The organism is Microcoleus sp. Pol7_B2, assembly GCF_036701035.1.
GTDB lineage: Bacteria > Cyanobacteriota > Cyanobacteriia > Cyanobacteriales > Microcoleaceae > Microcoleus.
The window spans coordinates 1-47168 of sequence record NZ_JAUBQB010000056.1 but is presented as its reverse complement, the minus strand read 5'-3'; the positions used below and the strand labels follow the sequence as shown (position 1 = coordinate 47168).

30 protein-coding genes and 2 pseudogenes are annotated in these 47168 nt (G+C 45.8%); 19 read left to right on the top strand and 13 right to left on the bottom strand.

The genetic code is table 11. The features are described from left to right. The first annotated feature begins 498 nt into the window (after positions 1-498). The 5 genes and pseudogenes from QUA57_RS19810 to QUA57_RS19790 all read left to right on the top strand — a co-directional run. Positions 499-2526 carry a bifunctional serine/threonine-protein kinase/formylglycine-generating enzyme family protein gene (locus tag QUA57_RS19810; protein ID WP_333063191.1) on the top strand — a complete coding sequence of 676 codons (2028 nt, stop codon included), beginning with the start codon at positions 499-501 and terminating at the stop codon, positions 2524-2526. Positions 2527-3433: 907 nt separating this feature from the next. Next, a complete protein-coding gene (gene purF / locus QUA57_RS19805; RefSeq protein ID WP_333063189.1) occupies positions 3434-4900 on the top strand; it encodes an amidophosphoribosyltransferase in 1467 nt (488 codons plus the stop codon). 736 nt (positions 4901-5636) lie between these two features. Further along, entirely contained in the window at positions 5637-6722 is a 1086-nt protein-coding gene (locus tag QUA57_RS19800; protein WP_333063188.1) for a DUF3474 domain-containing protein, read from the top strand. A 518-nt stretch (positions 6723-7240) separates the two neighbouring features. Then, positions 7241-8563: pseudogene (locus QUA57_RS19795) on the top strand (IS701 family transposase). Positions 8564-8578: 15 nt separating this feature from the next. Further along, positions 8579-8926, top strand: a pseudogene (locus QUA57_RS19790) (IS1 family transposase); the annotation flags it as partial. 142 nt (positions 8927-9068) lie between these two features. Here the strand turns inward: QUA57_RS19790 and QUA57_RS19785 are convergent. Further along, positions 9069-9989, bottom strand: coding sequence for a glycine betaine ABC transporter substrate-binding protein (locus tag QUA57_RS19785; RefSeq protein ID WP_333063187.1), 921 nt, complete (start codon positions 9987-9989; stop codon positions 9069-9071). A 163-nt stretch (positions 9990-10152) separates the two neighbouring features. On the opposite strand from QUA57_RS19785, the gene QUA57_RS19780 reads away from it, so the two are divergent. Then, entirely contained in the window at positions 10153-11520 is a 1368-nt protein-coding gene (locus QUA57_RS19780) for an aldehyde dehydrogenase (protein WP_333063186.1), read from the top strand. A gap of 146 nt (positions 11521-11666) precedes the next feature. Here the strand turns inward: QUA57_RS19780 and QUA57_RS19775 are convergent, their stop codons facing one another. Next, the gene (locus tag QUA57_RS19775) at positions 11667-14825 is read right to left on the bottom strand and encodes a tetratricopeptide repeat protein (RefSeq protein ID WP_333063185.1); all 3159 of its coding nucleotides are present in this window, start codon (positions 14823-14825) and stop codon (positions 11667-11669) included. 59 nt (positions 14826-14884) lie between these two features. Here QUA57_RS19775 and QUA57_RS19770 point away from each other — a divergent pair, with 59 nt between their 5' ends. Together QUA57_RS19770 and QUA57_RS19765 are read left to right on the top strand one after the other, a co-directional pair. Further along, positions 14885-15154 (top strand): hypothetical protein, encoded by a 270-nt coding sequence (locus QUA57_RS19770; protein WP_333063184.1) that lies wholly within the window; start codon positions 14885-14887, stop codon positions 15152-15154. Positions 15155-15508: 354 nt separating this feature from the next. Further along, positions 15509-15859: a 4a-hydroxytetrahydrobiopterin dehydratase gene (locus QUA57_RS19765; protein ID WP_333063183.1), complete on the top strand. Its 351-nt coding sequence runs from the start codon at positions 15509-15511 to the stop codon at positions 15857-15859. Positions 15860-15885: 26 nt separating this feature from the next. On the opposite strand, the gene QUA57_RS19760 is transcribed toward QUA57_RS19765, so the two are convergent. Continuing rightward, on the bottom strand, positions 15886-16620 hold the full coding sequence (locus tag QUA57_RS19760; protein WP_333063182.1) for a response regulator transcription factor: 735 nt from the start codon (positions 16618-16620) through the stop codon (positions 15886-15888). 227 nt (positions 16621-16847) lie between these two features. Here QUA57_RS19760 and QUA57_RS19755 point away from each other — a divergent pair, with 227 nt between their 5' ends. Then, positions 16848-17090 carry a hypothetical protein gene (locus tag QUA57_RS19755; protein WP_333063181.1) on the top strand — a complete coding sequence of 81 codons (243 nt, stop codon included), beginning with the start codon at positions 16848-16850 and terminating at the stop codon, positions 17088-17090. Positions 17091-17215: 125 nt separating this feature from the next. Beyond that, positions 17216-17464, top strand: a complete 249-nt coding sequence (locus tag QUA57_RS19750) for a DUF6761 family protein (RefSeq protein ID WP_006634037.1) — start codon at positions 17216-17218, stop codon at positions 17462-17464. Between the two features lie 401 nt (positions 17465-17865). Here QUA57_RS19750 and grxD read toward each other — a convergent pair whose 3' ends face one another. The 3 genes from grxD to QUA57_RS19735 form a co-directional block, all read right to left on the bottom strand. After that, positions 17866-18189 carry a Grx4 family monothiol glutaredoxin gene (grxD, locus tag QUA57_RS19745; protein WP_333042762.1) on the bottom strand — a complete coding sequence of 108 codons (324 nt, stop codon included), beginning with the start codon at positions 18187-18189 and terminating at the stop codon, positions 17866-17868. A gap of 201 nt (positions 18190-18390) precedes the next feature. Continuing rightward, positions 18391-18651: a BolA family transcriptional regulator gene (locus QUA57_RS19740; protein ID WP_333042760.1), complete on the bottom strand. Its 261-nt coding sequence runs from the start codon at positions 18649-18651 to the stop codon at positions 18391-18393. 42 nt (positions 18652-18693) lie between these two features. Beyond that, a complete protein-coding gene (locus QUA57_RS19735; protein ID WP_333063180.1) occupies positions 18694-19317 on the bottom strand; it encodes a hypothetical protein in 624 nt (207 codons plus the stop codon). A 377-nt stretch (positions 19318-19694) separates the two neighbouring features. Between QUA57_RS19735 and QUA57_RS19730 the strand changes: the two genes are divergently transcribed. The 3 genes from QUA57_RS19730 (at position 19695) to QUA57_RS19720 (ending at position 24416) form a co-directional block, all read left to right on the top strand. Further along, entirely contained in the window at positions 19695-22022 is a 2328-nt protein-coding gene (locus QUA57_RS19730; RefSeq protein ID WP_333063179.1) for a S8 family serine peptidase, read from the top strand. Between the two features lie 506 nt (positions 22023-22528). Next, on the top strand, positions 22529-23374 hold the full coding sequence (locus QUA57_RS19725; RefSeq protein ID WP_333063178.1) for a glycoside hydrolase family protein: 846 nt from the start codon (positions 22529-22531) through the stop codon (positions 23372-23374). A gap of 139 nt (positions 23375-23513) precedes the next feature. Beyond that, entirely contained in the window at positions 23514-24416 is a 903-nt protein-coding gene (locus QUA57_RS19720; protein ID WP_333063177.1) for a peptidoglycan-binding protein, read from the top strand. Between the two features lie 74 nt (positions 24417-24490). On the opposite strand, the gene QUA57_RS19715 is transcribed toward QUA57_RS19720, so the two are convergent. Beyond that, on the bottom strand, positions 24491-24970 hold the full coding sequence (locus QUA57_RS19715; RefSeq protein ID WP_333063176.1) for a hypothetical protein: 480 nt from the start codon (positions 24968-24970) through the stop codon (positions 24491-24493). A gap of 452 nt (positions 24971-25422) precedes the next feature. Between QUA57_RS19715 and QUA57_RS19710 the strand changes: the two genes are divergently transcribed. Then, a complete protein-coding gene (locus QUA57_RS19710; RefSeq protein WP_333251275.1) occupies positions 25423-29634 on the top strand; it encodes an nSTAND1 domain-containing NTPase in 4212 nt (1403 codons plus the stop codon). 89 nt (positions 29635-29723) lie between these two features. Further along, positions 29724-31829: a caspase family protein gene (locus QUA57_RS19705; RefSeq protein ID WP_333063174.1), complete on the top strand. Its 2106-nt coding sequence runs from the start codon at positions 29724-29726 to the stop codon at positions 31827-31829. Positions 31830-31860: 31 nt separating this feature from the next. On the opposite strand, the gene QUA57_RS19700 is transcribed toward QUA57_RS19705, so the two are convergent. The 4 genes from QUA57_RS19700 to QUA57_RS19685 all read right to left on the bottom strand — a co-directional run bounded on the left by QUA57_RS19700 (position 31861) and on the right by QUA57_RS19685 (position 38561). After that, complete coding sequence (locus QUA57_RS19700) at positions 31861-35475, bottom strand: AAA-like domain-containing protein (protein WP_333063173.1); 3615 nt, start codon at positions 35473-35475, stop codon at positions 31861-31863. Next, the gene (locus QUA57_RS19695) at positions 35475-37193 is read right to left on the bottom strand and encodes an AAA-like domain-containing protein (RefSeq protein WP_333063172.1); all 1719 of its coding nucleotides are present in this window, start codon (positions 37191-37193) and stop codon (positions 35475-35477) included. Before QUA57_RS19695 ends, QUA57_RS19700 begins: the two co-directional genes overlap by 1 nt. Positions 37194-37485: 292 nt before the next feature. Next, a complete protein-coding gene (locus QUA57_RS19690) occupies positions 37486-38217 on the bottom strand; it encodes a WecB/TagA/CpsF family glycosyltransferase (RefSeq protein WP_333063171.1) in 732 nt (243 codons plus the stop codon). A 206-nt stretch (positions 38218-38423) separates the two neighbouring features. Beyond that, positions 38424-38561: a hypothetical protein gene (locus QUA57_RS19685; protein WP_333038037.1), complete on the bottom strand. Its 138-nt coding sequence runs from the start codon at positions 38559-38561 to the stop codon at positions 38424-38426. Between the two features lie 111 nt (positions 38562-38672). Here QUA57_RS19685 and QUA57_RS19680 point away from each other — a divergent pair, with 111 nt between their 5' ends. Next, the gene (locus QUA57_RS19680) at positions 38673-41882 is read left to right on the top strand and encodes a glycoside hydrolase family 15 protein (protein ID WP_333063170.1); all 3210 of its coding nucleotides are present in this window, start codon (positions 38673-38675) and stop codon (positions 41880-41882) included. Between the two features lie 289 nt (positions 41883-42171). Here the strand turns inward: QUA57_RS19680 and hisB are convergent, their stop codons facing one another. Further along, entirely contained in the window at positions 42172-42810 is a 639-nt protein-coding gene (gene hisB, locus QUA57_RS19675) for an imidazoleglycerol-phosphate dehydratase HisB (protein WP_190657741.1), read from the bottom strand. A 309-nt stretch (positions 42811-43119) separates the two neighbouring features. Then, positions 43120-43896: an enoyl-ACP reductase FabI gene (fabI, locus tag QUA57_RS19670; protein WP_333038047.1), complete on the bottom strand. Its 777-nt coding sequence runs from the start codon at positions 43894-43896 to the stop codon at positions 43120-43122. 330 nt (positions 43897-44226) lie between these two features. Between fabI and ntcA the strand changes: the two genes are divergently transcribed. The 3 genes from ntcA to QUA57_RS19655 all read left to right on the top strand — a co-directional run bounded on the left by ntcA (position 44227) and on the right by QUA57_RS19655 (position 47077). Next, positions 44227-44892 (top strand): global nitrogen regulator NtcA, encoded by a 666-nt coding sequence (ntcA, locus tag QUA57_RS19665; RefSeq protein WP_006634020.1) that lies wholly within the window; start codon positions 44227-44229, stop codon positions 44890-44892. 77 nt (positions 44893-44969) lie between these two features. Then, the gene (locus tag QUA57_RS19660) at positions 44970-46652 is read left to right on the top strand and encodes a DUF3084 domain-containing protein (protein ID WP_333063169.1); all 1683 of its coding nucleotides are present in this window, start codon (positions 44970-44972) and stop codon (positions 46650-46652) included. Positions 46653-46681: 29 nt separating this feature from the next. After that, complete coding sequence (locus tag QUA57_RS19655) at positions 46682-47077, top strand: pre-16S rRNA-processing nuclease YqgF (protein ID WP_333063168.1); 396 nt, start codon at positions 46682-46684, stop codon at positions 47075-47077. Positions 47078-47168 lie beyond the last annotated feature (91 nt).

Below are 47168 nucleotides of genomic sequence, written 5' to 3'. Positions count from 1 at the left end.
TTTTTTTCTAATTAACTATTTTTATCGATTTTATCATGATCTTACCTCTGTCTCACATTTATTTGAAATGACTATAAGAGTCAAATTTTATCTACTTTGTCCTATCCTTTTCAAAATCCAGCAGGTTTGGTTGAGACAGGTTCGTCGCCCCTTTTCTACTTTCGGCTGGAAGGGGATACTTGTATCGAAGTAGTTTGCGGTAGTTACAAAATTTTTCAAGAATTGGAATCGGCGGTTGAAACCGCGTCTACACCAACGAAAACCTTATGGTGCGTGGGTTGAAGCTTTAGGGCGCGTGGCCATCTACAATCTCCAAGTAAGATGCAAATCTCACATATCCGCACCCTACAAATTAGACTACTGGACGCACTCCGCCTTCATAACCGGGTTTTTTACCGAATCTGCGAGACCGAACGAAGTATTTTCATAAAAAAAACCCGGTTTCTGGGCCCCATGCGTAAGTCCTATACAATATAAACAATATCATTCATAAAACAAATGATTTGCTGTATCAATCCCGACTGTCAAAAACCCGAAAACCCCGACGGACAAACATATTGCATCAGTTGCGGCCTGGAACTCGTACCCCTCCTGCGAAATCGTTTCCGCATGATCAAACTCCTCGGTCAAGGTGGCTTCGGCAGAACCTATTTAGCAGAAGATATTGATCGACTCAATCAACCCTGTGTCGTTAAACAATTAGCACCAGATGTCCAGGGAACTTGGGCGATTAGCAAAGCGGTAGAATTATTTCAGCAAGAAGCCAGACAACTGCAACAGCTAGGACAACATCCCCAAATTCCATCACTAGATGCCTACTTTGAAGACAACAAATATTTGTATCTCGTACAGCAGTTTGTGGATGGGGATAATTTGTTGACGCTTTTCCAAAATCAGGGAATTTGGCAAGAAAGCCAAGTTAAGCAACTATTACTCGAACTTCTACCTGTTCTCAAGTTTATTCACGAACAAAAAATTATTCACCGAGATATCAAGCCTGAAAATATTATGCGCCGTCGCAGCGACGGTTTGTTAATGCTAATTGATTTCGGAGTTTCCAAACAGTTGTCGGGAACAGTGATATCGCGACAGGGAACGCAAATTGGTTCGCATGGTTATGCACCGCTTGAACAAATGCAAGGGGGGGAGGCTTATGCAGCCAGCGATTTGTTTAGCTTGGGGGCGACGGCTTTTCATCTACTGACGGGGGTACATCCTTATGGTTTGTGGACGGAACACGGTTATAGTTGGACTGCAAATTGGCAGCAACATTTGAAGAGTCCCATAGACAAGGGATTGGAAGTGATTTTATCTAAGTTGTTGGCAAAAGATATCCAGCAGCGCTATCAATCAGCAGATGAAGTTTTAAAAGATTTTCAAGGTCAGTCAATACCAACTCCTGCACCGATACTAAACCCCACAGTCCCTGTGATTCCACAACACTCTTTGCCGTTACAAACTAACACAACAAGGCGAGGTTTATTGCAATTAGCGGGTTTTGCTGGGGGAGGATTTGCATTAGCCCTGCTGAGTCAAAGTTTGTTGAACAACAAATCTTCTTCATCTTCACCAAATCTTCCACCTTCATCCAAAAATGAGCAGCCATCTCCTAAATCATCAGCTCAAAAATTATCTCCAAAAACTACAGCTAAAAAATCATCGCCAAAACCATCTCCACAATCTGTAGCAGAAAGTTCATCGCCAAAACCATCTCCAAAACCATCTCCAAAACCCGCACCAGAAACTCCAAAACCTCAGCCATTTTCCAATGCTTTAAAAAGCTTTACTTTTGAAATAGTGACAGTCAACTCAACGGGGCAAATCGCCAACCGCCGTCCAGGAAAAGCACAGACTTTGATAGAAAATATGGGGAATGGTATTACTCTAGACATGGTAGCAATTCCTAGTGGCAGTTTCGTGATGGGTTCCCCCGATACGGAAGCCGGACGAAGTAGCTATGAAGGGCCGCAGCGTACCCTGAATATGCCTGCTTTTTTTATGGGTAAATATGAGATCACTCAAGAACAATACCAAGCGGTGATGGGAAATAACCCTTCTGAGTTCAAAGGTGCGAAACTTCCTGTCGAAAAAGTAAGCTGGAATGATGCTGTGGAATTCTGCAAGCGGCTTTCTAAAAAAACAGGCAAGACTTATCGTTTACCTTCACCAGCGGAATGGGAATATGCTTGTCGCGCCGGAACTAAAACACCTTTCTCTTTTGGTGAAACAATTACCCCGGATTTAGTTAATTATAATGGCAATAATCCCTACGCTGGGGCATCGAAGGGACTTTACCGCAAACAAACAACTGATGTCGGGAATTTTTCACCCAATGCTTTTGGACTTTATGATATGCACGGAAATGTGTGGGAATGGTGCAGTCATCTCGACAACGATCGCCCGGTGCGGTGTGGCGGTTCCTGGAACGACACTGCGGTGAATTGTCGCAGTGCCTATCGTCTTAGCAATTCGGCGGGCGATCGTTTTTCAGACATCGGTTTTCGTGTGGCTTTGGTTTCCGCGTAGTCTCCGGTTTTCGGTTCTTTGCTGTAGTCTCCCGCGAGGACTTTTTTTTAAGGCTGGGCGGTTGAAACCGCGCCTACACGAGACTTTACCGGATGGTGCGCGGGTTGAAGGCGTACGGTGCGTCGCCCGAAACAATCTGCAAGTTTGATCGACAATTTCACAGCGACGCACCACAAATTAGTAATGTGCGTCGCCCGAAACAATCTGCAAGTTCGATCGAGAATCTCGCAGCGACGCACCCTACAAATTAAACTGAAAAACTTATCTGCTCCGTGCTATTGCCATAACTTGCCGCGCCAAAATTGACTTTACATGGCCGCACAGATTCCCATGATGATATAGTAGGTCAATTTTATGAATAAGTCAAGCTCGATCGCCCTTAAATCCTAATATTTGAAAAAGCCCGTCAAGCAAGTTTCTAATTTATTTTCCATTGCACGATCGCCTATTTCTTCGTTCCCCTCTGTTGGGACGAGAGTTGGACTCTTAAGCGATTGCAAGAGACTGCTGGCGAATTTAAAAATGGTTTCACCCTTCACCGCTAAAAATGGTGGCTCTGCACTAAATGTTTAATTAACCATATAGCTATTAACTAGCCAAAGCGAACCCAAATGCTGCATTCCAGATGTGAGGGGTAACACCTTGGCGAATTCGCCAACAGTATTTTTCAATCACCGAATCCGTCGCCCACAATTAATCAAGGTTAATATAGGATCGGGGGGCGATCGATACTACAATGCCATTAAACGCCGCATCGCTTCTGTCTGAAATGCTACACGAGTTGGAAATAATGACAGATCCGTGGCAAGATTAAGGGAATGTTAAGTTATGCGACGCTTTCGCAAACAAGATTTCCCGCTGAAACTGTCCCCCTAACCCACCTTCCCCATTAGGAACCCACCCATCTATGATTCCCAACCATTCCTTCGCGGCTGACGAGCATTCTAGCAAACCCGACAAGCCCGAGGAAGCTTGTGGCGTTTTCGGTATCTACGCACCGGGTGAAGATGTCGCCAAGTTGACCTACTTCGGTTTGTATGCTTTGCAGCACCGCGGTCAGGAATCAGCAGGAATTGCCACCTTTGAAGGTGAAAAAGTCCACCTGCACAAAGATATGGGACTGGTTTCCCAAGTCTTTAACGAATCGAGTTTAGGTCACTTGCCCGGTAACTTAGCAGTAGGCCACACTCGCTACTCTACTACCGGCTCGTCGCGGGTTGTCAACGCTCAACCTGTTGTCGTCGAAACCCGTTTGGGAAGTCTCGCATTGGCACATAACGGGAATCTTGTCAATACCAAAGAATTGCGGGAAGAATTGCTGTCTCGGAAGTGCGAGTTTGTCAGCACGACGGATTCAGAGGCGATCGCCGTGGCGATCGGTTCCGAGGTAGACAAGGGCAAAGACTGGCTGGAAGCAGCGATCAGCGCCTTTGCTATGTGCCAAGGAGCCTTTAGTTTGACGATCGCCACCCCCAAAGGCGTGATGGGAGTCCGCGACCCGCATGGCGTCCGCCCGCTGGTAATTGGCATCCTCCCCACAACTCCGGTACGGTACGTTTTAGCATCGGAAACTTGTGGCTTGGATATTATAGGTGCTGAATTTTTGCGGGACGTAGAACCGGGAGAATTAGTTTGGATTACAGAGGAAGGTATGGCTTCCTTCCACTGGAGTCAGCAGCAGAAGCGCAAACTTTGCATCTTTGAAATGATCTATTTTGCTCGACCCGACAGCCAGATGGAAGGTGAAAGTTTGTACAGCTACCGGCTGCGGATCGGGCGTTTGTTGGCAGCAGAATCTCCGGCTGATGCTGATATAGTCATCGGCGTTCCCGATTCTGGAATCCCGGCGGCGATCGGCTTTTCTCAAGCTTCCGGCATTCCTTACGCCGAAGGATTGATTAAAAACCGCTACGTCGGGCGCACTTTTATTCAACCGACTCAGACAATGCGGGAGTCAGGAATTCGCATGAAACTCAACCCTCTCAAAGATGTGTTGGAAGGGAAGCGAGTAATTATTATCGATGATTCGATCGTGCGCGGCACTACCAGCCGCAAAATAGTCAAAGCCTTGCGGGATGCGGGCGCAACGGCAGTTCACATGAGAATTTCTTCGCCGCCGGTGACTCATCCTTGTTTCTACGGGATCGACACCGACAATCAAGATCAGTTGATTGCTGCTACTAAGTCAGTCGCAGAAATCGGCGCCCAAATAGGGGTTGATTCTTTGGCTTTCTTGAGTTGGGATGGAATGCTGAAGGCGACTAACGAAGACCCGATGAGTTTTTGTTCTGCCTGTTTCACTGGTGATTATCCGATCGACGTTCCAGAAGTGGTAAAACGGTCTAAGCTCATATTAGAAAAAGCTGGAACCTAGAAAATCAAAAAGTGGGAAAGCGATCGCCCGTCACTTTCCCCAATTTATGGGTTTTCTATTTTTTCTGGTAAGTCATTGCCAGAATGTGTGTAGAAATGTTACATTAACTTAGCTTTAGCAATTCTTGCAGAATTTGTGAACAGTAGTGAACAGTCGCTTGGGTAGAACTTGTGTCAAACCCAACACTCGGATTTTAGATTGAGATTGCAGGTTTGAGATTTGAGATTTGTCCTTGAATCTAAAATCGCCAATCTAAAATCGATGGTCTTTCCCTACACTCTCGTTCACAATTCTTGCTCGAATCGCTGTATGCTACCTGCAGACTGGAGGTAGTTCCTCCAGATGTCCACTCTCAGATGGAAGTCGCATTTCGCACCAACAACGGGCACATGAGATTTTTTCAGATAACAGGGTCGATCGCACAAATTTTTCCCACACAAGTATTCCACAAGCCAACTTGCTTGAGAATCGCGGACGGGCTGTTCATGCGAACTAAAGAACTTTAGGAACCCTTGCAGAGTAAAAATATGGCTCCTTGCGGGTTGAAAGTGACTTCACCTGCATAGGGATACAACCCCCCGACTCCAGTCCGGGAGAGCCAAAAAATTTAGATCTTAGTTTAAGCCCCCAGATTCATCTGTGGAGTGAATCTAAAATCTAAAATCTAAAATCTAAAATCGATTGACTGTTACAAGGCGGAATGCGGTTTCTCAAGTCAGCTTAAATCGGAAACTTCGTGCAATCAAATACTGTTCTCAATCCCCCGAGCAATCAAGACTCGTTCTCTCGTACAGCAGAGTTACCTTTTACTCTTCAAGATATCAAGGCAGCCATTCCAGCCCATTGTTTTGAGCCCTCGGCATGGAAATCTCTGGCTTATTTCTTTTTAGATATTGGCATCATCGCAGGTTTGTATGCGATCGCCTACACCGTCGATTCCTGGCTGTTTTACCCAATCTTTTGGTTGATGCAGGGAACCATGTTTTGGGCATTGTTTGTAGTGGGCCACGACTGCGGACACGGTTCATTTTCTAAGAGCAAATGGCTCAACAACCTGATCGGACACCTCTCCCACGCTCCAATTCTCGTGCCCTTCCACGGTTGGCGGATTAGTCACAGAACCCACCACGCAAATACAGGCAGCTTAGATAACGACGAAAGCTGGTATCCGGTATCGGAGAGCAAATACAATCAAATGCCTTGGTACGAAAAGCTGGGACGCTTTTATTTGATGTTATTTGCCTATCCAATTTATCTATTTCGGCGATCGCCCGATCGAACTGGTTCTCACTTCATGCCCGGTAGCCCGATTTTCCGTCCCTCCGAAAAATGGGATGTGTTGACGAGTTCCGCATCCTTGGTACTGATGGTAGGCTTTTTAGGCGCGCTAACCTATCAGTTTGGTTGGCTGTTTTTGCTGAAATTCTACTTAGTTCCCTATGTAGTGTTCGTGATGTGGCTGGATTTGGTAACATTCCTGCACCACACAGAAGCCGATATTCCTTGGTATCGCGGTAAAGATTGGTCTTTCTTGAAAGGTGCATTGTCTACGATCGATCGCGACTACGGAATCATCAATTCCATCCATCACGATATCGGCACCCACGTAGCCCACCACATTTTCTCGACCATGCCGCACTATCACTTGAAGGAAGCAACGGAAGCCATCAAGCCAGTGTTGGGCGATTATTATCGCAAGTCAACCGAGCCAATTTGGAAGAGCTTTATTCGCTCTTACTGGGATTGTCATTTTGTCTCGGATACAGGTTCTGGAGTTTACTACGAATCACCTAACAGTCGGCGATCGGCTGAAGTTAAGTAGCTTAAATAAACAATAGAATACGCAAAAACCCGGCTTCTTAAAGAAACCGGGTTTTTCATTATTTTTGGGCGTGTTTAATTAAATGTTCCACATCTGGAGGGGTAACAAGCGGCCCCAAACCCAGAGTGGGTAAAAATGCACCCGAATTATAGTAAAAAAAGATAGGGAGTCAAATCGTTACACGGTCGCTATGCCCAAAATAAATGTTACCAATATTTTATCAGACTCACTTATAAAAACTACTGACACCAGCCCAGTTTCTTTTACGGACAATCTTGTTGAACTTGATACAAGAGCAAGAAACAAGTGAGGTTAGAGCGACTGGTGAGAGTATTTACCTACCCAATTAGTACCGAAAGTCTTGCCCAAACGGAATAAGATTCCTGGACTTATAGCAACCGCCTTGGCGGTTAAGCCGCTGTGCGAAGCACAGCTTCCATTGCATCCCGCTCGACAGTCGAATTTAACCCTCTTTTGTCACTCTCGTGGTAGTATAATCAGTGACACACCACAAAAGCATTGCCAGTCCTAGGGTAGAGCCTCGTCAACCAGTACCCACAGTCCAATTTATAGATGAATATTGTCAAATTTACCAAAACATATTTCCCGAAGTTAGGAGCTTTGAAGCTTTTAATTACTTATATGTCGGTATGATATCGGACATAAAACGCAAAACACTACCATCAATAGCGAAACTTATAGGGCTAGATAATCATCAACCATTACACCATTTTTTAACACAATCACCTTGGGATGTAAAAAAATTAAGTCAGCAACGATTAGAATTAATATTATATGTACTTCAAGGGCGTCCAATATTACTAATAATTGATGAGACAGGAGAGACAAAAAAGGGGGATGCGACTGATTATGTAAAACGGCAGTACAGTGGAAATTTAGGTAAAACAGATAATGGTATCGTTGCAGTTACAGCGTATGGTGTTTGATCTGGTCTGACTTTTCCTCTATTATTTGAAGTTTATAAACCGAGAGAAAGACTGCAACCAGGAGATGAAGATCTAACTAAACCTGAAATTGCCGCAAAAATGATCAAACAATTGCGTGCGATAGGATTTAAATTTAATCTGGTCCTAGCAGATAGTTTATACGGAGAGAATAGTAAAAATTTAATTCAAATACTAGAGAAATGGAATCTAAATTTTATTGTGGCAATTCGCTCTAACCACAAAGCATGGGGAGTTACAGACGCGAAAGTCAAATCTTCAAAGTGGCAAAGATTCAAACGTGTCTTCTCAGATTTAAGCTCGGAAGACAGATATATAAGAGAGATTATTTGTGGTGATAATCCGGAAATTAAATATTGGCAAATCACAACTGATAAAGAGGAGCTGCCCAAACACACTACTTGGTATGTAATGAGTAAATTTCCCAACATTACACCCAGAGAAGTAGGTAATTTTTATGCTTTAAGAACTTGGGTAGAATATGGTTTGAAGCAAAGTAAAAACGAATTAGGATGGGCAGATTTTCGCTTAACTAATTATCCACAAATAGAAAAATGGTGGGAAATTATTTTTAGGGCTTATTTGATGGTTAGTCTCCACTCTGAACAACTGCTAAAATTACCACCACAATCTGAATCTAATTTTTTATCATATCCTTGGTGGGCTCAAGGAAATGGGTGGAAGAATATTCTTAACAACCTCCGTTTAATACTTCAACCATTTGTACTATTTAACTTTATTAAACCTTGGCTACGAGTTTTTACTATTCCTAAGTTATCCGAGGGCTTTTTTAAACTTCAAATGCTTGTCAATAATTTAACTGGTTCAATTTTTCAAAACCTCAATATCCCTTATTTCCAGTTTTCCTCTGCGTAGAGTGACAAAAGAGGGTTAGCTTTAGACGCCAAGACCCGTGAAATTGTCGGGGTTTACATTGGGGCAAGAGACTCGGCCGCCGCGAGTGAATTATGGAAATCATTACCGCGGGTTTATCGACAATGTGCCGTCGTCTACACGGATTTCTGGGCGGCTTACTCGAAGGTGTTACCAAGTAAGCGGCATCAGGCGGTCGGGAAAGAAACGGGTAAAACCACTTATATCGAGCGCTTCAATAACACTCTCCGACAACGAATGTCTCGTTTGGTACGAAAGACCTTATCTTTTTCTAAGTCATTCAATAATCACATCGGTGCGATTGGGTATTTTATCCGTCACTACAATTTATCATTACTTGTTTAGGACTAGCTCAAGTTGTTTATTTTTCATTTTTTAGTGCATTCAATCTACAGTAATGCATCTCTTTATTCTGTCTTAGTTTAAACTCCTGTTCTAAGTAAGCTGCTACGCATATAAAGTGAACTTGTAGGAGAGAAAGTGCCGATTACTTTGCGCTAGGTTCGGGATTTGAAAAGCCCAATTTTTGCTGCAAAAACTCCCGCGCCACTTGTCTGGCTTCCTGCTGTTGTTTATCAACTTGGTAGTTTAGTTTCCGCATATCTTCCTCGGAGATTTTGCCGCCCAATTCTGCGAGCACTTGACGCAATTCTGGGTATTTATCCAAAATTTGCGATCGCACAACCGGAACTGCTTCGTAGGGCGGGAAATAGTTCTTGTCATCCTTGAGAACTACTAAACCTAAACTTTGAATCAAACCGTCCGTCGTATTACCAGCAATCACATCTACTTCTTTTTGTTGCAGCGCTTGATAAAGCAATCCTAACAGCAACTCCTTCGGTTCTTCTCGAAACTTAATCCCGTAAGTTTTAGCCAATCCGGGAAATCCATCTTCTCTCTCGTTAAATTCTGGGCCGAAACCAGCCCGGAGTTTAGGTGCAGCTTTCCCAAGTTGCGAGAGAGTTTGTAAATTGAGTTTTTTCGCATCGTCTCCCCGCACAATAATCGCAAAACTGTTATTAAATCCCAGCGGTTCCGTCCATTCAGCTTTAAACTGTTTGGGATATTCTTGTTTGAGGTAATCGAGGACTTTTTTGGGGTCAGAAATCGGTTTCTGTTTGAGCAGGTTGGCGTAAGCAGTACCCGTGTATTCGACGTACAAATCGATTTTACCTGCTGTTAGGGATTGATGGCAAAGCGAGCCTCCGAGATTCAGTTCTCGTTCTACTTTGATATCTGTTTTAGCTTCGATATGGCGTGCTAAAATTTCTGCGAGGATGACTTGTTCGGTAAAGTCTTTCGAGCAGATGACAACTTGCTTTTGGGGCTTAGAGGTACATCCTGCTACTGCAAGCAAGCAAAGCAGCCAGCAGGAATAGAAAAAAAAATCGTTCTTAGAGATTTTCATGACTTAACTCAAATTAAAAATCTACAATTAATACCTTATAAGTTATAGCATAAAGCCCAGATCGCAGACTTGTTCAAGAAGTCTGCGCTTTAACACCGATCGCACTTTACGCAAGTTGCGTTTTCCTGCTGTAACATTTATTGATAGACATGGAGCAATAAATATGGTAATCAGAGTCAGCGATATTATCCAGCAGCAGCGGCAATTTTTTGCGACTGGGAAAACTAAGGATGTGGATTTTCGGATCGAACAACTCAAGAATCTCAAAAGTGCGATCGCTTCCAATCAATCACGGATTGTGGATGCTGTCAACGCTGATTTGAACAAGCCGGAGTACGAGGCTTATTTTGAACTTGCTACGATCGCAGACATTAATTATGCCATCAAAAACGTTAAATCGTGGGTAAAGCCGAAAAAAGTGCGTACTTCGATCGAGCAATTTCCAGCATCGGCCTGCCTTTACCCAGAACCTTTGGGCGTAGTTTTAATCATCGGGCCTTGGAATTACCCATTTCAGCTTATGATATCACCCTTGATCGGGGCGATCGCCGCAGGCAACTGCGCCATCCTCAAACCTTCAGAAGTCGCCTCGCACACCTCGAAAGTTGTCGCCGACTTGATTACCAAAACCTTCGATCCCGCCTATGTAGCCGCCGTCGAAGGAGGAGTCGAAACCAGTCAACAATTATTAGCGGAAAATTTCGACCACATCTTCTTTACCGGAGGCACAAAAGTCGGTAAAATAGTGATGCAAGCCGCCGCCAAACACCTGACACCTGTCACATTAGAATTAGGCGGCAAAAGTCCTTGCATTGTAGACTCAGATATTCAACTTGAATACACTGCTAAACGCATTGCCTGGGGCAAATTTATCAATGCTGGTCAAACTTGTATCGCTCCCGATTACCTGTTAGTTGATAAAAAAGTTAAACCAGATTTAATCCAGGCAATTAAAACAGCAATTCACGAATTTTACGGCGACGAGCCGCAGAAAAGTCCCGACTATTCCCGAATTATCAATCAGCATCATTTAGGACGTTTGGCAGAGTTAATGAAAGACGGAGAAATTGTCGCCGGCGGTCAAACAAACCCCGAAGATAAATATATTGCACCGACGGTTCTCGACAAGGTTTCCTGGGATTCGCCTGTGATGCAGGATGAGATTTTTGGGCCGATTTTGCCAGTTTTGGAATATGATGATTTCGGGGAGGCGATCGCCCAAATCAACGCCCGTCCCAAACCCCTAGCTTTGTATTTGTTCTCGAAGGATAAAGAGAAACAAGAGCGAGTTTTGCGGGAAACTTCTTCCGGCGGAGTTTGCATAAACGACACGGTTATGCAAGGCGGACTAAGCTATTTACCTTTTGGCGGAGTTGGCGACAGCGGCATCGGCACCTATCACGGCAAAGCAACTTTTGACACCTTTTCGCATCAAAAAAGCGTGCTGCAAAAGTCATTTTTACTTGACTTAAAATGGCGGTACGCTCCCTATCTAGGTAAGTTGGATTTGATTAAAAAGCTGATCGGTTGATATTGCCTAAGCACCAGATTCCCCCTCACCCCCCAGGGATGTTTCTTTCTTCCGAAGTCCGGCAGGGGTTGAAACCCCTGCCGGACTGAATGCTTGACGTGTTTGTTGTTAGCAAAGATCGCCTCCTTCAATCCCATATCCCTGTTCTAATCGGTGCTGTGCCATTCTCGATCGATTCTCTCCAAATCCTTGGCGGCTCCCAATTGTTGTAAAATTTGATGTGCTGTATCGTAATGTTGTTGAGCAACTTCTGTGTTGCCGCGCTTTCGCTCAAGTCGCGCTAAATAGTAGTTAACTTCGGCAATATGCCAAGTCATCCCCTGTTTTTGCATTTTTCCTAAAGCTTCTGTTAACAGTTGTTCTGCTGTATCTAGATTGCCTCTACCGAGTTCATTGTATCCCAGACAAGCGATCGACTTTGCCATCCCTTCGCGATCGCCCAATTCTGTCATCATTTCCAAAGATTGCCGGTAGAGTTTCTCAGCTTCATCCCAATTACCGCGATTTTGCTCGATATCTCCCAACAGTCCCCAAGAAGATGCCATGCCCGAGCGATCGCCCAATTCTGTTCTCAATTCCAAAGATTGCCGGTAGAGTTTCTCAGCTTCATCCCAATTGCCGCGAATTCGCTTGATATCTCCCAACACTACCCAACAAGATGCCATCCCTTGGCGATCGCCCAATTCTGTGCTCAATGCCAAAGATTGCCGGTAGAGTTTCTCAGCTTCATCCCAATTGCCGCGATTCCCCTCGATATCTCCCAACGATGCCCAAGAAAATGCCATGCCCCAGCGATCGCCCAATTCTGTCATCACTTCCAAACATTGCTGGTAGAGTTCCTCAGCTTCATCCCAATTCTCGCGATTTCGCTCGATATCTCCCAACACTCCCCAAGAAGATGCCATCCCTTGGCGATCGCCCAATTCTGTCATCATTTCCAAAGATTGCCGAAAGAGTTTCTCAGCTTCATCCCAATTGCCGCGCTTTCGCTCGATATCTCCCAACAAACCCCAAGAAGTTGCCATGCCCGAGCCATCGCCCAATTCTGTGCTCAATGCCAAAGATTGCCGGTAGAGTTTCTCAGCTTCATCCCAATTGCCGCGAATTCGCTTGATATCTCCCAACATCCATAATGAACTAGCAATGTGTCTCTTATTATCTTCTTTTTCTGCGATGGCTCGCCCATCTTGAACATATTTTTCTGCTACATCCCAATTCCCAACATTCCGATGAATTTCACCTAATTTTATCAAGCAATAAGAGCGTCGAGCGTCTTCAACATAAGGTAATATTTGCTCGTACAAGTCTTTTGATAAATTCCAGTATGCCCACCTTCTTAAGTATTCATCTGGGATTAAGTCGTAAGCTTCGAGATAGTTGCCCAACCTAAAGGCAAAATGTTGAGCTTCAAGAACAGCTTGTAAATCTTCTAAACTTTGAGGATTAGCCACATTTTTACCAGTGCAGTAAAACTTATAAACACTTTCCAGCAGTTGTGGCAGTTCATCTCTATATTCCCCTTGCAAAAACTCCTCAATCACCCGGTGCAAATCATAAAAATACTCATATTTCTTCTCGTCATAACGACGCTGCACCAAACTGGCACCGACTAATTGCGGTAAAATTGCTTCTGTATCGTTAATTTCTGAGTCTGTAAATTCCGCAGGTGCTGCTAATTCTGCTGCTAATTTAAAGCGGGTATCTTTTTCAACATCATCCGTATACACTCGCAAAAAAGTTAAACCCCTGACATCTATCGGCACTCGCAAAACACACATCCGACGCAGCAAATCTCTTGCCTCTTCACTTTGCCTTGTTAGTTGGTCTCGCAACATCGGTTCTGCATTCTTCGTTACCAATTTGGGATGCTGCCGCAGATACCCCGGTTTTCCCTTGCCCAGAGCCGCCAATTGAGTTAATAAAAAAACATGACCTTCAACCCGCTGAGATATCCACTGCAAATCAGCTAATGTATCAGTCAACTTTCGCTGCTGCAAAATCTCGACACCCGCCGCTAAATCCACACCTTGCAACACTTCTATATGCACCAATTCCGAATCCGGTGCTAACCCCGGATAGCGGGTATGTGCCAAATCCGCAGGCACTTCCCGGCTGGTTAAAATCGTTTGCGATTGGTGCTGCTGATAAACCAAAGCATTCAGCAACTTACCCCAATCCGGTGAAATTGCTCGATGTACCTGCGCCGCAGCCAAACAGTCTGGATTTCCCGCCTCAACAGCAGGATGCAAAATAGATTCCAGGTTGTCGAGTACCAAAAGACAGCGAGTTTGTTGCAAGCCAGCCATAATTTTCGCTATCTTTTCATCGGCAGTTTTCAACACTTCCGCCGCCTGAATCCCCAAACCTTCACTTCTTAACAGAAATCCAGCCACGTCATCAAAACTCATTCTCTCCTTTGCCTCGAAATACATCGCGCACTTATAATCGCCACCGGGCAAACTTTCCCCCTTTTGAAAAACAGACTTCTGCCAATTCACTCCCAATGCTTCTGCAAGTTTCACAGCCAAACTCGTTTTGCCCATACCGCCTTGCCCGATAATCGCCAATACCTTCGGCGGCGAAGTGCCATCGGGCAGAATCTGTACTAATTTTGCAGTTAAATTTTCCACCAATTCATCCCGCCCTTTCCACACAGGAATAGAGTCAGGTAGTTGAGAGAAAGCCACCCTGGGTTTGTCAGGAGGGGCATCTGCCGGCACATCATCATTCTCGCTTTTGCCGTCAGTATTTGGTCCGCTGTTAATCTGACTGCTGATACCGGGTTCGCCGTTAACGCCCCACACTTCTGCCAACTTTTGCAAATTCTCTGTTTTGTCCCTACTCCACAGCTTGAGAGTAAAATTCCAATCGCTACAACCCCGCCTTGCCGTCTGCGGCCGGTTATCCTTTAGAATTTTCAGCTTTTTTTCGAGATAATCAGTCAGTACCTCGCCGATGTACTTTCTAACTTGCAAGTCAGATGTTGTCTTATTTGGTTTAAAGCTGCCTCTATCTTTCAGCAGGTGGCGCAGGGCTTCCAGTGTCGCCGTGACGGTTAACTCAGTGGTGTCACCTTTCCAATCGGCGCGGAGATAAGAGATGCGATTTGTATCATTCAACGCATAATTTAGCAGCGCCTCAACCAAATCAATCACTCGCTGCCGAGACTTTTCGCCTTTTCCCTGGTTGGGCATAGCTTCGGAAAGTAAATGGCTAAAAAAAGTTTCGGGAAAGTTTCGGGAATCCCGATACCGAATGACAGTCCCGAATATCCCTAATGCCGATTCTAGCACAGTTCCAGCCATTCTTTGCCTTCGGGTATCCCGAAATTCCACACTCAATTTAGTTGAGTTGGAAATGGTTTATGGGATTATCAAAACAGCATCAATGGATGATTGGAGAGGCGATTCTCGGTACTGTAGTCGGTGCCATCAATTCTTCGGCGGGGATAGTGTTGACTTTTGGGTTAGTAGGTTTTCACCTCTGCTTTGACAAGAATCAACAGGAAGTGTGGCGTTGCCCTCTCGAACAAACTTTTAACAGCGAGGAAGTATCGAAACTCTATTGTTGTAATGATTGTCCTTTCAAGAAAGCGGCGATTGATGTAGAAAAAGTTGAAGAAGAAAGTGAGTAAACTGTGGTGCATCTAATGTGGAACAGGCCGGAAAGCCTGTTCGGGCGGGACACCCCACAAGAAAATTCATTCAGGATGTTAACTCGAAAGTGCGATCGCTCTTTTTATCAGTATAGGTAAAAAAGGACGATCGCCCGATCGTGAATTGAACTTTACAAACACACTTTTAGTGCAGTAAAATCCTTACTCAAAATCTGATTTGCGGATTATAATAACATGAAACGGGTGTTATAACTTCTGAGCGAAACTGCGATCGCCTCTGCCTCTTTTGCTAGTTACGTTGCGCCCAGCTACTTGCTGCGATTAGAAAATGTCTATAATATCTTTTAGCATCTTATCGCTAACAAGCAATTTATGGAACCTTTATCAAAAGAACGCTGTGCCGCCTGCAGCCCAAAGTCTCCCCGCCTCACAGCTTACGAAATTGTCCAGCTAAAACCTCAAATTCCCGACTGGAATTTAATCGAAAAAAATGGCATTCCCCAAATAGAACGCACCTACGAATTCCCGGATTTCAAAAGTGCGATCGCCTTTACAAACAGCGTCGGCGAAGCAGCAGAAACCGAAGGACATCACCCCGCACTGTTAACCGAGTGGGGAAAAGTTACCGTTACTTGGTGGACTCACGCGATTTCTGGACTGCACCGCAATGACTTTATTATGGCGGCGAAAACCGATGCGATCGCCAATCAATTCCCAAAATAAAATCCGACTTATAGCCCGATCGTAGTTTAAGAACTCACAGCTCCGGGTACCAGCGGAGAAAGCCGTTGATTCCCATTTAACAACTCCAGATTCAGTCGGTAGCCGACATTCCGTACAGTTTGAATCAGGCTCGGCTGTCGCGGGTCGATTTCGATTTTTTTACGCAGAGAGAGTACGTGAGTGTCGATCGTCCGGGGGTTATCAATCGCATCGGGCCAGGCCCTCCGCAGCAAATCCGAGCGCGAAAGCGGCACTCCTCCAGCTTGAGCCAGCACGTACAGCAAGCTAAATTCCTGGGGAGTCAGCTCAATATGTTCCTCGTACAACCTCACTCGGCGCTGCACCAAATCAATTTTCAGCAGCCCGCACTCCAGCGTCGCCGGCGGTATCATTGTGCGGTTACGGCGCATCAGAGCTTCCACCCTGGCCATAAACTCTTGCATCCCAAAGGGTTTAGTCAGGTAATCGTCTGCGCCCGCCTTCAAACCTTCAACAATATCCGATTCCGAATTCCGCGCCGACAGCATCAAAATCAGTGACTGCTGCTGCTGTTGCAGCCAGTGGCAAAATTCCAAACCGTCCCCATCCGGCAATTGGGCATCCAGAATGACTAGGGTTGGCTGGCGGCTGAAAAATATTTCCCTAGCGTGACTGATATCCGCTGACTGGTGCACCCAGTGACCGACTTGCTGTAGATGCCAGCCCAAGAGCGATCGCAGGTGCGGATTCCCTTCAACAATTGAAATACTTGCAGATTCCACAGAGGCGAGCTTCCCATATCACTAATTGCTACAAGGTTAACAGAGCTTTTGTCAAGCTTTTGTAACCATCGCTACTCAAGCATGAGCTACGTTTAAAGCAGCGGACACACCCAGGGTAGGAATTTTAAATATTGGGTTAATTTGGGAGGGTCAGCCTGCAGAAAGGTGAAATCATTCTGGCGGTAAGCTTACAATGAAAATAAGACAGTGTAAAGCCGATCGATCCCATGCCCCAACCGCCTGCTAAAAGCGATCCCCCCGACCCAGCCCCCACTCCCAGGAGGTTGACAAATCGCGCAAGTGAAACTAGAATTCCTCCAGCCGTTCGCTCGGTAGCCGGAACACTCAGCCACTTTGACCGTCAAATTCAGCCACATCCCGACTCCATTAAACGCACAGCGAATTATCAAGGTGCGCGCAAAAAGTCGAGCAACTGCATTGCAACGAGTGAAATTTTTTATGGAGGGTAGCCTGTTGAGCAGGGTAAAAACTTTTATTTAGAAATAGCCTCAAGCTGAGCCACTCAGCATCAATCGAGGCCATTCCTAAATCCCGCCGTCATTATACAAACCACAAAGGATTTCAACCTCACACCATGCTACAAGACACCCAAACAATCCGGCACTACCAGAAACTCACCGACGCCCTCGTCGAAATGTGGAATAGAGGTTATCGCTTCGATGACCTGCGGCTTTACTTAGACGGGTATTTAGCAGCCCTGCGGCATTCCAACGGTTTGGAACCCTATCTGATTCACAGACTAGAGGAAGAAGCAGCGCGTTACATTCACGACCCCTCCAATTTTGCAATGCCACAGACCCAAACTGAAGCCGACTACTATTAAATAGCAAATTCGGTTGTATAAACCCTTGATGAATTGGGAATTGGGAATTGGCAATGGGGAATTGGCAATGGGGAATTGGCAATTGTAACGGGTTCCCTGGCTCTGCCTGGGAACCAATGTCCAGATGCTCTGCCTCGCTTTCGGAGCCTAAAAATTCGAGGCATAGCCGACCGCAGTGCGTTCCCAGGCTCTGCCTGGTATAGCAATCCTAAATGAGTCGTAAATTTTTTACCCCATCCCAACCTTCCCCGAACCCGCGGGGAGGAAGTAAGAAATTCACAAATGATTTAGTCTTGCTCTAACGAATAATTAAGTAAATTAACCTAATTCAACGTAAAACGCCATTGCTGTTATTTCCCCGGCTTCTTAAAGAAGTCGGGGATATGTTTTTTCGGTCTAATTTAAGAAGCCAAAGCCACTTCTACAACTTCTTGCAATTCGCCCTTTTGATACATCTCGATCATAATATCCGAGCCACCAATAAACTCGCCGTTGATATAAACTTGGGGAATTGTCGGCCAGTTGGAATACTCTTTAACGCCTTGACGAATTTCCTGGTCGGCCAAAACATCAACAGTTTCGTAAGGTACTCCCAAAGTATTGAGAATTTGCACCACAGTATTAGAAAAACCACACTGGGGCATTAACTTATTGCCCTTCATAAATACCATGATTTTGTTTTGCTTAACCAATTCGTCAATTCTTTCATGTGCTGCTGTAGTCATGGTAGCTCCTAATATTGTTTGAAAATTTTTAAACGTTGACTGACGCAGAAACCGGGTTTTTTAGGACAATCTTTCGTTACAGCCATAGATTCCGGTTAAGAAAGCCGGTTTCTTTGGTTTGTGTGCGTAAGTGCAGCAGTTGTATTTCAAGCAACTATTGACAGAAGCACAAACTTGTGATGCCCAATTGCCGCTCAACTATTAAGCAACTTGACTTTTCGCTTCCCATTCTGCGGGAGTTAAGGTTTCCAAGCCCAAAGCGTGGATGGCTTCACTAGCCATTGCCTGTTTGAGAGCGCCGTAGACCATTTGGTGCTGCTGTACTCGGCTTTTTCCTTCAAAGGCTGCAGAGACGACTCTCGCCTGGTAGTGGTCACCGCCACCGGTCAAATCGTCAACTTGTATTTTAGCGTCAGGCAACCCTGCCTTAATCATTTCTGCTACTTGAGACGGTGTAACCATTGGTTTCTCTGATAAACGGCTGTAATTTAGATTTTAGTGGAACTATTTTTTCGATGAGCTCGGTTGACTGCTGGCAGGCCGGGGAAAGGGCGAATCCACAAAACCCAATTCCAGTAACTGCTGGTAAGCTTTCTTGCCCAAGTCGCGAGTTGGCTGCTGCGATCGAATAATCTGAATCAGCAGGGGCACCGCCAGTTCGGGCTTATTTTGCGCCCGGTGTACCAACGCCAGTCGGTAGGTAGCTTCGTCGCGCATTTGGGCTGTTTCTACAGCTTTGGTGCGGTGGCTTTCGGCCAAGCGGATGTCAATTCCGGCAAAACTGCTACCCAGTTGTTGGTAGAAGTTGGACAGTTGATTGAAAATTTGGCGGGATTCTTGGAGTTTTTGAGTAGCCAGTGCGTAATTCTGATTGGAAATAGCACTGCTGGCTTCTGTCATCAAACGCTGGCCTCCTGGGACGCTCAGCAGACTGCTGTCTTGCGTCAGAGGGCGAAGATTGTTGGGGTCTGTGGGGTCGTCGGCGGGTTCGACTTGGGGTTGGTTCTCTGGCCCAGAAGGTTGTTGTGCTTGGACTTGGAGCGGTTGCAACAGGGTAAAAGCTGCGATCGCCCCGATCGTAATCCGGGCAGTGGAGCGAAGCCAGCAAACAGTTCCAGAGTATACCATGAAATTACTTTGCGCCTGTGCGCCTTAAAAAAATATTTAGCTTGAGCCGATCTTACCATTGGCGATCGCAACCGGCTAAGTGTACACCAAATTTGTTGAAATGTCAAAGGGTGCGATCGGGAGAAAAGCTCAACACGAGTTTTCTGTGAGGTTGTTTATCTAAAAAACACTCAGCCGTCGAATAAAAATCGCCGATTGAAACCGATCCTACACAAACTTTGGTCTCTCTCGCTTGAGACTAATGGAGTTAGTAAGGTGCTGAGGACGGGCCCTACCGCTGTTAGTTACAGTTTCAAACCCCTCAGGGTGAAAACATCCCTGACAGCTTATAAATATGTTTGATAAATCTACATCAAAATTAAACAGGAATATTTCTAATGGTACAACCCAGCAAACCGACCTCCGACATTCTCCAAAATTATCAAGGTATTGGAGTTCCCGAAGAAAGTCTGGCAGTGATTTTGCAGCGCGGCGGCGACGAATTGCTGCTGTCAAAAGCGGACGATCGCTTTACAGTCCGCCCCTCATCAACAGCATCAGCCTCAAACGATTGGGCTGCAACAACTGGGGCAAAACTCAACCGCCGCGTCGGCCAAAGCAATCTCGATGAATATCTCGTTGCGCCCTCTAGCCTAGAAGCAGCAATGCAAGCAGCCCGCGCCAGCGATGCCGTAGCTTTTGCCAGCCACGTCTATTGCCCCGCGAACAATCCGAGTACATTCTTTTATTTAACCGACCAAATTACGATTCAATTTGGCGAACAAGTAGACGAACAATCGCGAAAGGCGATCGCCAATGCAGCAGCTTTAAACATAGTCCGGCCAGTGGAAGGAATTCCCAACACCTTCGTCTGCGAAGTCACAAAACAAGCAACAGAAAACCCGGTCAAAATTGCCAACCGCCTGACAAGATATCCAGAAGTTCTCGTAGCGGAACCAAACATTTTAGTAGAGACGCAGCAGCATTACACGCCCCGCGATCCGCTTTATCCCAAACAGTGGTATCTCAACAACAAAGGCGGCAACCAACTTGTCGGCGGTGCTCAAATTTATGCAGAACCAGCTTGGGACATGACTCGCGGAGTTCGATCGATCGTAATTGCCATCGCCGACGATTCAGTTGACATCACTCACCCAGATTTTCAAGGCCAAGGCAAAATCGTCTCACCCATCGATTTCAAAGACGGCGACACTTCCCCGATGCCAGTCGCAGACTCAGACAACCACGGCACAAGTTGTGCCGGCGTCGCCATTGCTGAAGAAAACGGCAAAGGCATTGTCGGCGTCGCCCCCGGCTGCGCCCTGATGCCCATCCGTACCAGTGGTTTTCTCGATGACAATTCTGTCGAAAAAATATTTAATTGGGCGATCGAAAAAGGTGCCGCCGTCATTTCTTGCAGTTGGGGGCCTGCTGCAGTTTACTATCCCCTTTCCCTGCGGCAGAGTGCCGTTATCACCAAAGCCGCCACCCAAGGGCGGGGCGGCAGAGGCTGCGTTATTCTGTTCGCTGCGGGGAATGCCAACCGCCCAGTCAACGGTACTGTTAACGAGAAAGGCTGGCCCAACAACGTCGTGGAGGGTCAAACTAGATGGCTAAACGGATTTGCCGTTCACCCCGACGTAATTGCCGTCAGCGCTTCCACTTCCCTCAACAAAAAAGCAGCCTACAGCAATTGGGGCAGCAGCATCTCGGTTTGCGCCCCCAGCAACAACGCACCGCCGGGAACCTGGCTGCCCGAAACCGGATTTATCGGCACGCCGCCGGAGGTGACGCAGTATTTGCCCGGTTTGGGGGTGTTTACTGCCGATCGAGTGGGCGATCGGGGCTACGACTGGGGGGACTATACGGATACTTTTGGCGGTACTTCCAGCGCCACTCCAGTAGTCGCTGGGGTTGCAGGGCTGATACTTTCGGCTAACCCCCGTTTGACGGCGCGGGAAGTGCGGGGAATTCTCGAACAAACTGCTGAAAAAATTGTCGATCCCGATCCCGATCCCCAGTTGGGCAATCGCCTGGGAAATTACGATCCAAACAACGGCCGCAGCGATTGGTTTGGTTACGGGAAAGTGAATGCTTTTAAAGCTGTGCAAGCTGCGGTGAGAAAGGGCGGCGGCAATCCGAATATCGGCGGTGCGGTGTTCAGCGATATTTCTGGACATTGGGCACAGAAGTTTATTGAAGCTTTGGCTGCGGCGAATATAATTAGCGGTTTTCCTGACGGTTCTTTTCGGCCGGATGACAGTTTAAATCGTGCTCAATATGCGGCGCTGTTGGTGAGTGCGTTTAGTCCGATTCCGAGGGTGCCGGCTACAAATTTTATTGATGTTTCTGCTACTTTTTGGGCGAGAAGTGCGATCGAACGGGCAAATCGGGGGGGGTTTTTGGCGGGGTTTCCGGGGTTGAAGTTCGGCCCGAATCAGAATTTGACTAAGGCTGACGCGATCGTGTCTTTGGTTAACGGTTTGGAACTCAAGGGCGGCAATCCTGATTCTTTGAAAGTTTACAACGATCGTTCTCAAATTCCTAATTATGCTTTAAGTGCGATCGCCACAGCAACTGCTTTGAAGATTGTGGTTAATTATCCTTCCCGCGATTGGCTTTCGCCGCAGCGGGATATTACACGCGCTGAGATTTCGGCTTTGATTTACCAGACTTTGGTGGCGATTAATCGGGCAAAGCCGATCGATTCTCCTTACATTGTCTAGCTAAGAACAGAAAACTGGTTCGATCGTTCGGACTTCAGTCCTCATAAAATCTGAGGACTGAAGCCGCTATAATTCGCGGCGAGTCAAACCACTTTTTGCGTAAGTCCTGACAAAAAGATCGCTTTTTTGATGATAGCTTTACATATCGAGTTACTTTCCCGGAAATCCCGGGTTTCAGACTGCGAATTAAAAACAGTCGGGACTATTGCAATAAGATGAGTTACATCTGCGGAATATGAGCCAAAACTGCGCGTAGTGAATCAGAGATATTCGGTAAGCCGATTGTCAAGGTGAATTAATTTTTGTAAAGGTTTGTGCAAATCGCGAACATGATTGTGGAACAGACCTATATAATAACCAAGTCACCCGTCAAGCCCAGACTTTTGCTCGAAATCATTAATTAATAGACTCTTTTCACTCATTTTGAAAATAGCCAAAAGTTTTGCGTTCGGATCTTCAAGATGCCTCTTTTGACTGAACCTACCTTGTAAAAAGGAAAAACTCAAATGCCAAAAAGATCGTTGGAACTCTTCGGCGATGGTCGCGTATACGAAATCGAAGACGACCTAGCTATTAAAGTTACGGAGACTAATGGGCAAGTAAAAGCATTAATTGATGCTTTAAGCTTCAGTGTGGCTAAAACATATCATATTCATCCTCCAGACGAACAACCTCCTGATGTGGTAGAACGCAGAGGTTCAAAGCATATCAATCAAGAAGGTTTCAAGCTTCTCACTACCTTTGAAGGATGTGAACTCACTGCTTATGATGATGGCGGTGGAGTTTGGACAATTGGTTACGGACACACTGGCGATGATGTTTATCCAGGACTTACTATTAGCCAAACGCAAGCAGAAGAATTGCTGAGGGAAGATTTAGAAAAGTTTGAATCCTATGTTGAGGATGCCGTTGAAGTTGAGATCGATGACAACCAGTTTTCTGCACTGGTTTGCTTCTGTTTCAACGTAGGGCCAGGAACAGAAGGTTTTGGAGGTTCAACTCTTCTGAAGTTGTTGAACGACGGAGATTATCAAGGAGCAGCCGATCAGTTTCCTGTGTGGAATAAGGTCAATGGTGAACCCTGGCCAGGGCTGACACGCAGGCGCTTGGCCGAGCAAGCTCTGTTTTTAGGAATGCCTGCTGTTCGGGTTCTCACACTTACCGAGCCAATAATGCAAGGTGAGGATGTGCGTCAAGTGCAAGAAGCGCTGATCGCGGCAGGAATAAATGTTTCAGCAGATGGCGTTTTTGGTAAAGACACCGATCGTGCTGTGCGACAGTTTCAACAGCAAAAAGGGCTAACGGCGGATGGTGTTGTCGGTGTCCAAACACGCAAAGAATTGGGACTATAAAATTGATTGTGTAACGAATTACACTGACACAATCAAGTAATTTTCACAAGCTATGTGGAGGTAAGGTGCGGTGTGCCTCGCCTACGGATAGAGTTTATGAATCTACGACTGACCAAATTCAAATTGATTGGATAAAACCATGACTAACTCAAGCGACATTCTATTTAATCAACCTGTAATTATCGAAGCCTGTGAAGAATTTGTCCAACGGGATATGTTGGAACTTAGAGGCAGTTTCCCGGGATTGCTCCAAGATGCCCCCATGTCTTCGACTGCGGTGGTCAATGGCTTATCTCAACAGTTGATTTATCAACTGCAACTGATGATGCCAGATGCCTTTGTCAGTTTTGATGACCTTAATGTAGACTTGCTGGAGGCAGCTTTTCCCTACGTACAAACCCCGGCAAAAGAGGCACTTCAGAGAGCCATTCAAGATCGAGGTCAAACGATGCAGGTGAACTCTGCTTACCGCACGATCGCCCAGCAAATGTTATTGTATAACGATCGCTTCAACAACTCCAATCCTGTAGCGCCACCAGGCACCAGCAATCACCAAACAGGGCTAGCGATCGACATTGAAGATGCCAGAGGCTGGGAATCTTATTTGATGCAATATGGCTGGCATCCATTACCGGGCGATCCGCCTCACTTCGACTACATAGGCGACGGGACGATCGATCTTCGCAGTAACTCAATACTCGCATTTCAGCAGCTTTGGAATCAGAACAACCCGGATGCAAAGATTAGCGAGGATGGTGGCTTTGGCCCCCAAACCGAGGATGCACTTAATCGATCGCCTGCTCCAGGGTTTGCTAAAGCGCCGTGGGATGACAAGCCCAGAACGTTGCGCTTGGCGATGCCCAGAATGGAAGGCTCAGATGTAATCAAGCTTCAGGAAGGCTTGAAAAAGGCTGGCGTTGAAGTTGGGGTTGATGGTGAATTTGGGCCGGCAACAGACACAGCCGTCAAGGAATTTCAGCAGAAAAAAGGTTTGAAGCCCGACGGAATAGTCGCTCTCAAAACCCGCGAACAAATGGCTTGAGGTGTTAGCGCGATCGAGTTCACCAAAGCTGGAACAGAACTTCCTCCGCCTTCGGTGGAAGTTCCGTTTATAGCTCAGCTTGTGGGTTTGGGCAGGTTTTGCTTCCAAGTGTCACAAATTGCAGTAGCGCTATAATTGGCAATCTTTTTGATAATCAACGTAGCGAGAAGAGTAGCAATAGCAGGAGCAAGTCCGAGTCCAGAGATTAGAACAGGAGTTAACATCCCAGCAGCTTTAGTGTAATTCTGGCCGATCGCTTCATCCAGGATTTTCTGAGTCTGCGGATCGTTTCCGAGGGGTTTGCACATCAGCTCGTAAACTAAGGGGTTTACGCGATCGAACAACCGCTGGCCAGTTTCTAGGAGCCTGAGATCGATCGATGCTCTAGCCGCCACATTCACATCAATAGAATCCAGGGAAGCTGGGTCTATCCCTCTGGTTCCAAGTCCAGCCGCATCATCCCCTATGGCTTGAGCGCGATCGCCAATTTGTGCTGCTAGCTGATCCTCATCAAGTTCCCACAAACTTTCTACAAGAAGTTCAATTTCTGCCATGATTGCTTGTCTCCCGACTATGGTTAACTAGAATATTGCTGATTATCCTTTACCTGCGAAGCTGATGAGTGAAAACCCGTCAATATAGCTTAACGAATGCCTAGCTACACATCTGCAATCTTAACCATTCTTTAAAAAAGTGCGATCGACCCATCAAACTGCTGCTAAGTATTTAACATTTAAATCGCCAAAAAGTTACTATCGAACCGGAAATAAAGCAAACACAGTTAAATTTGTCGCACAATCAAGCACATCAATCTCACAGTCATAAAAGCTGTACATTCTGTCACACTGTAAAGTTACTTAACGCGCAGCAAAGATTTTATTGCCAGCTTGGTATACTAAGACTGAATCGTATAGAAATACAAAGACCTTTATCAGTTTAAGTAAAAGAACTCTCCTTAAGCAAACAGAAGTAAAAGCTCCAGAAAACCCGAGCAATTCCCGAGTTCATGACTAACAACAACCCAGTCAAAACAATTTTAATTCTGGCAGCCAATCCCACCAATACCGTTCCCCTGCGATTGGAGCAAGAGATCCGGGAAATTGACGAAGGATTGCGACGGGCAAATAAACGAGAACAGTATAAATTAGAACAAAAATGGGCCGTGCGTTCCCGTGATTTTTACCGAGCTATTTTAGATTATCAACCCAACATAGTCCACTTTTGCGGACATGGTGCTGGAGCAGAGGGAATTGTCCTAGAAGACGATACCGGAAAAATGGCGCTCGTGCAGACAAACGCCCTAGCTAGTATGTTTAAATTGTTTGCCCAGAAAGGTGTAGATTGTGTAATTCTCAATGCTTGTTATTCCGAAGTACAGGCAAAGGCAATTAGCCAATACGTTAATTATGTCATTGGCATGAATCGAGCCGTGGGAGATCGAGCAGCTCTTGCCTTTGCTGTAGGGTTTTATGATGCGATCGCTGCTGGATATACGCTCGAAGAAGGCTACGACTTAGGTTGCTCGCAGATGATGAGCTTCCGAGAGCAGGAAACTCCAGTTCTCAAGAAAAAGAATTTAATTGATTCTCCGATTGCTCAGGGTGTAATTGTTGTTGAAGATGTGATTCCGCCCAATCCTTACCAAGGATTATCTGCCTTTGGCGAAGAAGATGCCGACTTCTTTTTCGGACAGGAAAAATTTGTCAGTAATTTAGTAGAAGTAACGCACAAACAACCGTTGGTAGCAGTGGTTGGGCCAAGCGGCAGCGGTAAATCTTCTGTGGTGTATGCGGGATTAATTCCCAAATTGCGAAAAGAGGGAAACTGGTTAATTGCATCTTTCCGTCCGGGCAAAGAACCGTTTGTGCAGTTAGCTTTTGCCTTAGTGCGGCAATTAGAACCAGCAGCAGGTGAAACTCAACAACTGCGGGAAACAATGGGGCTAGCAGGTGATTTGCGAAACGGTAGAATCACTTTGCAGCAACTGGTATCTTGCATTTTAGAGCGCAACCCAGGTAAACGGTTGTTGTTAGTTGCAGACCAATTTGAGGAACTGTACACTTTTTCTCAGCTAAAAAAAGAACCGGAACATTTTGCTGATGGTTTACTAACGGCTATTGCACAAGAAAATATTACATTAGTTTTGGCTTTACGGGCGGACTTTTACGGTTATGCCCTTTCTTATCGTCCGTTGCGGGATGCGTTCCAGGAGTATACACCACAGTTACTCAGTTCTATGAAAAGGGAGGAATTACAGGCAGCAATTGAATTACCTGCCCAAAAGCTGGAAGTAGAATTTGAGGCACAATTAACCCAACGCATTCTTGATGATGTGGAGGAAGAACCGGGAAATTTGCCATTATTAGAATTTGCCGTAACTCGGTTATGGGAAAAGCAAATAAACCGAGAATTAACTCACCAAGCTTATGAAGAAATTGGCGGGGTGAAAAAAGCCATTGCCAATCATGCCGAACAGGTTTATCAAAAACTGAGTGAAACCGAGAAAAAACAGGCACAGCGAATATTTGTGCAATTAGTGCGTCCGGGGGAAGGAACGGAGGATACCAGGCGCGTTGCTAGCCGTGCGGAAGTGGGGGAAGATAACTGGAATTTGGTCAGTTATTTAGCGGGATATCAAGCGCGTTTGGTAGTGACGGGACGGCAAGAACAGGAAGATACCGTAGAATTGGTGCATGAAACCCTAATTCGGCAATGGGGAACTCTCCGCGAGTGGATAAATGCTAACCGTCAGTTTCGGACTTGGCAAGAACGGCTGAAGGTGGCCCTGCGGGAGTGGAAAAATGATAACCATGACTCTGGGGCAATGTTGCGGGGTGTGCCGTTGACTGTGGCGGAAGATTGGTTGCGTCAACGTGCCGATGAAATGACCCAGGAAGAACGAGATTTTATTGAGGTTAGTGTTAAAGAACGGGATAGGGAGAGACAAAAGGAGCAACGCAGGCGGCGACTGACAATTATTGGGCTAAGTGGCTTTTCGGCGATCGCGTTGGCTTTAGCAGGGTTAGCTGGTGTTGGTTGGTGGCGTGCTGCTATCAATCAAATTTATTCTCTGGCTCAATATTCCGACGGGCTTTTAAATTTAGATGGGACGAAAGCTCTCAAAACAAGTTTAAAAGCGGTTGTGCAAATGCGACGTACACCTTGGGTAGATGCTAATACCCACACCTACGTAGAATTGTCATTATTAAATACAGTTTCTAATGTGGCAGCACCAAACACTTTGGGCGGCCATACAGAAAGGGTTTCGGCTATCAGTTTCAGCCCCAATGGCAAGCTGCTGGCCACTGCCAGTAGTGACCACACCGTGAAACTGTGGGATACCTCCACTGGCCAGCAAATTCACACCCTCAGCGGCCATACAGACTCGGTTAATGCTGTCCGTTTCAGCCCCAATGGCAAGCTGCTGGCCACTGCCAGTGATGACAAGACAGTGAAACTGTGGGATACCACCACCGGCAAGCAAATTAACACCCTCAGCGGGCATACAGCCTCGGTTTATCTTGTCAGTTTCAGCCCCAATGGCAAGTTGCTGGCCACTGGCGGTGGTGACAACACCGTGAAACTGTGGGATACCTCCACCGGCAAGCAAATTAACACCCTCAGCGGACATAAAGACGGAGTTAATGATTTCAGTTTCAGCCCCAATGGCAAGCTGGTGGCTACTGGCAGTAGTGACAACACCGTGAAACTGTGGGATACCTCCACCGGCAAGCAAATTAACACCCTCAGCGGGCATACAGAGTTGGTTGATGTTGTCAGTTTCAGCCCCGATGGCAAGCGGCTGGCTACTGGCAGTTGGGATAAGACAGTGAAACTGTGGGATACTTCCACGGGCAAAGAAATTAAAACCCTCAGCGGGCATACAGACTGGGTTAATGTTGTCAGTTTCAGCCCCGATGGCAAGCGGCTGGCGACTGCCAGTAGTGACAAGACAGTGAAACTGTGGGATACCTCCACGGGCAAGCAAATTAACACTCTCAGCGGGCATAAAGACGGGGTTTGGGCTGTCAGTTTCAGCCCCAATGGCAAGCTGCTCGCCACTGGTGATGACAAGACAGTGAAACTGTGGGATACCTCCACCGGCAAGCAAATTAACACCCTCAGCGGGCATACAGAGTTGGTTAGGGCTGTCAGTTTCAGCCCCGATGGCAAGCTGCTGGCTACTGCCAGTGATGACAAGACAGTGAAACTGTGGGATACCTCCACTGGCAAGCAAATTAACACCCTCAGCGGGCATACAGAGTTGATTAGGGTGGTCAGTTTCACCCCCAATGGCAAGCTGCTCGCCACTGCCAGTAGTGACAAGACAGTGAAACTGTGGGATACCTCCACCAGCAAGCAAATCAAAACCCTCAGCGGGCATAAAGACTCGGTTAGGGCTGTCAGTTTCAGCCCCAATGGCAAGCTGCTGGCTACTGGCAGTATTGACAAGACAGTGAAACTGTGGGATACCTCCACCGGCAAGCAAATTAAAACCCTCAGCGGGCATACAGACTCGGTTAGGGCTGTCAGTTTCAGCCCCAATGGCAAGCTGCTGGCTACTGGCAGTATTGACAAGACAGTGAAACTGTGGGATACCTCCACCGGCAAGCAAATTAACACCCTCAGCGGGCATAAAGACGGGGTTTGGGCTGTCAGTTTCAGCCCCGATGGCAAGCTGCTGGTCGCTGCCATTAGTGACAAGACAGTGAAACTGTGGGATACCTCCATCGGCAAGCAAATTAAAACCCTCAGCGGGCATAAAGACGGGGTTTGGGCTGTCAGTTTCAGCCCCGATGGCAAGCTGCTGGCTACTGGCAGTTGGGATAAGACAGTGAAACTGTGGGATACCTCCACCGGCAAGGAAATCAAAACTCTCAGCGGGCATACAGACTCGGTTATGGCTGTCAGTTTCAGCCCCGATGGCAAGCTGCTGGCGACTGGCAGTAGTGATAAGACTGTGAGACTGTGGGATACCTCCAGCGGCAAAGAAATTAAAACCCTCAGCGGGCATACAGCCAGGGTTTGGGCTGTCAGTTTCAGCCCCGATGGCAAGCTGCTGGCGACTGGCAATCAGGACAAGACAGTGAGACTGTGGCGGTTAGATTTTGGTTATTTAGTTAAGGAAGGATGCAATTTCATAGACAATTACCTTATACCTAATCCTAATGATGAAGATGCCCTGGAAATTGACAAAGATTTATGCAATAAGCTTTGATAATTTTAGATTGAAAACTGCATAAAAAACTTCTACTTCACTCGCATATAAAAATCAAACTTTTCCCACACCCTTACGCCCCAACAACCATGACAAACCAAACCCCCAACTTCTACGCCCTCCTCATCGGCATCAATTTCTACTTCCCCCATCGCTTACCAGAAGGTAACTACTACAAAAACTTGCGAGGATGCGTTCAAGATATCAACCACGTCGAAACCTATTTAAAAGACACCTTCAACCTCACACCCGACCAAATTATTAAACTCACCGCCACTGCTTCCGACAATCCCAACCAACCCCAAGAACCCCCGGAAGTCCTACCAACTTATGAAAATATCGTCGCCAAATTCAAAGAACTAACCGCCAAAGCCCAACCTCAAGACCGAGTCTATATTCACTACTCCGGTCACGGCGGACGGGCGAAAACAATTTTTGAAAGCCTCAAGGGTTCTATGGGTTTAGATGAAGCCTTAGTTCCCTGCGATATCGGTCAACCAAACTCACGCTATTTGCGCGACTTGGAATTGGCTAAACTGCTTGAAGAAATGGTCGAAAAAGAGTTAGTTGTAACGCTGGTACTCGATAGCTGTCATTCCGGTGGCGCAACCAGAGAAATGAGCGGAGATGACCGGATTCGCGGTGAAGGTTTTATTGATATGACTCTTCGACCTACAGATAGTTGGGTTGCACCGCTTCAGGAATTAGCACAAAGTTGGCAAACTTCAACAGGAAATAGCCGCAATATTACCGTCGTCAATGGTTTGTTACCCGAACCGAAAGGTTATACCTTAATAGCAGCTTGTCGGGATCAGGAATTCGCTTATGAAAAGGTTTTTGAAGGGACGGAACGCAACGGCGCTTTAACTTATTATTTACTAAAAGCTTTGCGAAAACACGGGATCGATATTCCTGTTAAATACTTGTACGATCATATTTCTAATCTAGTTTATAATGACTTTAAACGACAAACACCGCTGTTGATTGGCGAGACTGATCGCACTTTTTTGGGCGGTCAATCTGTCGTTACTAGCCTTAACGCTCCGGTGATGAAGGTAGATATTCCCAAAAACCGAGTCCAATTGCAAATGGGTGAAGCTAGCGGCCTTAAAAAAGGGGCAGAATTCGATATTTTTCGATTCGGGACGCGGAATTTTGAGGATAGTGAAAATCGCATTGCTACAGTTAAAGTAGTAGAATTGGGAGCATCCGACTGTTGGACCGAAGTAACACAGCTATTTGGTTTCAGAACAATCAATCATAAATTAGCAGAAGGAATGATTGAAATTGGTTCCCCTGCTGTCTATTTGAGTCCAGGGTTGAAACAAATTCGGAAAGTTCGGGTTATTCTGCCTGACCCGTTACCGCAAATTTCTGGTGTAAATGTGGAAATGCTCCCAGATATCCTCAAAGCAAAAAAAGAGCAAGTTGAAGGTCATCGCTGGATAGAATTCTGTTCGGAAGCAGAGAAAGATGAGAATGTGGATTATTTTGTTTCCCTGAATTCAGAAGGGGAATATTGGATTTTGGATGCGAATAAAGAACCCATCAAAAATCTTCTGTTTCCGCTCAAAGTTGATGAACCTAAAGCTAGCGAAAATCTCATTAATCGATTAATTCATATTGCTAGGTATGAAAGTATCTTGGAACTGGATAATGAGGATGCTTTTGCTCCTTTGAATGGCAAAATTAAGGTGGAAGTAATTAAATCAGTAAAACGGCAAGAGGTAGTTTTGAAGGCGGATGGTCAGGTGCCAGTGTTAGAAGAAGGTGAACGGGTTGTAGTGCGAATCCACAATGAATCTAAGCGAGTTTTAAATATTTCGGCTTTGATTCTCCAGGCAGATTTAAGTATTGTCAAGTTCTATCCTGAAGGTATTACTTATGAACCTGTAGATCCCGGCTCATTCAAAGAAACTAAGTTTGACATGGAATTACCCGAAAATTATCAGGAAGGGGTAGATGTCATTAAAGTATTTGCGACGGTGGACGCAACGAATTTTCAATTGTTGGAGTTGCCAGCGTTAGACCAATCTCGGAAAGGATTTGGCAATCAAGAACCTCAGAATGCTTTAGAACAATTATTGGCGGCGGTTGTGGATGAAGATAACCCGCAGCGAAATATTAGGGTTGTGACTGATGCCAGTGAGGAATGGACGACAGAAAAGGTGGAAGTGGTGGTGAAAAAAATGTAGTGCGCGCATTTTGCTCGCTGGCTGTTTTTGCCTAGTCCTTTTTGATGGACTTTTGGTTGAGGTAATCAGAACACATCTGTTTATCCTTTTGTGTCACTCTCGGGTTGGTTCTGAGATAATCGCTGATCCAGTTGCAGCCTAATGCCATCAGCCGATCGAAATCCCAAGTCCACAGTTTGATGGTCTTGTCATCGCTAGCAGAAGCCAATGTTAAGCCATCGGGACTAAATGCGAGGCTGAGGACCCGACTGCTATGCCCGGTGAGGGTTTTGATCTCTTTTCCGGCTTGCAGATTCCACAGTTTGATGGTCTTGTCATCGCTAGCAGAAGCCAATGTTAAGCCATCTCGACTAAATACGACGCTATAGACCTCATTGCTATGCCCGGTGAGGGTCTTGATCTCTGTTTGGGTTCGGACGCTAGGGAGCAATTCCTCATGCCCAGTGAGGGTTTTGAGCTCTGTTTGGCTTTGCAGGTTCCACAGTTTGATGGTGCCGTCATGGCTAGCAGAAGCCAATGTTAAGCCATCGGGACTTATGGCGACGCTATAGACCGAATGCTTATGCCCAGTGAGGGTTTTGATCTCTGTTTGGGTTTGCAGGTTCCACAGTTTGATGGTTTTGTCAGAGCTAGCAGAAGCTAATGTTAAGCCATCTCGACTAAATGCGACGCTCCAGACTTTATTGCTATGCCCAATGAGGGTTTTAATCTCTGTTTGGGTTTGCAGGTTCCACAATTTGATGGTTTTGTCAGAGCTAGCAGAAGCCAATGTTAAGCCATCTCGACTAAATGCGACGCTATTGACCGAATCCTTATGCCCAGTGAGGGTTTTAATCTCTGTTTGGGTTTGCAGGTTCCACAGTTTGATGGTGCCGTCATGGCTAGCAGAAGCCAATGTTAAGCCATCGGGACTAAATGCGACGCTACAGACCTTATTGCTATGCCCAGTGAGGGTTTTAATGTCTGTTTGGGTTTGCAGGTTCCACAGTTTGATGGTGCCGTCATGGCTAGCAGAAGCCAATGTTAAGCCATTGGTACTAAAGGCGACGCTATTGACCTTATTGCTATGCCCGGTGAGGGTTTTGATCGCTGTTTGGGTTTGCAGGTTCCACAGTTTGATGGTTTTGTCAGAGCTAGCAGAAGCCAATGTTAAGCCATCTCGACTAAATGCGACGCTCCAGACCTTAACCTTAACCTTATTGCTATGCCCAATGAGGGTTTTAATCTCTGTTTGGGTTTGCAGGTTCCAGAGTTTGATGGTGCCGTCATGGCTAGCAGAAGCCAATGTTAAGCCATTGGTACTAAAGGCGACGCTATTGACCGAACTGCTATGGCCGGTGAGGGTTTTGATTTCTGTTTGGGTTTGCACGTTCCACAGTTTGAGGGTTTTGTCAGAGCTAGCAGAAGCCAAGGTCTTGCCATCGGGACTAAATGCGACGCTATTGACCGAATTGCTATGCCCAGTGAGGGTTTTAATCTCTGTTTGGGTTTGCACGTTCCACAGTTTGAGGGTTTTGTCAGAGCTAGCAGAAGCCAATGTTAAGCCATCTCGACTAAATGCGACGCTATAGACCGAATTGCTATGCCCAGTGAGGGTTTTGATTTCTGTTTGGGTTTGCAGGTTCCACAGTTTGATGGTTTTGTCAGAGCTAGCAGAAGCCAATGTCTTACCATCGGGACTTATGGCGACGCTATTGACCGAATCCTTATGCCCAGTGAGGGTTTTGATCTCTGTTTGGGTTTGCAGGTTCCACAGTTTAATGGTTTTGTCAGAGCTAGCAGAAGCCAATGTCTTACCATCGGGACTAAATACGACGCTATAGACCTCATTGCTATGCCCAGTGAGGGTTTTAATCTCTGTTTGGGTTTGCAGGTTCCACAGTTTGATGGTGTTGTCATCGCTAGCAGAAGCCAATGTTAAGCCATCTCGACTAACTGCGACGCTATTGACATTTTTGCTATGCCTTTCCAAACTATTGCGCTCTTTTACTTGGGAAACTGCTTGTTGCAGTACAACCATCACTTGTTCTTTGATTGTAGTGTCGGCGGAAGCACCTAGTTGTTTGAATGTTTGCCCTGTTTTCAATGCTTCCAGCAGTGCTTGAAATGTCTGTCCCGAATGAAATGATTCATTAGAAAAAGCACTTTCCTGGATGATGGTATTGGCTAAAATCTTAGCTTGAGTGACTTGATAACTAGCAAACACAGATACTCCAGTTGCCACTAACATAGCCGCCCCAGCAAAAACCGAAGTCACAGTTTTAATCTTTAATGCCTTTTGCTGTGCCTTGGTTAGGGTCTGATTCGCTTCAGTCAAAATTTGATTAGCTTGTCTCTGAGCTTCTAAATCTCGTTCAACTTCCCGTTGTTGTAATTCCCGACTGGCATTTAAAAACTGATAATCTAAATCGCTCAAACTTTTGCCGGCCGCCCAAGCTTGAGCATCTTGCAAAGCCTGACCCCGCAACAGTCGCGATTCATCTTGGCAATCAGAATCTTGCCAAGCTTTAAAACTTTCGCTGTAGGGGCGGAGATTTGCTAATTGTTTTTCTACCCAATCAGCAGTAAAAACAGATTGATAAATTCTGTTATAAACTTTAAGTTTACCCGATTGCTGAACTACCAAACCTGTTAAGCGGAGTTCCATTTGTTCGGGAGTATTATCAGCGGCTATCTGATTTTGTTGTAAAATTTGCTGATAGATCCCCAGCAACCGACTGGCACGTTGTTTGCTGCGTAAAATGCGGTCTCGAATCGTCTTTAAATGCTCTGGCTCATCCTGTCCTTCCCAATTCTCAATCACCTTCTTTTTGACTAAATCCGCGACCAAATCAGGGGTAGTTTCGATTGATTGGAAATTCAGATATTTTTTGAGCAATTTACAAACTTTTTGCGTTAAAAATGGCTGTCCCCCAGTCCAAGATAATATCGCTTCTAACAATGCTTGATAATTTTCTAATGGAGTTTCTAAGCCTAATGCCAAAGGTTGTGCTTCTGCTAATTGAAAACCCGTTAACTCAATGGCACGGCCAATATTAAACGGAGTGCGAAGCTGATTAGTTATCAAATCGGAAGGCGTTGCTACCCCAATCAAAGCAAAGGTTAAACGGTTATATTCTGGCTTGTCGGCACGCTGGTTAAAACAATCACGAATCACTGCAAAAAAATCATCAATATTAAATGTTAAAGCCAATACGCTGTCAATTTCATCGACGAAAATCACGATAGATTTATCAATAAACTCCAGCAATACCTCTCCGATAAACTTGCTGAAACGTTGGACAGGAGAGACTAATTCGTGACTCGTCCACCATTCATAGGAATCGAAATTATTGTAGAGTTCAAAACTATTTACCAGCGAGTCAATAATTCCAAAATACCACTCTTTAGGAGTAATATTTGCAGTACCAATTGCTGTAATATCAACGGCAGCACAGGCAAATCCCTCTTGCTGCAATCTAGCCATTGTTTGCACCCGCAAGCTAGATTTACCCATCTGTCGCGAGTTGAGAACGTAACAAAATTCTCCGGCTTTTAATCCGTCATAAAAATCTTGGTCAGCTTGTCTCCTAACATAGGTTGGTGCATCTACAGGTAGGCTACCACCTACTTGATATTCGTAATGTAAATCAGGTTTGTCATTCATTAATGAACTCCCAATCGATCTTTAAAATAAAGGCGGCAGAGATTGCACAGAGGAATCACATCATTACCTCGCAACTTCACTAAACCCCTACTGCGAAGTTTAAACGCTAGATTGGCTTCTAATCGTACCGGAACCGAACTAGCAATTACTTGTTTCATTGCTGCTTCCAAATTTGGATCGGCAGTGAGATTAATTAAATGATGGCGTAAATGATCGCCGTAAATTCCTTCTTCGGTAGGCGCAGTCCGTAAAAATTCCTCTAAGGTTAAATAACCGCGAGCAATTTCATAAAGGGCTTTTCTTAACAGGTAAGGATGCCCATCTACCATTCCAATCAATTGTTCTATTTTGCGAGCATGCCAATTCAGTTGATGTTTTTGTACTAACTCAACAATTTCTTGATAGTTTAATTCTGGTAGATCGATTGGTAAACCTACATTAAAAGGTGACTGGTTGATATTCAAGGGAATATAAACTTCTTTGGAATGGGAAATTACTAAACGCAGTTTTTTCCAAGCTGGTTCGTTTTTTCCTTTTTCGTACCACGCCCGCAGTAAACCAAAGAATTCCTGCGCTACTTGGGGATATTGAAAAACTCGATCGACTTCATCTAATCCTAACGTTAATGGTGTATTAATTGTTGCTAACAGGTAGCGCTGAAAATAGTTGCCGCATTTTTGTTTGCTACCCATGCCTTGTTTCCAGTAGTCCGCTACTCGGTATTCTAAATTTAACTCATTAGTAATCTCACCACAAAACCATTGCAACAACTGATCGAGATTACTAAGAAAATTACCATCAGCAGATTGAAAGTTTAAATAGGCAGTTTGATGTCCCTGTTCTCTTGAATGGTGTAAAATGCGCTGTAATAAAGAAGTTTTACCCATTTTACGGGGTGATTTAATTCGGATCAAAGCTCCAGGTTGGGCAATAGTTTGGTAGCAGTCCGATTCAATGGGAGGACGAGCGATATATAGGGGTGAATCTAAACTAACAGAACCTTCTGGGTTATCTAAATTGAGGAGAGGAACAGGTGGTGAGGGGAGCGATAGCACATTTGCTAACGCAGAGGACGACTCCTCAAGTATATTGTCAATAGCAGGAACGATCTCTTGTTCTGCTGTCTCTAAGTCAGCCAAATCTAACTTCTTCTTTAAAACTGGAGTGAGTTCTTCCGGGATACCTGCCATACTGATACTAACGCAGCCTGACTTATAAGCAAAGTCTATAGATTCTCCGGCTGCCAGCGCGTCATAAAATCCTATAGCAAATTCCCTCGCAGCGTTGTCTCCCACCGCTTGCTTCATACCAATAACATAGGGAATGTGATGCGCGATCGCGCTGGCTTGTACGTCCGAATAGCAGGCGTTGAGTACCACGCATTCTACCCGGTCCATAAACAGCTCGAACAAACGTGCTAAAGCTTTTGCATTTACCAGTTTAATCTGTCCCATCTCATCCTCTAGAGCTAAACCCTCCTCTCCCACACCATGACCGGAAAAATGGACAATCTCTGGTTTATAATCGAGTACAGCTCGCTGCATATCTCGTGGCGTTACCGCCCACTGTTGCTCAAGTTGAAATTTTTCACGCTTTTTAGAGCGTTGCAACCCATCGGCAATTTCCTGAACCTCTTCACCTAAACGCAAAACCGTAGAGTTCTTAGGGTTCGCTGCTAAAAACAAGATCGTTTTTTTCTTTCTTGGGGAACTACTCATAAATCCGAATTTGACTAAAGGTGATTCGCTATTACTCCGTTTCCGCCCCAAGAATATCTAGTGAAGAGGACAAGGCTTTGCTGCGGGCTTTTATAGATATTGGCTCGCGATCGCCCCTACAAGATATTATTGTTTTTTCATGCCAATCTACTTACTAAATTAAGTGTACCAGCTCTACGGGAATATACTGTATCATGTCAGAGAAATTAACCACAATTATTGTAAAGACGGGTTCACGCGCGATCGGCAATATCAGCCATAACTCCCGTAAACCCGATTCGATTGGGAACTTTTAAGCTCGAAAATGCCCCAAAGCTTTCAATGCAAACTGTGGCAAAGCCAACATCCTGCGCCACCGCCAAGGTTCTTGATAAAGCCGGTACAACCATTCTAAATGATTGTCGCAAAACCAAGCCGGCGCGCGGTCTTTTGTTCCCGCCCAAATATCAAAACTGCCACCAACTCCCACCCAAATTGACTGAGGACAAAGGTGTCGGTGTTCGGCAATCCAAAACTCTTGGCGAGGCACTCCCAAGCCGACAAAAATCAGTTTGGGCTGCATTTGTTTGAGGCTTTCACGGAAATCTTTCTCTTCATCTGCGGAAAGATAACCGTGTTGAGAAGCAATCGACAATCCGTTAACCTTTTGTTGCCAATTTTCTGCAGCAGCAGCCGCCACTCCCGGGGAACCTCCAAAGAAAAATATTGGTTCCGAATCCGGCAATTTTCCGGCTTTTTGTAGCAGCGATTCTGCTAATTCAATCCCCGGATAGCGCTGTGCCGGTTTGCCACGCAGCCGCAAGTACAGCACCACTCCCGAACCGTCGGGAATCACCAGTTCAGCTTTGCGGATTACATCTGCTAAAGCCTGATTTTGCTCGGCTTGCATCGCCATTTCAGCATTCAGCGTCACGACGTGACTTCCTAACCCTTGATGCAGGCGCTGCATCAGCCAACCTGCATAATCATCTAATATGTGAACTGGTAGTCCCAGCACTGAAAATTGCGGGCGCGATACATCCATATTTTTTCTTTGATATTCCTACACACCTAGTTATTTAAATTAGCTGAGATTGGCGATCGACGCTAGAGCAGTTTGGGTCGCAAAAAACCCGGTTTGTGCCACCAAGAGTCTGTTAAGTAATCGTTCGGTGGCCCAGAAACCGGTTTTTTTGTAAGCGACGGGTCGCGCAAGTTCATTAGAGTTGGCCAGCCAAGTGCGATCGAGCATTAGCGTTCGATTTTTTTGACTGATCCGTCTGCGTACCATTCCATCGGTACTAGCTCAATTTTACCATTAATTTTCACTGTAGAGTAGACAACTTTCACGAAAGGAACGCTGTTATTATTGTGGTTTTGGGTAGACATGGCAATTACCTTCTTGTGTTTGGATAACTTGAGAAATGATCTAATCTCTGATATATTTAAAAGTCTATTCACCGCAAATCTACTCGCATCAGGAAAAACAAGGAAAACGAAATGGCGATCGCAACAACCCAGCGGCAAAGCAGGTTAGATTATTACTACCAGCAAATCAAAACCATCATCCTCAAGCGCCAGAACCCAATTACTGGTTTGCTGCCGGCGAGTACCGCCGTTAACGCTCACGGCGACTACACCGATGCCTGGGTGCGCGACAACGTGTACAGTATTCTCGCAGTTTGGGGTTTGGGTTTAGCTTACCGCAAAATTGATGACGATCATGGCAGAACATTTGAACTTGAACAGAGCACAGTAAAACTGATGCGCGGCTTGCTGTTTGCGATGATGCAGCAATCGAGCAAAGTAGAACATTTTAAAAATACTCAGTCGCCGCTAGATGCCCTGCACGCTAAATACAATACTCAAACTGGAAGTATTGTTGTCGGTGATGATCAGTGGGGACATTTACAGCTAGACGCTACATCTATATTCTTATTAATTCTTTCTCAAATGACGGCTTCCGGGCTGCACGTAATTTTTACAATTGATGAAGTCAATTTCGTGCAAAATTTAGTTTACTACATCGGTAGAGCCTATCGCACGCCGGATTACGGAATTTGGGAAAGAGGTCATAAAATCAATCGCGGCAATGCAGAATTGAACGCCAGTTCAGTTGGCATGGCAAAAGCAGCGCTCGAAGCAATAAATGGGTTGGATTTGTTCGGTATTCAAGGTTCTCAAGCGTCAGTTATTCACGTTTTGCCCGACGAAATTGCCAGAAGTCGCATAACTTTGGAATCGCTTTTGCCTCGCGAATCTAGTTCAAAAGAAGTAGATGCCGCTTTATTGAGCGTGATTAGTTTTCCGGCTTTTGCTGTGGAAGACCGAGAATTAATAGAACGGACTCGAAATAAGATTATTGACAAATTGCAAGGAAAATACGGCTGCAAGCGGTTTCTGCGGGACGGACACCAAACAGTGTTGGAAGATGCCGATCGCCTGCACTACGAACCCACAGAATTAAGGCAGTTCGAGCACATTGAATGCGAGTGGCCGCTATTTTTCACTTATTTGCTCTTGGACGGCATATTTCAGGGAAATCAAGCTCAAGTGCAAGAGTACCAGCAGCGTTTGGAATCTCTAGCAGTCGATCGCTCTGGTTTGCCGCTACTACCAGAATTGTACTACGTCCCCGCCGAAAATATAGAAGCAGAAAAGCTCAATCCCCGCAGCCAGCAGCGCTTACCCAATGAAAATATTCCCCTGGTTTGGGCGCAAAGTTTGTACTTTCTCGGTCAATTGCTAAATGAAGGATTAATCGCAGTGGGCGATATTGACCCGCTGGGAAGGCACCTGTCGGTCGGCCAACACAGAGAACCTTTAGTGCAAATTGCACTGTTAGCTGAAGACGAAGATTTGCAAGCACAATTAGCCGCTAACGGCATTGCTGCCCAAACCCCAAAACAGGTAGAACCCATTCAAGTCCGCCAGACTAAAGAATTATCAGCTATTTACACGCAAATTGGACGCAACGACCAATTAGGTTTAACCGGCCGTCCCGTGCGCCGTTTGCGGAGTTTAACAACTTCTCGGGTGTTTAAAATTCGCGAAGAGGCGATCGTATTTCTCCCCTCATTTTTGAACAGACAAGAGTTTTACTTAACTTTAGATTACCATTTTTTAGTAGCTCAAATCAAGAGCGAAATAGCTCACATTCACCGCCACTGGTATCAGTTGGGACGCCCTACGGTAACGCTGATGCTGACTCACACGATGCTGGAAACCGGTCGGGAAGCGTTGTTAGAATTAATGAAAGAATTCCGGGATGGACACTGTAATAACACGCCAGTTAAACTCGGAAACCTTAAGCAGTTAATGCTGACTGCTGGCACCGAAAGAATTGATCTCATGCACGATTTTGAATTTACCGAATCTCCGGTGACTGGTGCAGTAGAAACGCGCAGCTATCTAACTTACAATCCTGAAAAAACTTGGCCTTTAGGTCACACGCAAGAATTTAAATTAGAGTGCGAAACTAATACTCACTTCTTGCTAACTAGCCTGCGAGATTCAGAAAACTTGTACGAACAAATTGAGTTGCTGCACACCTTAGTTAGACTCAAAGGATTAAATTTTGATACAGTATTTGGAGGTGCAGAAGAAACAGTTACAGTTGTGGATTTGCTCAACGAAGTTTATACAAAAGCTGGAGAAAGTTCGCAATCAAAAATCCAATGGGCAGTCATCCGCCATGCCGCAGGTTTGCTGGACAAAGTTGATATCAGCTTGTCCGATGCGGTGACAGATATTTTGGTGCGGCAAAAACAAATTGCTGTGGGGAAAGCCTACAGCGAAGATTCGATAATTTCGCGACCAGGTTCTTACACGGAAGTGATGGACAAAATTCGCCAATTCTGTGGAGAAGATATTCGCGATCGAGTTCTCACCCAAGAAATTCTAATTTACCTCAGCGTCCTAATTAAAGCAGAACCGCAATTATTTAAAGGTCTGCTGACACTGAGAGTTAGCTACTTTATTCTGCTGTTAACAAGCGAATTAGCCCGCGAATTGGCAGTGACCCAAAATGAAGCTTACGAACATTTAATGCAGCTAAGTCCCTTTGAAATCAAAAATCGCCTGCGCCAAGTGTTGACAGAATACGAGGAAATGAATCAAATCCTTAAACAGCAAGAATCCCTGCGCGTCAAACAGGCGGAAAAAGATATTGAATGGGTAGTAGCGCCTGTTTCCGAAGAACCGCAAATGCCTGGGGGAGGATGGCGCCGGAAGCGGCAAATGGAAGGTACTGTCAATCGCGTACCGAAGGATTTTTATCCGAGTGTTTGGGGACTGCTGCGGCACTGCAAAGGCTTGATAATTGGCGACAAATTAGAGCGGCGCAATCGGTTAGATAGCCATATTATATTATCGGAAATGACGCCGGGAGAAAAGAATTTCGCGCTACAAATCGAGCATTTGTTGAATAAGATTGTGGCGCCGGAATACCGACAAGTCAATATTGAGGCGCTGATGGAGTTGGCGGCGATCGCCCAGCGTAACCCAGATTTGCAAGTAGAAGAATACATCGTTTTAGATGTATTAGTCGGTCACGCAGTGCGTCTGAATTGGCAAGGAAAATACCCGGAAAGAGCCGGTAAATACGACGAAGATAAAGCGGCTGCTTGGCAAGCTTTTTACAATACTTCGCCTTACGTTTGCGCGAGTCACGTACTCGATGCTTTCCGGTTCTTGACGAAGTTTGGATAGACAGGAATAAAGCAAGCGTGTCACACTCAAATCGAATTGTAGAGTGCCTCCGAGGAATTTTTCTAACAATTATCAAGGTTTTCTGGTCTGACGCACCTTGCTAACTGTGCCAGTTGCCTAAGTCATGATAGATTGAGTGTGGCTGGTTAGTAAAAGTGTCGATCAACCTTTGTGTAGTAAAGACTTCTGTTTTTTCTTTGCCAACTCATCAGCAAAGTATTATAACTATTTAACTGGACATGGTATGACAGGTTCGTAGTAGCGCCCAAACGCTACTACAAACCCCAAACTACAAAACTCCTTTAGAACTCGGAATCCGGCTGGCGCGGCGCGGATCGATTTCTACCGCCATCCGCAGAGCTCGCGCAAATGCTTTAAACGCCGCTTCTACAATGTGATGAGAATTTCCGCCCTGCAACTGTCGAATGTGCAGTGTCATTTGAGTGTGGTTCACCACCGCCGAAAAAAACTCTTTCACTAATTCGGTATCGTAAGTGCCGATCCGCTGGTTGGGAATTTCCAAGCTGTAACTTAAGTGAGGGCGTCCCGAAAAATCTAGCACTACCTCAATTAAAGCTTCATCCAAAGGTGCGATGAAATGTCCGAAGCGAGAAATGCCCGATCGATCGCCGACAGCTTTTGCTAGCGCTTGGCCTAAAGTAATTCCCACATCTTCGTTCGTGTGGTGGTCGTCAATCTCCAAATCCCCGATCGCCTGCACGTCCAAATCGATCAATCCGTGAGAAGCAATCTGGTGCAACATATGGTCTAAAAACGGAATCCCCGTAGACGCCTTGCAAGTTCCCACACCGTCGAGATTGAGGCTGGCCGTGACATCCGTTTCTAGTGTCGTGCGTTTCACCAGGGCGGCCCTAGCTGGTTGAACTGAAGTTGCAGGAGGTACAGAAGGGCGATCGATTATCTCCATAATTCGCAATTGGTCATTCATTAGTTATTGATAATTAGTAATTGAAGATTACAGCTTGATCGGCGCTGATTCTCAAGTATTTAGTTAAGAGAATTATGCAAAACTCAAAACTCTCGAAAGGGGCGGCTTTTGCATAAAACTTACTTGTTCAAGTTAAAGTTTATTGTCTCAACCCGCCCCTACATAAGCTGTTGCGGCATTTAAATTGTATGTCAAAAAACAATCAAACTTTTGTGGGGTGGGCGTCCCACCCGCCTCTAACATACAATTTAAATGCGCGACAGCTTAACTCAAAATTTTCGACAACTGTTACATTCCCATGATTTCGTAACCGGCATCGACATACAAAACTTGACCCGTAATTCCGCTAGCGAGATTGCTGCACAGAAAAGCCGCAGCATTTCCCACTTCCTGTTGAGTCACCGTCCGCCGCAGCGGGGCCACTTCCTCAACGTGGTGGATCATGTCCAGAATACCGCCAACTGCTGACGAAGCCAGAGTCCGAATCGGGCCAGAAGAAATCGCATTTACCCGAATATTTAACGGGCCCAGTTCAGCAGCCAGATAGCGAACATTCATTTCCAAAGCCGCCTTAGCAATTCCCATCACATTATAGTTAGGAACTACCCGGACGCCGCCCAAATAAGTCAGGGTCACAATACTGCCGCCCTCGGCCATCAGCGGTTTAGCAGCAGCACAAAGCCGCACCAGCGAGTAAGCGCTAATATCCAAAGCATTGGAGAAACCTTGGCGCGAAGTGTTGGTGAAATCTCCCGAAAGTTCGTCCTTGCCGGCAAAAGCCAGACAGTGGATCAAGATATCTAACTTGCCCCACTTGTCGGCGATGGTTTGAAAAGTAGACTCAATTTCGCTCTCGTCTTGGACATTGCAGGGCAAATACAGACTGGGATTGAGCGGTTCCACCAGTTCAGCGACTTTGCGCTCGTGCTTGCCTTTCTCGTCCTTCAAATAAGTTATGCCGAGGTTAGCCCCAGCTTTGTGGAGCTGCTGAGCGATGCCCCAGGCGATCGAGCGATTGTTGGCAATGCCCGTAACAAGAGCATTTTTTCCGGTCAAATCTATCATCTGTATTTCTTCTAGAAGCAACTAGCACCGTTCTCATTGGCTCTCTGCGACAACCCCGGCAGTTTAGACACAACTGATTCAGCTTTAACTGATTCAGACACAATTGAGACACAATTGAGACACAATTGATATTAATTTTGCTGTGGAGCTACATGGGGGCGGAATTGAAAAAGTTAAGAGAAGGGCTAGATTTAATCATACAGTGCGTGTTTACCTTAACATTAGATGGAAGTAACCGAATCCTTGGATATTGGAGGTTGGGCTGTATATTTACTCAATAAAGGTTAATCGGCAAGTTATAAAGTATTGATTAGTACAAAGGATCTAGTCGTGACGCATGATAGACCGCTAGCAGCCGTGTTCCGCCAAATCAGCGGCGGGGCGTTTCCACCCATTGTGGAAACCTTTGAACGGGGCAAGACAATTTTTTTCCCTGGAGACCCGGCTGAGCGCGTCTACGTTCTCATTAGAGGTGCTGTGAAGCTCTCCAGGGTGTACGAAGCAGGGGAAGAAATTACAGTCGCCCTCCTGCGCGAAAATAGCGTATTTGGGGTGCTGTCTCTGATTACGGGACACCGATCGGACAGGTTTTACCACGCGGTGGCCTTTACGCCGGTAGAGTTGATCTCGCTGCCGATCGAACAAGTCGAGAAAGCGCTCAAGGAAGACCCGGAACTCTCGATGGTGATGCTGCGGGGACTGTCGTCTCGGATTTTGCAAACCGAGATGATGATTGAAACGCTGGCGCACCGAGATATGGGTTCGAGACTCGTCAGCTTTTTGCTGATTCTGTGCCGGGATTTTGGCGTGCCCGGTACAGAGGGGATTACGATAGATTTGAAGCTGTCCCACCAGGCGATCGCCGAAGCGATCGGCTCGACACGGGTAACTGTGACTCGTTTGCTCGGGGATCTCAGACAAGAAACCATGATCTCGATCCACAAGAAAAAGATCACAGTCCACAACCCGGTGGCTTTAAGCCAGCAATTCACTTGATGCCGAGAAAGTATGCGATTTTGGATTTTGGATTTTAGATTCAATCCAAAATCCAAAATCCAAAATCTAAAATCGGAATGACTGCTGGATACATCCTGGTATTTGTAATTTTAGTGTTAGGGGGTGTGATCGCCACTGTCAGCGATCGCCTTGGGACGAAAGTCGGCAAGGCAAGGTTGAGCTTGTTCAAACTTCGCCCCCGCGATACTGCTGTTGTTGTGACAGTGATGGCTGGCAGCATCCTGTCAGCACTGACTCTGGGCATTTTGTTTGCTACTAGCAAGCCGCTGCGAACGGGAGTTTTTAGAATAGACGAGATTCAAAAAAGGCTCAACAACGCCCGCAGAGAAATCAACCAAGCCACTCAAGAAAAAAATCGAGTTGAAAGTGAATTAGCTCAAGCCAGAGCCGCTCAAGCGCAAGCTAGAGCCAATTTAGAGCAAATTAATCAATCGCTCCAAGCAGCTAATGCTGAGCAAGCTCGGACGCAAACAAAATTAAACTCGCTGCGAGCCCAGCTCAACAGCGTGCAAGCAGCCAAGTCTAAAACTGAACAGCAGTTAAGTCAGGTAGAAGCGGCTAAATCTAAGACAGAAGAACAGCTCAGCAGCGTGGAAGCAGCTAAATCCCGCACCGAAGAACAATTGAAACTGGTTGAAACGGCCCGATCAAGTACAAAAGCTCAGCTCGATCGCACCGAGAACCAATTGAAAACAGTTTCTGCTCAAAAAACGACTTTAGGCTCGGAAATCGCCCAACTGCAAGAAGAGCGCCAAGAGTTAATCGACCAGGTAAAAACTCAAATTGCCCAGCGCGATCGAGAAATTGCCAAGCGAGACGCAGAAATTGCCCAGCGGGACAAGGAAATTGTCGATCGCAACGAACTAATTGCCCAGCGGGACAAGGAAATTGCCCAGCGGGTGCAAAATCTGGCCGAGCGCGATCAAACTATTGTCGAGCGCGACAAAGTAATTGCCGAGAGGGAAGCACTCTTAGAAACCTTGGCACAGCAACAAACTCAACTCGAACAGCAACAAACTTTATTGCAGCAGCAAGTGCAAGTTTTGGAACGCGATTTTCAGGCAATCCGCGAGGGTACAGTTGCCATCAGGCGCGGTCAAATTTTAGCAGCAGGCGTAGTTCGCATTATCGAACCCGGTATGGCGAGTCGCGCGATCGATCGGCTTTTGCAAGAAGCAAATAAAACCACCGTCGGACTCATGCAGCCGGAAAATAAGAAGGTTAGAGCCCAGGTTATTCAAATTACTAAAGCCGAAATCGATCAACTAATTAGTCAGATTAAAGACGGTCAAGATTACGTGGTGCGGATTGTCGCCGGCGCTAATTACCTGCGGGAAGAAAAGGTCATTAAGGTATTTGCAGAAGCAGAAATCAATCGAGTGGTTTTCCGCGCTGGAGATGTGATTGCAGGGGTTGCTGTCGATCCGGTGACTTTGACCGACGAACAGGTGCGGCAGCAGTTGCTGCAATTGATAGAAGCTTGTCAATTTCGCGCTCGCCTGATCGGTGTTGTCGGCGGTAGAGTTCAAGTGGCAGACAATCAGATTGAAACTTTGGCTGGTTTTATCGAGCGATTGCAGCAGTACGAGAAACCGCTTGACGTTCAGGCGATCGCCACAGATATCACTTACATCGCCGGCCCGCTTAAAATAGATTTAGTTGCTCTTGAAAACGGAGCAGTTGTTTTCCGCACCGGACAACAAACACAAGGCCCAGGAGACTTGAAAATTAAAAAATAAATTTGGTAATTAATAATTGGTAACTGGCTATGATTTTAGGTTTCGATCCAGGTAAAGACAAATGCGGCATAGCTGTAATGGGTAGAGATAAGAACGTCTGCTACCATCAAGTTGTGCTGTCGGAAGCAGCGATATCTACTATTCAATCTCTGTGCGAACAGTTTTCGATTGAGTTATTGGTACTCGGAGATCAAACGACTTCTAAGAGTTGGAAACAAAAACTGACGCAGAGTTTGTTACCTGCGCTCAAAATTGTTCAGGTGGACGAGAGGTACAGCAGTTTAGAAGCGAGGGAACGCTACTGGCAAATTTACCCCCCGACGGGACTCGACCGCTTGATTCCGAAGGGAATGCGGACGCCGCCGAGACCGGTGGACGATATTGTGGCGATCGTCTTGATTGAGAGATATTTGAATAAAAGTTAGTCAATCTTATAACCGTTATAGTCATTTCAAATAAATGTGAGACAGAGGTAAGATCATGATAAAATCGATAAAAATAGTTAATTAGAAAAAA

Bases quoted from the DNA above. Each gene is read 5' to 3' on its own strand.
- QUA57_RS19655 (WP_333063168.1), top strand. From the start codon at position 46,682: ATGATTTTAGGTTTCGATCCAGGTAAAGACAAATGCGGCATAGCTGTA.
- fabI (WP_333038047.1), bottom strand. From the start codon at position 43,896: ATGATAGATTTGACCGGAAAAAATGCTCTTGTTACGGGCATTGCCAAC.
- QUA57_RS19690 (WP_333063171.1), bottom strand. From the start codon at position 38,217: ATGGATGTATCGCGCCCGCAATTTTCAGTGCTGGGACTACCAGTTCAC.
- QUA57_RS19750 (WP_006634037.1), top strand. From the start codon at position 17,216: ATGCTACAAGACACCCAAACAATCCGGCACTACCAGAAACTCACCGAC.
- QUA57_RS19700 (WP_333063173.1), bottom strand. From the start codon at position 35,475: ATGAATGACAAACCTGATTTACATTACGAATATCAAGTAGGTGGTAGC.
- QUA57_RS19785 (WP_333063187.1), bottom strand. From the start codon at position 9,989: ATGAAAATCTCTAAGAACGATTTTTTTTTCTATTCCTGCTGGCTGCTT.
- QUA57_RS19660 (WP_333063169.1), top strand. From the start codon at position 44,970: ATGACTGCTGGATACATCCTGGTATTTGTAATTTTAGTGTTAGGGGGT.
- hisB (WP_190657741.1), bottom strand. From the start codon at position 42,810: ATGGAGATAATCGATCGCCCTTCTGTACCTCCTGCAACTTCAGTTCAA.
- QUA57_RS19735 (WP_333063180.1), bottom strand. From the start codon at position 19,317: ATGGTATACTCTGGAACTGTTTGCTGGCTTCGCTCCACTGCCCGGATT.
- QUA57_RS19685 (WP_333038037.1), bottom strand. From the start codon at position 38,561: ATGTCTACCCAAAACCACAATAATAACAGCGTTCCTTTCGTGAAAGTT.
- purF (WP_333063189.1), top strand. From the start codon at position 3,434: ATGATTCCCAACCATTCCTTCGCGGCTGACGAGCATTCTAGCAAACCC.
- QUA57_RS19695 (WP_333063172.1), bottom strand. From the start codon at position 37,193: ATGAGTAGTTCCCCAAGAAAGAAAAAAACGATCTTGTTTTTAGCAGCG.
- QUA57_RS19680 (WP_333063170.1), top strand. From the start codon at position 38,673: ATGGCGATCGCAACAACCCAGCGGCAAAGCAGGTTAGATTATTACTAC.
- QUA57_RS19740 (WP_333042760.1), bottom strand. From the start codon at position 18,651: ATGGTTACACCGTCTCAAGTAGCAGAAATGATTAAGGCAGGGTTGCCT.
- QUA57_RS19775 (WP_333063185.1), bottom strand. From the start codon at position 14,825: ATGGCTGGAACTGTGCTAGAATCGGCATTAGGGATATTCGGGACTGTC.
- QUA57_RS19710 (WP_333251275.1), top strand. From the start codon at position 25,423: ATGACTAACAACAACCCAGTCAAAACAATTTTAATTCTGGCAGCCAAT.
- QUA57_RS19755 (WP_333063181.1), top strand. From the start codon at position 16,848: ATGCCCCAACCGCCTGCTAAAAGCGATCCCCCCGACCCAGCCCCCACT.
- QUA57_RS19730 (WP_333063179.1), top strand. From the start codon at position 19,695: ATGGTACAACCCAGCAAACCGACCTCCGACATTCTCCAAAATTATCAA.
- QUA57_RS19770 (WP_333063184.1), top strand. From the start codon at position 14,885: ATGGGATTATCAAAACAGCATCAATGGATGATTGGAGAGGCGATTCTC.
- QUA57_RS19715 (WP_333063176.1), bottom strand. From the start codon at position 24,970: ATGGCAGAAATTGAACTTCTTGTAGAAAGTTTGTGGGAACTTGATGAG.
- QUA57_RS19725 (WP_333063178.1), top strand. From the start codon at position 22,529: ATGCCAAAAAGATCGTTGGAACTCTTCGGCGATGGTCGCGTATACGAA.
- QUA57_RS19720 (WP_333063177.1), top strand. From the start codon at position 23,514: ATGACTAACTCAAGCGACATTCTATTTAATCAACCTGTAATTATCGAA.
- grxD (WP_333042762.1), bottom strand. From the start codon at position 18,189: ATGACTACAGCAGCACATGAAAGAATTGACGAATTGGTTAAGCAAAAC.
- QUA57_RS19765 (WP_333063183.1), top strand. From the start codon at position 15,509: ATGGAACCTTTATCAAAAGAACGCTGTGCCGCCTGCAGCCCAAAGTCT.
- QUA57_RS19810 (WP_333063191.1), top strand. From the start codon at position 499: ATGATTTGCTGTATCAATCCCGACTGTCAAAAACCCGAAAACCCCGAC.
- QUA57_RS19780 (WP_333063186.1), top strand. From the start codon at position 10,153: ATGGTAATCAGAGTCAGCGATATTATCCAGCAGCAGCGGCAATTTTTT.
- QUA57_RS19705 (WP_333063174.1), top strand. From the start codon at position 29,724: ATGACAAACCAAACCCCCAACTTCTACGCCCTCCTCATCGGCATCAAT.